This is a genomic window from Halobacillus sp., from assembly GCF_049282395.1.
GTDB lineage: Bacteria > Bacillota > Bacilli > Bacillales > Halobacillaceae > Halobacillus.
In genome coordinates this window covers 1-54660 of the sequence record NZ_JBAPTY010000167.1, presented here as the reverse complement: position 1 = coordinate 54660, position 54660 = coordinate 1, and the positions used below count along the sequence as shown (strand labels likewise).

Sequence of the window (54660 nt, the reverse complement as noted above, 5' to 3'; positions counted from 1 at the left end):
AGTACTTTTTCTTGTGTTAACAAAGCCGTTCACCATCCTTAGAAATGTTCAATAATGCTAGTATAACATATCTGAAACGCTTTCTAAGTAATATGCTTACAATCCATTTTCAGCGGGATATTCTCTTTCTGTTACATATCGAAGTATACCCTGATAAATAGAGGCAGCCATCTTTCTTTGATACTCCTCCGACTTAAGCAGCTCCCGTTCATCTCCGTTCGATAGAAACCCCGCTTCCACAAGGACTCCTGGAGCCTCTACATGTTTAAGAAGATAAATGGATGTCAAATCCATGGCCTGCCGGTCAGTGTTTTCAAGATTCGTTCGAATTTCAGATTGAATAAATTTAGCCAGATGTTCACTTTCAGGGGTATTTGAATTAAAGAATGTCTGGGCTCCTCTCCACTTAGGAGATGGTATAGCATTTAAATGAATGCTTATATAAAAATCCGCTTCTTTTTCTTTAATGTATTGAACCCGGTTACGAATATCTTCTGATTTCCGCCTTGATAAACTCCCGGCATTCTCAGAAGAGAGGTCCTTATCTTCATTTCTGGTTAAATACACAAGTGCTCCTGCTTCTTGCAGATAGTCACGCAAATATTCACTCATACGCAGGGTGATTTCTTTCTCCTGTGTACCATCCTTCCCTTCTGCTCCACCATCAGGACCTCCATGTCCCGGATCAAGCACAATAACCTTTCCGGATAAAGGGGATGACCACATAGTCCAGGCATCTTTCGCTTCCTGAAGTGGATAAGATACAAGGCAGACTAGTATAATTATTCCCACTAACCATAAGGGGGTCTTCATTTTACGGATCATTATTCCACACTCCTTAAACTCCCTAATTCACTATATGGGACAAGAGTGAAGAATATGAACAGATGAGAGGTCATACCTTTTAGAAACCAAAAAACCCTCCGGCCGGATAGGCCAGAGGGTTTGATAGAAAGATATTAACGCTTGGAGAACTGTGGAGCACGACGAGCACCTTTAAGACCGTATTTCTTACGCTCTTTCATACGTGCGTCACGCGTTAGCAATCCTGCGCGTTTTAGTGGTGTACGGTATTCTGGATCTGCTTCTAACAAAGCACGAGCGATACCGTGACGGATTGCACCAGCTTGTCCAGTGAATCCTCCACCGTCTACGTTTACATAAACATCATAGTTACCTTCTGTTTCTGTAACAGCTAAAGGCTGTTTCAGAATCATGCGAAGAGTTTCATATGGAAAGAAGTCTTCAGCATCACGTTTGTTGACTACTACACGACCAGTTCCTGGAACAAGACGTACACGAGCAGTTGATTTCTTACGACGTCCAGTACCGGAGTATTGTACTTGTGCCACTCTTGATTACCTCCTTTTATTATCCGCGAAGTTCGTAAACTTCTGGTTGTTGTGCTTCATGCTTGTGTTCGTTACCAGCATAAACATGAAGTTTCTTACCCATCTTACGTCCAAGGCTTCCTTTTGGCAGCATACCTTTAACAGCAAGTTCTAGCATTTGCTCTGGGTATTTCGTGCGCATTTCGTTAGCTGAACGGGCTTTCAAGCCACCTGGGTGGTTTGAATGACGATAGTAGATCTTGTCATTGATTTTGTTACCAGTCAATTGAATCTCTCCTGCGTTGATGATGATTACATGATCACCTGTGTCAACATGGGGAGTGTACGTTGGTTTATTTTTACCGCGAAGGATCGCAGCAACTTCGCTTGATAAACGGCCAAGTGTCTGCCCTGCAGCATCCACAACATACCATTTACGTTCCACGTTGTTTTCATTTGCCATGAAAGTTGTGCGCATGTCGGTTTCCCTCCTGAATTGTTAATTTTTACAAAGCTTCGTTTATTTATCTCAAATACGATTAGTTTCCGGGGCTAATCGTGGTATAGAAATAAAATGCCATAGAATATAATATAACACTCTTATTACTAATGTCAAGAGAATACACACCAGGAATCGTTGTTATTATAAAAAAATTATTCTCCGCCCTTATTCATAGTCGACCTTCCATAAGAAAAGTCCATGAGGAGGAGCCGTATTTCCTGCGAATTCACGATTCTCTTTCTCAATAATAGACGGAATATCTGCTGGTTCTCTTTCATGATGTCCTACTTCAAGCAATGTGCCTACAATGATCCTTACCATATTATACAAGAAACCTGAGCCTTTGAATTGAAACATGAGTTCTTCACCCTTCTGAACCACAGAAGCCTGATGAATGGTGCGTACTTTGCTGCCTTTCACATCTGACTTTGGTGAACAAAAAGAAGTAAAGTCATGCTCCCCTTCTATATACCGGCAAGCTTCTTTCATAGCCGGGACATCCAATTCTTTTCTAATATGATAATAATAATGGCGCTTAAAAATATTAGGTTCTTTAGAGTTCCAAATGAAATAGCGGTATTCTTTTCCCGTGGTATCGTAGCGAGCATGAAAATCGCTGCTTACCGGTTCAGCTTTTGTTACCGTTATGTCTGCAGGAAGCATAGTAGCGAGGGCACGTTTCCAATTCTGCATTGGAAGCTTCAGCTCGGTATCGAAATGAATAACTTGTCCGATCGCATGAACCCCGGAGTCCGTTCGCCCAGAAGCTATCACTTTTATTTTCCGGCCCTTATGCATTTTAGTAAGAACTTTTTCTAACTCCTCTTGTACGGTTTTTCCATTTAATTGAACTTGATACCCAGCATAGTTGGTACCGTCATACTGAATGATACATCGTATTCGCTGCAAAACGTTTTCCTCCATTTAACTTCTGGTTAAGAAAAGCCCGATCACTAATAAAATGAACATGATATATAAATAGACATCTGATTTACCTAAGTGGAGCTCTCTTAATTTTGTCCGGCCTTCACCGCCTTGATAACCTCGCGCTTCCATGGCCATAGCAAGCTCCTCAGCTCTTTTAAAAGCACTGACAAACAAAGGTACCAAAAGAGGGATTACCGCCTTCACACGGTCTTTAAATGAGCCTGTGCGGAAATCTACACCCCTGGAAGCCTGTGCTTTTGATATTTTCTCTGTTTCTTGCATAAGAGTAGGAATAAATCTTAGAGAAATAGACATCATTAAGGCTAGTTCGTGTACAGGAAAGTTCACTTTTTTCAAGGGGCCTAAAAGCTCTTCTATCGCATCCGTAATTTCAATAGGTGTAGTAGTAAATGTTAAAAGGGACGTCACCATGATTAATAGAAAGAACCGAAGGGATATGGCAGCTCCCTGAATGAGACCCTCTTCATATATCTCCCATCCTAATATACTGACCAATACCTCTCCCTGTTTGGTTACTATAAGATGAAGCAGGAAAGTGAAAATTACCAAAAACCATACAGGCTTAAGGCCCTTCATAATATAGCTGAGCGGGATACGCGAAGTGACAGCACTCCCGATAGCAAACAAAGCAAGAAGTCCATAACTCATAACAGAATTAGCAAAAAACACAATGATGACAAAGAAAAAAATAATCGCAATTTTAGACCTTGGATCCAGCCGGTGAACAAACGAATCACCCGGAATATACTGACCGATGATCATTGAATTACTCATACACCCGGTCCCCTTTCACTATACGGGTTAATTCCTTTGCTAATTCTGCTATGCTCTGACCCGTGTATTCAAGTTCCACTCCGAGCTGATCCCTGACTTTTGTTACAAACTGTATGACCTCAGGCACATCAAGCTGCACACCCTCAAGCGCTTGTTGTTGTTTAAAGATCTCAAGCGGAGCACCTTCCATATAAACCTTACCCTGATTGAGAATCACAATGTGATCTGCATAAGCAAGTGCATCTTCCATGCTGTGAGTGACTAGGACCGTAGTGAGTTGCTTATCTTTATGCAGGCGATGGAACATATGCATGATTTCTTTCTGGCCATTAGGATCCAGACCTGCGGTGGGCTCATCAAGCACAAGTACTCTCGGATCCATGGCAAGAACTCCCGAAATAGCTACCCGGCGCATTTGACCACCGCTTAGATCAAAAGGAGATCGTTCGAGGAGGTCCTCATGAATTTGAGTTGCTTTTACGGCTTCTCGTGTTCTTCGGTGGATTTCTTCTTGCGGCACCCCAAAGTTCTGAGGACCAAATGCAATATCCTTTGCTACGGTTTCCTCGAATAATTGGTGCTCAGGGTACTGAAACACAACTCCCACTTGTTCACGAAGCTTTCTAAGCTGCTTGTTTTTTTTATTAGCCTTAAGGTGATATTCTCCAACTTTAACCTCACCACTAGTCGGTTGAAGCAGTCCATTCAAATGCTGTATAAGAGTCGATTTACCTGATCCTGTATGACCTATTACAGCTACGTAGGAACCGGAGTTGATCCTAAAGGACACCTCATCCAACGCTCGGTGCTCAAATGGGGTATTGGGTTGATAGGTATAACTTACCTTGTCGAATGAAATGTCCATAATTCCTCCAGTAACTCCTGGTGATTCAGTGGCTCACGTGTTAGAGGCAGACCAGCACCCTTTAATTCATCTGCCAGTTTGCTTACAAAAGGAGTATCTAAGCCAATTTCAATTAATTGTTTCTTCTTCGTGAAGAGCTCTCTTGGAGTGCCTTCCATCCAGATCTCTCCCTTGTTCATTACAATCACCCTGTCCGCCTGTGTAACTTCTAATAAATCATGAGTAATAGTGACGAGGGAAAGATCCCGCGCGGATTGCACTTCACGAATGGTTTCCATAATTTCTTTTCGACCTTTAGGATCAAGCATCGCAGTTGCTTCATCCAGAATAATATATTGGGGCGATACAGCCAGAACACTGGCAATGGCGACTCTTTGTTTTTGCCCTCCGGAAAGCCGATGAGGCTCATGGCGTTCATAACCATTCATCCCAACGGCTTCTAAGCTCTCTGTAATACGTTCTAACATTAAGTCTCTTGCCATACCGTGATTCTCCATACCAAAAGCGACGTCGTCTCTAACAGTGGTACCGACAAACTGGTTGTCCGGATTCTGAAAAACCATTCCTACTTTCCTCCGTATCTCCCATACAGTAGAAGCGGTCACGGGTTGTCCGTCTACCAGGATTTCCCCTTCTTGAGGAAATAACAATCCATTCATTAACTTAGCAATGGTAGATTTCCCAGAACCGTTATGCCCAATCATGGCTACCCATTCATTATTATAAATCGTAAAACTTACGTCTTTCAGAACCCACGGCATATCTTCCTGGTACCGAAATGAAACATTTCTAAACTCGATCTGAGTGTTCCCCATACATTTCCCCTCCACTCATCTGACTATTTCCCAGGAAATACGACATATTTCTGGATTTCAGACCTTTGCTTACATCCATAACATATTTTTGAGACCTTCAGGCCAAAGTAGATATAGTATTTTTGACAAATAAAAAAAGGGCTGGATTCAACCTCACGATGAGATTCATTCCTGCCCTTTTATACCAGTGGTAGTCATTAAACTAATTCAATGATCGCCATTTTAGCTCCATCACCTTTACGCTCGCCTAGCTTAAGCACGCGAGTGTAACCACCTTGACGGTCCTCGTAGCGTGGGCCAATGTCAGAGAATAGCTTTTGTAAAGCTGTTTGATCTCCTTCTTCATCAGCGTCAGCCTTATAGAGGAATGACTCAGCTTGACGACGGGCATGAAGATCGCCGCGTTTACCTAGAGTAATCATTTTTTCTACCACAGAACGAAGCTCTTTTGCTTTAGCTTCTGTTGTTTCTAAACGCTCATGAATGATCAAGTCGGTCGCTAAGTTGCGAAGAAGCGCCAAACGTTGATCAGTTGTACGTCCTAGTTTTCTAGCCATTGATAATCCCTCCCTTACCGTTAACTCTGTGATGCTCTATTAATCAGTCTTCTTTTCTTAAACCTAGTCCAAGTTCATCCAACTTGTACTTCACTTCTTCAAGTGACTTGCGTCCAAGGTTTCGGACTTTCATCATATCTTCTTCCGATTTATTCGCAAGTTCCTGTACTGTATTAATACCAGCACGCTTCAAGCAGTTGTATGAACGAACGGAAAGATCAAGCTCTTCAATCGTCATCTCCAGAACTTTCTCTTTTTGGTCCTCTTCTTTTTCAACCATGATTTCAGCCTTTTGAGCTTCATCAGTTAAGCCGACAAAGATATTGAGGTGCTCCATATAGATCTTAGCTCCAAGAGAAATGGCTTCTTCGGGACGAATGCTTCCGTCTGTCCACACGTCCAAAGTAAGTTTATCGAAGTTTGAAGTTTGACCAATTCTTGTATTTTCAACTTGATACGTTACGCGGGATACTGGCGTAAAGATTGAATCAACCGGGATCACGCCAATAGGCAGGTCCTCATGGTTGTTTCCTTCTGCAGGTCGATATCCTCGACCACGTTCCGCTGTAATACGCATGCGAAGATTAGCTGTGCTATCTAATGTGGCGATATGAAGATCCGGGTTAAGAACTTCAACATCACTATCATGCGTAATATCTGCAGCTGTGACTTTTCCTTCACCCTGCACATCAATCTCTAAAGTCTTTTCTTCGTCAGAATAAACTTTCAAAGCTAGTTTCTTCAGATTCAAAATGACAGTGGTTACATCTTCTACGACACCATCAATAGTCGAGAATTCGTGAAGAACACCCTCAATTTGAACTGATGTTACAGCAGAGCCAGGAAGTGAGGATAATAGGATACGACGCAAGGAGTTACCTAGAGTTGTACCATACCCACGCTCAAGCGGTTCTACGACGAACTTACCAAAAGTGGACTCATCGCTGATCTCAACCGTTTCAATTTTTGGCTTTTCAATTTCGATCATTTACACTAAACCCTCCTTCAAAACGTCGAAACCCCGGTTAGACCTCTAGTCTAACCGAAATTCCTCAGGTAGGCAGTTCCGATACAAGACAACTGCTTTTTTCACTGTCTACATGCGATTGATTTAAAAACCTATCATAACCCATTATAGACAGGGTGACAAATTCTATTCAGAACTATTATACGCGACGACGTTTTGGTGGACGGCAACCATTGTGTGGAACTGGAGTCACGTCACGGATTGCCGTGATATCAAGACCTGCTGCTTGTAGTGAACGGATCGCTGCTTCACGACCTGCACCAGGGCCTTTAACTGTAACTTCTAGAGTTTTCATACCGTTGTCCATAGCATCTTTCGCTGCAGCTTCTGAAGCCATTTGAGCAGCAAATGGAGTAGATTTACGGGATCCTTTGAAACCAAGGGAACCTGAACTGCTCCAGCTGATGACGTTTCCTTGAACATCAGTGATCGTAACGATTGTGTTGTTGAATGTAGAGCGGATGTGTGCCATTCCCGACTCTATATTCTTTTTCGCCTTACGTTTACGAGTACGTGTGTGTCCTTTACGTGCCATAAGGTTAGCTTACCTCCTTTATCTTTCGTTTATTTACGCTTGTTGGCCACTGTACGACGTGGGCCTTTACGTGTACGAGAGTTGTTTTTTGTCTTTTGTCCACGAAGCGGAAGCCCGCGGCGGTGACGGATTCCACGGTAAGAACCGATCTCAATCAAACGTTTAATGTTTAGAGAGTTCTCACGGCGAAGATCACCTTCAACGTTTTGGTTATCAACTGCTTTACGAATCTTAGCAAGTTCGTCTTCTGTAAGATCGCGAACACGAGTGTTCTCTGAAACGCCGGCTTCAGCCAGAATCTCAGCAGCTAGTGATTTACCAACACCATAGATATAAGTTAATGAAACGACGATGCGCTTATCGCGCGGAACGTCTACACCTGCTATACGTGCCATGTGCTACGTACACCTCCTTCAGATTAACCTTGTTTTTGTTTATGCTTAGGGTTTTCACAGATTACCATGACTTTACCTTTTCGTTTGATGACTTTGCATTTTTCGCAAATTGGTTTTACAGAAGGCCTTACCTTCATCATCCATACCTCCTTTAAGATCGGAGTTTTTATTTATAACGGTACGTAATACGTCCTTTACTTAAATCATACGGGGAAAGCTCAACCGTCACTTTGTCCCCTGGTAGAATTCGAATGAAGTGCATGCGAATTTTACCAGAAACGTGCGCTAATACGGTATGACCGTTCTCGAGTTCAACCTTAAACTGTGCATTAGGTAAGGTTTCAACGATTGTCCCCTCTACTTCAATTACATCGTCTTTCGCCATCGAGTTGATCTCCCTTCTTCAAATCAGTCACTGCTTCATTGACATATTTTGATACGGCAAATCGAAGCTTGCCATTTGTGACACGACCAGTTTCTAGAAGGCTGTTCTGGACTTCCGGAGAGATGAAATCCATAAGCTCAATATGCTGCAAATTCTTTTTCTTTGGTCGATCATACTTACGCTTCTCTCCGTCGGCAAGCAGCACAAAGCGGCCATCCAGTACATCGATAACTACCGCATACTGTCCTGCCTCACGCCCCTGCACAATACGAACAATTTGACCTATTCGTGGACTCGACTCAGATTCGTTCAAACACGATCACCTTCATTTAGGATTTTGTTAATACTTCGTAACCCTCTTCTGTAATCGCGATGGTGTGTTCAAAATGCGCACACATTTTACCATCTTTTGTGACCACAGTCCAACGATCAGGCAGGGTTTTCACGTAACGTGTCCCCGCGTTCACCATTGGTTCTACAGCCAATACCATTCCAGGCTTGAGTCGAGGACCTTTATTCGGCGGACCGTAATGAGGAATCTGGGGATCCTCATGAAGTTCCTTGCCTACTCCGTGTCCTACATACTCACGTACAATCGAATATCCTTTCGATTCTGCGTAGCTTTGAATGGCATGGGATATATTTGAAAGGCGCTCACCTGGGATTGCTTCATCAAGTCCTTTGAACAATGATGTCTCTGTCACTTTTAGCAAATCCAATGTTTTATCATCTACAGTGCCGACTGGATACGTCCAGGCCGAGTCACCATGATAACCTTGGTATTTAGCACCAATATCAATACTTATAATATCTCCTTCATCCAATACCCGATCACCAGGTATTCCATGGACGAGCTCTTCATTGACCGATACGCAAATACTACCACGGAATCCATTATAACCTTTAAAAGATGGGATTGCATCCATACTGCGTATGAAATCATCAGCAATCTTATCCAATTCGCCAGTCGTTATGCCTGGGCGAATATTTCTTTCCAGCTCCTGGTGCGTTAAGGCGACTATCCTGCCAGCTTCACGCATGATATCTAATTCCCGTGGTGTTTTACAACTAATCATTTAGATAGGTCTCCAAGTACTTCATCAATGTTTTTGAATACGTCGTTGATATCCTTATCCCCTTCAAAAGATACTAAATATCCTTTGTCGCGGTAGAAGTCCAGAAGTGGCTGCTGTTGTTCCACATTCACTTCAAGGCGCTTCCTTACAGTTTCCGGTTGATCGTCTTCTCGCTGAATCAACTCAGAGCCATCATGGTCGCATTTTCCTTCCTCTTTTGGAGGATTGAATACTACATGATAAGTGGCACCGCAAGTCGGGCAGATGCGTCGTCCAGTCAGACGCTCGATGAGTTGGTCTTTTGGAACATCAATATGAAGCACATGGTCTATCGTGTCATCCATATCGCTTAACAAATTTTCAAGGGCGTCAGCTTGAGCAATGGTTCTCGGGAAGCCATCCAGAAGAAAACCTTCCTTACAATCCGGTTTGCTCAGACGCTCGCGAACGATTCCGATGGTAACTTCATCGGGAACCAATTCGCCTTTGTCCATATATGATTTTGCTTCCTTACCTAGCGCTGTTCCTTCTTTGATAGCTAAACGGAACATATCTCCAGTTGAGATATGAGGGATGTTATATTTTTCGACTATCTTCTCTGCCTGTGTGCCTTTACCAGCACCAGGAAGACCCATCAGAATTAAGTTCAACGTGTTCCCCTCGCTCTCATTATTCATTAGTTCTTCACTAATTATTTAATAAAACCTTTATAGTGACGTTTCACAAGCTGACTCTCCAGCTGTTTCATCATTTCCAGAGCAACCCCAACAACGATGAGTAAGCTGGTTCCGCCAATTTGAACGGTTGGCGGCAGTTGTGCCACAGAACCTAAGATGATCGGCAGTATTGAGACAGCTGCCAGGAAGAGAGATCCTACAAACGTTAACCGGTACATCACACGCGTCAAATACGTTTCTGTATTTGCACCAGGACGTATCCCCGGGATATACCCGCCTTGCTTCTTCAAGTTCTCTGCCATTTGTTCTGGGTTAACCTGAACAAATGTATAGAAATAAGTGAAGGCAATGATCAACGCTACATAGATAATCATTCCAGGCCAATTCTGGTAATCAAAGATATATTGAATAACAGATGCTATTTCACTATTTTCGAAGAATCCAGCTACTGTTCTAGGCGCGATAATAAAGGATATCGCGAAGATTACTGGAATTACTCCTGCAGCATTAACCTTGATTGGCAAGTGTGTGGAATGTCCTCCAACAGGAGAACGGTTTACCAAGCGCTTGGCATACTGGATAGGAATTTTACGCAGTGCCTGCTGGATGAAAATAACTCCAACTACAACGGCCACTATAACAAGTGCGATTAACGCAATGATCACAAGATTGATAAACAGCTGATCTCCTGCACCGGAGATATACTGATCATACAACTGGTTAACACCGGTAGGAATCGCAGCTACAATACCCGCAAAGATCAGAATGGAAATACCATTTCCGACGCCGTGGGAAGTGATTTGTTCACCAAGCCACATTAGGAAAGCTGTTCCGCCTGTTAATACCAGAGCAATTACCAGGAATTTCGTAACGCCCGGATCTACGATCAATTGACCGCCGGCCAGGGCATTAAAACCGATTGACATTCCAATTGCCTGAATGAAAGCGAGAGCGATCGTTCCATAGCGGGTAAACTGAGCTAATTTTCGACGGCCGACTTCACCTTGCTTTTTCCATTCCGCAAACTTAGGGACAACATCCATCTGTAACAATTGCATGATGATTGAGGCTGTGATGTAAGGCATGATCCCCATGGCAAAGATGGAGAAGTTCTGTAATGCCCCGCCTCCAAATGTGTTCAAAAAGCCGAAAGCGTTTTGTTCATCCATGAAGTTAATAGCATCTCTGTTTGTAAATGGTACAGGGATGAATGTCCCTAACCGGAATACGATCAGCATAGCTAAAGTGAAAAAGATTTTCCGTCGAATATCACCCACGCGCATAAAATTGGAGATTGTACGGAACATTAAATCACCTCAGTTTGACCGCCCGCTGCTTCAATTGCTTCTTTCGCTGAAGCAGAGAACTTATGAGCTTTCACTGTAAGTTTTTTATCGATAGATCCTTTACCAAGAACTTTAATTCCGGATTTTTGGTTGCTTACCGCACCAGATTCAAGCATTAGTTCAGGAGTAACCTCTGTTCCCTCTTCAAAACGGTTAAGAGCATCAAGGTTGATAATCGCAAATTCCTTACGGTGTACGTTAGTGAAACCACGTTTTGGAAGACGCTGGAATAGTGGCATTTGTCCACCTTCGAAGCCTGGACGAGTTTTGCTGCCAGAGCGCTGACCCTGTCCTTTGTGGCCACGACCGGATGTTTTACCATTTCCAGAAGCCATTCCACGACCTACACGATTACGTTCTTTACGAGCGCCTTTTGCCGCTTTTAGTTCATGCAGTTTCATGCGAGCACCTCCTTATTTCTTTTCTAGTTAAACTTCTTTAATCGATACAAGGTGAGATACCTTATTAGCCATACCTCGGATCGCTGGGTTATCTTCAAGTACGACAGTTTGACGGATCTTATTCAGACCCAGCGCCTTGACAGTAGAGCGTTGATCCTTCGGTCTACTAATAACACTGCGCGTGAGGGTAATTTCTAATTGTTTTTTAGCCATTATATTTCCCTCCTTATCCTACAGTTCTTCTACGGACTTCCCACGAAGTCTTGCAACGTCTTCTGCGCGCTTAAGCTCGCTAAGTCCAGTAAGTGTTGCACGCACCATGTTAATAGGTGTGTTAGAACCTAGTGACTTAGAAAGGATGTCTTGGACACCTGCAAGCTCAAGTACCGCACGGACAGGTCCACCTGCGATGACTCCAGTACCTTCAGCAGCTGGTTTCATCAAAATGCTTCCTGCACCGAAACGTCCAGTAATCTCGTGTGGAATAGTCGTATCTTTAATTGGTACTGTAATTAGGTTTTTCTTAGCATCATCAATTGCCTTCTTGATAGCTTCTGGTACTTCTTGAGCTTTTCCTGTACCAAAACCTACATGACCATTTTTATCTCCTACAACAACCAATGCAGCAAAACGGAAACGGCGTCCGCCTTTTACAACTTTTGCAACACGATTGATTGTTACTACGCGTTCTTCAAGATCTAATTTATTAGGGTCAATTTTGTTATTCATTTATGTCCCTCCTTTAACGATTAAAATTGTAGGCCGGCTTCACGCGCGGCTTCTGCTAGAGCTTTCACACGTCCATGGTACAAGTAACCTCCGCGGTCAAATACTACGATATCATAACCGTTATCAACCGCACGCTTCGCAAGCAATTCGCCGACTCTTTGAGCAGCTTCTACGTTACCTGTTACGTCTAGATCAAAGCCGTTTTCCATAGTAGATGCGCTCGCTACAGTTACTTGGCTCTCGTCATTGATTAATTGAGCATAAATGTGTTTGTTAGAGCGATATACGTTCAAACGCGGACGTTCAGCTGTTCCGAAAACATTCTTACGAACGCGTGCATGACGCTTTTTACGAACGACATTCTTATCTGCCTTTGTGATCATCTGGGTCACTCCTTTCTATACATTACCTACGAATCTTACTTAGCTGATTTACCTTCTTTACTGCGTACACGCTCACCCTGGTAACGAATACCTTTACCTTTATAAGGTTCTGGTGGACGGATCGCACGGATTTTGGCAGCAACAGCTCCGACTAATTCTTTGTCGATACCTTTGATGGTTAACTTCGTGTTGGTAGGGATTTCAATTTCAATACCTTCGCGGTTAGGGACCTCAACAGGGTGGGAATAGCCAGCGTTAATAACGACTTTTTCTCCCTGCTTTTGAGCACGATAACCTACACCAATAATTTCAAGGGATTTTTCGTATCCTTTGGAAACACCTTCAACCATGTTAGCGATCAGGCTGCGGGTAGTACCGTGAAGAGCACGATGTTCTTTGTGGTCACTAGGACGCTCTACTGTAAGAACATTATCTTCAATCTTCACTGTCATGTCCTTGTGGAAAGTACGAGTCAATTCGCCTTTTGGACCTTTTACTGTGATCGTATTGTTATCCTGAATGACTTCTACACCTTCAGGAATTTCTAATGTTTTTAAACCTACGCGAGACATATTTTTGCACCTCCTGTCTTATCTGAGTTTTCTACCAGATATAAGCTAGGACTTCGCCACCGATGGCTTGTTCACGAGCTTCTTTATCTGTTAATACACCTTTTGAAGTAGATACTACGGCTATACCAAGTCCATTAAGAACTTTTGGAAGCTCTTCAGCTTTTGCGTAAACACGTAGTCCTGGTTTACTGATACGTTTCAGACCGCTGATTACACGTTCGTTGCTTTGTCCGTACTTAAGGAAGATGCGAAGAACGCCTTGTTTACTATCTTCAACATATTCATAATCACGTACAAAACCTTCACGTTTTAGAATGTCAGCAATTTCTTTCTTTAAGTTGGAAGCTGGGAGCTCAAGCTTCTCGTGACGTACCATGTTAGCGTTACGAATACGCGTAAGCATATCTGCAATTGGATCTGTCATTGTCATAACTCATTTACCTCCTTCCCTGTCTCGGGTTTACCAGCTGGCTTTTTTGACACCAGGGATTTGTCCTTTATATGCAAGTTCACGGAAACAAATACGGCAAAGCTTAAACTTACGAAGTACAGAGTGAGGACGTCCGCAACGTTCACAGCGTGTGTACTCACGTACTTGATACTTCTGGTTACGCTTCTGTTTCGCGACCATTGATTTTTTAGCCACTATTTTCCCTCCTTATGGTTAGATCGTTATTTCTGAAACGGCATACCGAATTGAGTCAATAGCTCACGAGCTTCTTCGTCAGAATCAGCTGTAGTAACGATAACGATGTCCATACCACGCACTTTATTTACTTTATCGTAATTAATTTCTGGGAAAATTAATTGTTCTTTAACGCCAAGTGTGTAGTTTCCACGTCCGTCAAAAGCTTTTTTAGAAATACCACGGAAGTCACGCACACGTGGTAGAGATACTGAGATAAGCTTTTGGAAGAATTCGTACATACGCTCTCCGCGAAGGGTAACTTTTGCACCGATAGGCATACCTTCACGTAGACGGAAACCTGCGATTGATTTCTTAGCTTTCGTAATGACAGGTTTTTGACCTGAAATTAATGTTAATTCTTCTACTGCTGTATCCAGAGCTTTTGCGTTCTGAACAGCATCACCAACACCCATGTTGATAACGATTTTCTCGACTTTAGGCGTCTGCATAACTGACTCATATTCAAATTTGTTCATCAAAGATGGAACAATTTCTTCTTGATATTGTTTTTGTAGTTCGTTCATCGTGTGGCCCTCCTTTCATATCTGGATTATTTATCTAGTGCTTCACCAGATTTTTTCGCGATACGAACTTTCTTACCGTCCTCGACTTTGTATCCAACACGTGTTGGCTCGCCAGTCTTAGGATCGATCGGTAATACGTTAGAAACGTGGATAGATGCTTCCTGTGTCAGGATTCCACCTTGGGGATTTTCTTGTGATGGTTTAGCGTGTTTTTTAACTTCGTTAACACCTTCTACAAGAACACGTTCCTTTTTAGGATAAGCTTCAAGGATCGTACCTTGCTTGCCTTTATCCTTACCAGTAATAACCATTACTTTGTCACCTTTTTTTACGTGCATGCTTCGCGCACCTCCTTAACAAGGCATTTCGTTCGAACATTATAATACTTCTGGAGCTAGAGATACGATCTTCATGAATTTAGCTTCACGAAGTTCACGAGCTACCGGTCCAAAGATACGGGTACCGCGTGGTCCTTTATCATCACGAACGATTACTGCTGCGTTTTCATCGAAACGAATGTAAGAACCATCTTTACGGCGCATACCGCTTTTAGAACGTACGATAACTGCTTTAACTACCTCACCTTTTTTAACAACGCCCCCTGGTGTTGCTTGTTTCACAGTTGCGGTGATAATGTCACCGATATTTGCTGTTTTACGACCAGATCCGCCCAAAACTTTAATCGTTTGGATTTCACGGGCACCAGAGTTGTCTGCAACTTTTAAACGAGACTCCTGTTGAATCATACCATGTAACCTCCCTTCGGATTAACTCCGAGCGAACTTTAATTAGATAATTACGGACTCTTCTACGACTTCTAGCAGGCGGAAACGTTTCGTTGCTGATAGCGGACGAGTTTCCATAATACGGACAACATCTCCAGTTTTAGCCTGGTTATTTTCGTCATGAGTCTTGAATTTTTTAGAATACTTTACGCGTTTGCCATAAAGTTTGTGGAATTTGTAAGTTTCAACTAAGACAGTGATGGTTTTATCCATTTTGTCAGATACGACACGGCCAGTGTAAACTTTACGATTGTTACGTTCAGTCATGTGAGGGTGACCTCCTCTCATCTATTAGTTATTTACGCCTAGCTCACGTTCACGAGCAACAGTTTTCATACGAGCGATGGACTTGCGAACTTCACGGATACGTGCAGTGTTCTCAAGTTGACCTGTTGCCAGCTGAAAGCGCAGGTTAAAAAGTTCTTCTTTTAGAGACTTAACTTTTTGTTCAATTTCGGCAGTGGTTAATTCGCGGATTTCATTAGCCTTCATTGATTTCACCACCAATTTCTTCACGTTTTACAAATTTAGTACGAATCGGAAGTTTGTGAGATGCAAGGCGAAGTGCTTCGCGTGCCACCTCTTCAGAAACTCCTGCGATTTCAAACATGATTTTCCCTGGTTTCACTACAGCTACGAAACCTTCTGGAGCACCTTTACCGGAACCCATACGAACTTCTAGGGGTTTAGCAGTATAAGGCTTGTCAGGGAAGATTTTAATCCATACTTTACCGCCACGTTTCATATAACGAGTCATCGCAATACGCGATGCCTCGATTTGGCGGGCTGTGATCCACGCTGGGTCGATAGCTTGCAAACCATACTCTCCGAATGATACTTCAGTACCGCCTTTCGCACGGCCTTTTAAGCTAGTACGGTGTTGTTTACGATATTTAACACGTTTTGGCATTAACATAATGCTTTTCCCCCTTCCTTACTTGTCTGTTTTAGTTGGAAGGACTTCTCCACGGTAGATCCACACTTTAACACCAAGTTTTCCGTAAGTGGTGTCTGCTTCTGCAGTTCCATAATCGATGTCTGCACGAAGTGTGTGTAGTGGTACTGTTCCTTCACTGTAATATTCTGCACGAGCGATATCCGCGCCACCTAGACGACCAGATACTTGGGTACGAATACCTTTAGCTCCTGCACGCATAGCGCGTTGAAGTGTTTGTTTTTGAGCACGACGGAAAGAAACACGGTTTTCTAACTGACGAGCGATATTGTCAGCTACAAGTGTAGCATCCAAATCAGGCTTTTTAACTTCCACAATGTTAATGTGAACGCGTTTGCCGGTCAATTCGTTGAGAGCTTTACGAAGCGCTTCAACTTCAGAGCCGCCTTTACCGATAACCATACCTGGTTTCGCCGTGTGTATGGTGATGTTTACGCGGTTAGCTGCACGTTCAATTTCAACAGTAGAAATAGCAGCGTCTTTTAGACGTTTTTCAACAAATTCACGAATCTTAATATCTTCATGTAACAAGTCTGCGTAGTCTTTGCCAGCGTACCATTTGGATTCCCAATCACGGATGACGCCGATACGAAGACCTACTGGATTAATTTTTTGACCCACTGATTATCCCTCCTTTATTTCTGATACGACCACTGTAATGTGGCTGGTACGTTTATTAATTTGGCTTGCACGTCCCATTGCACGTGGGCGGAAACGTTTAAGAGTTACACCTTCATTAACAAACGCTTCGGAAACATATAAATTCTCCGGATCCATTTCATAATTGTGTTCTGCATTTGCAATCGCAGAGTTAAGAAGTTTCTCAACTACTGGTGATGCGCCGCGCTGTTTTAAATTCAATGTCGCGAGCGCTTCACCTACCTCTTTCCCCCGAATCAGATCGATTACTAATCGGGCTTTGCGAGGAGCGATGCGAACGGTTTTAGCAACTGCTTTAGCTTGCATTAGAGTGCCTCCTCTCTACTTAGCGTTTTGTTTTCTTGTCATCGCCAGAGTGTCCCTTGAACGTACGGGTTGGCGCGAATTCACCTAGCTTATGTCCGACCATATCTTCTGTCACATAAACTGGTACGTGTTTACGTCCGTCATAAACGGCAATTGTGTGTCCGACAAAGTTAGGGAAGATGGTAGAACGACGAGACCATGTCTTCACCACTTGGTGTTTACTGTCTTCGTTCAACTTCTCAACTTTTTTCATCAAATGATCATCTACAAAAGGTCCCTTTTTCAGGCTGCGGCCCATGAATAAACCTCCCTTCGCAATTGAAAGACGGGTATTATCGCCCGCCCGACAATTCCGTTATTTTTTACCTCTTCTACGAACGATATATTTATCAGATTGCTTGTTGCGTTTTCTTGTCTTGTACCCAAGAGTTGGTTTACCCCATGGAGTAACAGGAGAAGGCATACCGATTGGCGCACGGCCTTCACCACCACCGTGTGGGTGATCACTAGGGTTCATAACAGAACCACGTACAGTTGGGCGCTTGCCTTGCCAGCGGGAACGTCCAGCTTTACCAACACTGATTAGTTCGTGTTCCAGATTACCAACTTGACCGATTGTTGCACGGCAAGTGCTTAGTACGAGGCGAACTTCACCAGAAGTTAAGCGAACAAGAGTGTATTTTTCTTCACGACCTAGAATTTGAGCGGATGCGCCTGCAGAACGTACAAGCTGTCCTCCGCGTCCTGGCTTAAGTTCTACGTTGTGAATGATTGTACCTACAGGAATATCTTTCAATGCAAGAGAGTTACCAGGTTTGATATCTGCACCTACACCAGAAATGATTTCCGTGCCTACCTTCACTCCTTTTGGAGCCAGGATATAACGCTTTTCTCCATCAACGTAGTTGATTAGCGCAATGTTAGCGGAGCGGTTTGGATCGTATTCAATCGTAGCAACGCGTCCAGGTATTCCATCTTTATCACGTTTAAAGTCGATGATACGGTATTGACGCTTGTGACCTCCGCCTTGATGACGAACTGTCAGCTTACCTTGGTTATTACGTCCACCACGTTTGTGGAGTGGAGTAACAAGGGAGCGTTCAGGTTTGTCAGTGGTAATTTCAGCGAAATCAGATACTGACATGTGTCTGCGACCATTAGTAATTGGTCGGAACTTTTTAATCGCCATCTTTTTTCCCTCCTTTTTAATTAAGATTTATAGTTTATACTTCAAAGAATTCTAGTTCTTCGCTGTCTTCAGTCAAAGTAACTACTGCTTTCTTACGATCAGAACGGTAGCCGCCATAGCGACCCATACGTTTAAATTTACCTTTAAGGTTCATCGTGTTAACTGAATCAACACTTACATTAAAGATTTCTTCAACTGCTTTTTTAATTTCAGTTTTGTTAGCGGCTGGGCTAACTTCAAACGTATATTTCTTTTCTCCCATAAGATCAGCAGATTGCTCAGTTATGACAGGGCGCTTAATGATATCACGTGGTTCTTTCATTATGAGAGCACCTCCCCTGCTTTTTCAGCTGCTTCCTTCGTTAGGATCAGCTTATCATGCGTTAGTAAATCTAACACACTTACTTCTTCTACAGATGAACTTTTCACTGTAGGGATATTATTAGAAGAAAGAGTTACATTTTCATCTTTCTCTGCTGTGACAATCAATGCCTTTTCGTTTACATCAAGAGCTTTAAGAAGGCTTACTACTTCTTTAGTTTTTGGAGCGTCTAGAGAAAGACTCTCAAGAACGATAATGTTCTCTTCTTTTACTTTAGAAGAATAAGCAGACTGTAGAGCTAAGCGACGTACTTTTTTAGGCATTGTGTAGCTGTAACTGCGTGGTGACGGACCGAATACAGTTCCACCGCCTACCCATTGTGGGGAACGGATGGATCCTTGACGTGCACGGCCGGTACCTTTTTGGCGCCACGGCTTACGTCCACCGCCGCTAACTTCAGAACGCCCTTTAACTTTGTGTGTGCCTTGGCGAAGATTCGCGCGTTGCATCAACACAGTTTCGTGTAATACGTGAGTATTAGGTTCGATCCCAAATACGGCATCATTCAATTCGACATCTCCAACATTAGAGCCGCTTTGGTTTAATAGTGCTACTTTAGGCATGACATATCCTCCCTTCCGTTAATTATTTGCTAGCCTTGATTGCACTTGAGACTTTAACGTACGATTTTTTCGCACCTGGTACATTACCTTTAATAAGCAGTAAGTTACGTTCAGCGTCAACTCTCACTACCTCAAGGTTTTGAAGTGTTACTGTTTCACTACCCATTTGTCCTGGCAATTTTTTGCCTTTTAGTACGTGGTTTGGATCAATTGGACCCATTGTACCTGGACGACGGTGATAGCGGGAACCGTGAGTCATAGGTCCAGTAGATTGGTTATGGCGCTTAATTGCCCCCTGGAATCCTTTACCTTTTGAAGTTCCTGTAACATCAATTACATCACCAGCTTCGAAAATATCCACCTTAACCTCTTGACCAAGTTCATAGTCATCAAGGTTTGCATTACGGAATTCACGAACGTAGCGCTTAGGTGTTGTGTTTGCTTTTTCAGCATGACCTTTAGCTGCTTTTTTCAAACGATTTGATTTTTCATCAGCAAAACCAAGTTGGATTGCTTCATAGCCGTCATTTCCTGTTGTTTTCTTTTGAAGAACAACGTTTGGCTCAGCTTGTACAACTGTTACTGGAATTAACTCACCGTCTTCAGAAAAGATTTGAGTCATGCCGACTTTGCGTCCTAAGATTCCTTTCGTCATCCGTTACACCTCCTATATAGTTCAGTTTAATTTATAATTTGATTTCGATATCCACACCAGATGGTAGATCCAAACGCATCAATGAATCAACGGTCTGTGGTGTTGGATTGACAATGTCGATAAGACGTTTGTGTGTGCGCATTTCAAACTGTTCACGAGCATCTTTGTACTTGTGTGTAGCACGAAGTACTGTATAGATAGAACGTTCAGTTGGAAGCGGAATTGGACCAGATACATTAGCTCCAGAACGCTTCGCAGTGTCTACAATCTTCTCTGCAGATTGATCTAACACCCTATGATCATACGCTTTTAAACGAATACGAATTTTCTCTTTTGCCATTATTTTCCCTCCTTCTTCGCCCATTTTTGAAACAGACATTCTCCGCGAAAAAACTTGACTCACTAGCCATGGCAAAGGGGCCGGGTGTGTCAACAACCTTTCGCTTCATCGCCTTTTATGACCAACATTACTCATTATATAGAAGAAATTCGGTCAATGCAAGGATAAATCCATAATTTTTATATATGAACACCTAAATTATTATACTAACCTTTGAGATCAAATTCAAGGGTTAATATGTTTTAAAGTACTTTCTATAAAACAAAGTGTATTTCTTTCCATGAAGATGATATTTCGCTCCAAAATTTCCACCTTCCATTACAACAAAAGAAAACTCTTATTTCAACCACTTTCCCACAAAAAAATGAGCAGCAGCTTTTCAGCTGCTGCTCAATCATTTATTTTGGCAATTATTTAGTGATTTCACTAACTACGCCAGAACCTACTGTACGTCCACCTTCACGGATTGAGAAACGAGTTCCGTCTTCAATCGCGATTGGAGAAATAAGTTCAACAGTCATTTCAACGTTATCGCCAGGCATAACCATTTCTACACCTTCTGGAAGTTGAATAACACCAGTTACGTCCGTAGTACGGAAGTAGAACTGTGGGCGGTAGTTTGAGAAGAATGGAGTATGACGTCCACCTTCGTCTTTAGCTAGTACATAAACTTCAGCTTTGAAGTTTGTGTGTGGAGTGATAGAACCAGGTTTAGCTAGAACTTGACCGCGGTTGATGTCTTCACGGTTAACACCACGTAGTAGTGCACCGATATTGTCGCCTGCTTCAGCATAGTCTAGAAGCTTACGGAACATTTCAACACCAGTAACGGTAGTCTTGCGAGCTGCTTCAGCCATACCAATGATTTCAACTTCGTCACCGACTTTAACTTGTCCACGCTCAACACGGCCTGTTGCAACAGTACCACGGCCAGTGATTGAGAATACGTCCTCAACTGGCATCATGAATGGTTTGTCAGTGTCACGATCTGGAGTTGGGATGTGCTCATCAACAGCATCCATAAGGTCATAGATTGCTTGCTCGTACTGCTCTTCGCCTTCAAGTGCTTTAAGAGCTGAACCGCTGATTACTGGAGCTTCATCACCATCGAAGTCATACTCAGAAAGTAGGTCGCGAACTTCCATTTCAACTAGTTCAAGAAGCTCTTCGTCGTCTACCATGTCAACTTTGTTAAGGAATACAACGATCGCTGGTACACCTACGTTTTTAGAAAGCAGGATGTGCTCACGTGTTTGTGGCATTGGACCGTCAGCTGCAGATACAACTAGGATCGCGCCGTCCATTTGAGCAGCACCAGTAATCATGTTTTTAACATAGTCAGCGTGACCTGGGCAGTCAACGTGTGCATAGTGGCGGTTTTCAGTTTCGTACTCAACGTGTGCAGTTGAGATCGTGATTCCACGTTCGCGCTCTTCAGGAGCACCGTCGATCATGTCATAAGCCATTGCAGATCCAGATCCAGAACGCTTGTGAAGTACTGTAGTGATTGCTGCAGTTAATGTTGTTTTACCGTGGTCAACGTGTCCAATTGTACCAATGTTAACGTGGGACTTGGACCGGTCGAATTTTTCTTTACCCATAGTATATTTCCTCCTTTAATTAAGTAGCGATATATTTAAATTGAAATATTTATATGAAGCTCAGGAGCGAGCATCTAAACCGCGCTCCTAAGCTCACATTACAAGTTATACTTCAACTCGTCAAAAAAATCAATTACTCACCAGAATTTTTCTTGATGATTTCTTCTGAGATGCTCTTCGGCACTTCTTCATAGTGGTCAAAGTGCATCGTGTAAGTTCCACGTCCTTGTGTGTTGGAGCGAAGCGCTGTCGCATAACCAAACATTTCGGATAGTGGTACAAATGCTTTAACAACCTGTGCGTTACCACGAGTTTCCATACCTTCTACACGTCCACGACGTGAAGTTACGTCACCCATGATATCGCCCATGTATTCTTCCGGAATGACTACTTCAACTTTCATCATTGGTTCAAGAAGAACTGGTTTACATTTGTTTTTAGCTTCTTTAAGAGCCATTGATGCGGCAACCTTAAAGGCCATTTCGTTGGAGTCAACATCGTGGTAAGAACCATCATATAGAGTGGCTTTGATGTCAACCATTGGATAACCAGCTAACACTCCGTTTTCCAAGGATTCTTTGATTCCTTGTTCTACGGAAGGAATATATTCACGCGGTACTACACCACCAACGATTTTGTTAACGAATTCATATCCAGCGCCTTCTTCGTTAGGTTCGAATTCAACCCAAACGTGACCAAATTGTCCACGGCCGCCGGACTGACGTACGAACTTACCTTCGACTTTGGCACTAGCACGGAAAGTCTCACGATAAGCAACTTGTGGAGCACCGATATTCGCTTCAACTTTAAACTCACGACGGAGACGGTCAACGATAATGTCAAGGTGAAGCTCACCCATACCAGCAATAATCGTTTGTCCAGTTTCCACGTTCGTTTCAGTTTGGAAAGTCGGATCCTCTTCCGCAAGCTTACCAAGGGCGATTGCCATTTTATCTTGGTCAGCTTTGGATTTCGGTTCGATAGCTACAGAGATAACCGGCTCAGGGAATTCCATAGATTCAAGAATAACAAGACTCTTTTCATCACATAGTGTGTCGCCTGTACCTGTATCTTTAAGTCCAACAGCACCAGCGATATCACCGGCATAAACTGTTGAAATCTCTTCACGAGAGTTGGCGTGCATTTGCAGGATACGACCTACACGTTCACGCTTATCTTTCGTAGAGTTCTTCACGTATGAACCAGCGTTAAGCTTACCAGAATATACGCGGAAGAATGTTAGTTTACCTACATAAGGGTCTGTCGCGACTTTAAAAGCCAGCGCAGAGAACGGAGCGTTATCGTCAGCTTTACGAACAACAGACTCCTCTGTCTGTGGTACATGACCTTCGATTGGAGGTACATCTAGAGGAGATGGAAGGTAATCAATTACTCCATCAATCAATAGCTGAACACCTTTGTTTTTGAAAGCAGAACCACAGAAGACAGGATAGAAATCAACGCTTAGAGTAGCTGTACGAACGGCAGCTTTAAGTTGCTCATTCGTGATTTCTTCCCCTTCAAGGTATTGCATCATCAAGTCTTCATCAAGTTCCGCTACAGCTTCAATAAGTTTTGTGCGGTACTCTTCAGCTTGCTCTTTGTATTCATCTGGAATTGGGCGTGATTCTGCACGAGTACCCAAGTCATCCATGTAATAGTAAGCTTCCATAGTAATCAAGTCGATGATTCCTTCGAATTCATCTTCTGCTCCTATTGGAAGTTGGACGGCAGCCGCATTAGCTCCAAGGCGCTCTTGCAGAGTACCGAGGGAGTAGATGAAATCTGCCCCTACTTTATCCATTTTGTTTACGAACACAATACGGGGTACACCGTAAGTTGTCGCTTGGCGCCATACTGTTTCCGTCTGTGGTTCAACACCAGACTGAGCGTCCAATACGGCTACAGAACCATCAAGTACACGCAGGGAACGTTCAACCTCAACTGTGAAGTCTACGTGTCCTGGTGTGTCAATGATGTTAATACGGTGATCTCTCCATTGAGCAGTGGTCGCTGCGGAAGTAATGGTAATTCCGCGCTCCTGTTCCTGCTCCATCCAGTCCATTTGGGAAGCTCCTTCGTGAGTTTCACCAATTTTGTGGATACGTCCTGTGTAGAAAAGAATACGCTCGGTGGCTGTTGTTTTACCAGCATCAATGTGAGCCATTACACCGATATTACGTGTTCTTTCCAAGGAGAACTCTCTAGGCATGATTCTTTCTCCTTTCCAATTGTAAGGTTATTTGTTTGATGATTACCAACGATAGTGAGCGAATGCTTTGTTAGCTTCCGCCATCTTGTGCATTTCTTCACGGCGCTTAACTGCTGCACCAGTGTTATTACCTGCATCTAGAATTTCGTTAGCAAGACGCTCTTCCATTGTTTTCTCTCCGCGAAGACGCGCATAGTTAACAATGAAGCGCAATCCTAGTGCCTGACGACGTTCAGGGCGAACTTCTACAGGTACTTGGTAGTTGGAACCACCAACACGACGAGCGCGTACTTCCAATACAGGCATTACGTTTTTCATCGCCTGATCGAAGATTTCCATAGCGTCATTGCCGCTGCGCTCTTGAACTAATTCGAAAGATTTATAAAGAATCTTTTGAGCTTTCCCGCGCTGACCGTTAACCATAATCTGGTTGATCAAACGAGTGACAAGCTTAGAGTTGTACATCGGATCTGGTAACACATCACGTTTAGCTACTGGACCTTTACGTGGCATATGTTCCCCTCCCTTCCATATTTTTAATAGTTAATCGATATCTGTTATCGATTATTTTTTAGGTTTCTTCGTACCGTATTTAGAACGACCTTGTCTGCGGCCTTCAACACTTGCTGTGTCTAGGGCACCACGTACAACGTGGTAACGAACACCTGGCAAGTCTTTAACCTTACCGCCACGGATAAGAACAACACTGTGCTCTTGCAGGTTGTGGCCGATACCAGGGATATAGGCGTTAACCTCTAGCTGGTTGGTCAAACGAACACGTGCATATTTACGCAATGCGGAGTTCGGTTTTTTAGGTGTCATCGTACCGACACGTGTGCAAACACCACGTTTTTGTGGAGAAGACTGATCCGTCATACGTTTTTTATAGCTGTTAAAGCCTTTGTTCAAGGCTGGAGCGTTTGTTTGTTTCGTTTTGCTTTCGCGTCCTTTACGTACCAATTGATTAATAGTTGGCATATTTGTATCCTCCCTTCTTCACATTTCTTAATACCACACATCCAGGTGGTTCATAAAAAGGCAAAAAACAAAGCTTTCGCGATTTACCGCCAAAACTTTATTGCTTTATCGCCACTGTAGCAGCTCCAACATCAATACCACAAGCATTTCCCAGTTCTTTCATGGAAGAAACGCGGGTATGAGGGATTTTTAATTCCCTGGCCAGTCGGACTACTTTCAATGTCATCGTCTGATCAGCATCGTCAGCCGTTATGACTTCAATCACTTCACCATTTTTCATGGCTTTAAGTGTTTGTTTGGTCCCAATCACTATTTCTGATTTAGCCTGTGCTACTTTTTCATAAGACATCTTTCATATCCTCCAAAGTAACAAGGATAAACGGAAGCACCTTGATTATATTATCACTACCCAAAATGCATGTCAACTGCATTTCGGGTAGTTTTTTTGTGCTTCCATTAATTTTACCCTTTGTTAACATCTATCTATTCTTTTTAAGAATGAGTGACTTCTTCTGGCTGGGTCTGTTGTTCAGGTGCTCCTTCAGACTGAGCTTGAATCTTACGGTAGCGTGTCATGCCCGTACCCGCTGGTACAAGCTTACCGATAATAACATTCTCTTTCAATCCTAGAAGTTCATCTCTCTTACCTTTAATCGCTGCATCAGTCAGGACACGAGTTGTTTCCTGGAAGGACGCCGCAGACAGGAAGCTGTCTGTTTCAAGCGATGCTTTGGTAATACCAAGAATGACCGGACGACCCACTGCAGGCTGTCCGCCTTCCACAAGAGCTTTCTGGTTCGCTTCTTTAAATTGGTGGATCTCAAGAAGTGAGCCAGGAAGTACATCGGTGTCTCCAGAATCAAGCACACGAACTTTACGAAGCATCTGGCGGACCATTACTTCAACGTGCTTGTCAGAGATTTCAACACCTTGCATTCGATATACTTTCTGTACTTCTTTAAGAAGATATTGCTGAACTCCATCAAGTCCCTGGATATTCAACAGTTCTTTCGGATCGATGGAACCTTCTGTAAGAGGACTTCCTGCGGACACAGCATCTCCTACAGTAACTTTCATACGAGCACCATACGGCGCCGTATAAGAGCGGCTCTCTACAGCCCCTTGAACCACGATCTCTTGTTTTTCTTTCACTTCGTTAACTTCCTGTACGGTTCCGTCGATTTCTGTAATCACTGCTTGACCTTTAGGGTTACGCGCTTCCACAATCTCCTGGATACGCGGAAGACCTTGAGTGATGTCATCTCCGGCAACACCGCCAGTGTGGAAGGTACGCATTGTAAGCTGGGTACCAGGCTCACCGATAGACTGAGCAGCAATGATTCCAACTGCTTCGCCAACTTCGACTTCGTCACCTGTTGCCAGGTTGCGGCCGTAGCACTTCTTACATACGCCGTGTTTAGTATTACAAGTGAAGGCAGAGCGGATAACAATGCTTTCAATACCGGCGTCTACGATTTGTTTAGCACCATCTTCTGAAATGACTTCGTTACGACTCGCCAGTGCTTCACCAGTTTCCGGGTGTTTAACTGTTTGGAATGCCGTACGGCCAATCAGACGATCAATTAGCGGTTCTATTACTTCTGAACCTTCCGTAATTGCACTTACTGGTAATCCACGGTCTGTACCACAATCATCTTCACGGACGATTACGTCTTGAGCTACATCAACAAGTCGACGCGTCAGGTAACCAGAGTCCGCTGTTTTCAGTGCTGTATCGGCAAGACCTTTACGAGCGCCGTGTGTGGAAATAAAGTACTCAAGTACTGTTAAGCCTTCACGGAAACTTGATTTGATTGGAAGCTCAATAATACGTCCAGCCGGGTTGGCCATAAGACCACGCATACCAGCGAGCTGAGTAAAGTTGGACGCGTTACCACGTGCTCCTGAATCACTCATCATGAATATAGGGTTACGCGGGTTTAAGGAACTCATCAAACGGTTTTGAATATCATCTTTAGCCCCGGACCAGATTTCAATTACTCGGTCATAGCGTTCTTCGTCGGTAATTAAACCACGGCGGAACTGTTTAAGAACTTTATCAACCTTACCTTGAGCTTCTTCCAGAATTTCCTGCTTCTCTGGAAGTACTACGACGTCAGATACACCCACCGTAATACCTGCTTTAGTAGAGTAAGCAAAGCCGAGATCTTTCATTCTATCGAGCATCTTAGATGTTTCACTAATAGAGAAGCGTTTAAATACTTCTGCAATAATGTCACCCAGGATCCCTTTCTTGAATGGAGATACTTCTCCGCGGTTCGATATTTCTTGACGAATATCTGTACCTTTAGGAACAAAGTATTGATCCGGTGTTTTTACTTCAAGGTTCTCTTGGGTTGGCTCATTCATATACGGGAAGGAATTAGGCAGCATTTCATTAAAGATCAACTTACCAACTGTAGTAAGAAGCAGCTGCTGATTCTGCTCTTCAGTAAAGGTTTCATTTCCTAAAGAGCTTGCCTGAACGGCAACCCGTGTATGAAGGTGCGCATACCCATTCTGATAAGCCATTAACGCTTCATTGAGATCTTTGAAGAACATTCCTTCTCCAACAGATCCTTCACGTTCAAGCGTCAGGTAGTAGTTACCTAGCACCATATCCTGTGATGGTGTAACGACCGGCTTACCATCCTTAGGGTTAAGAATGTTTTGAGCAGCCAGCATTAGGATCCGGGCTTCTGCCTGGGCCTCGGAAGACAACGGCACGTGAACCGCCATTTGGTCACCGTCAAAGTCAGCATTATAAGCTGTACATACCAACGGGTGAAGACGGATGGCACGGCCTTCTACCAATGTAGGTTCGAACGCCTGGATACCAAGGCGGTGAAGTGTTGGAGCACGGTTTAGTAGTACAGGGTGCTCTTTAATAACATCTTCAAGAACGTCCCAAACTTCATGGTGAACACGCTCAATTTTACGCTTTGCTGATTTAATGTTGTGGGCAAGGCCACGGGATACGAGTTCTTTCATAACGAAAGGCTTGAACAGTTCAAGCGCCATTTCTTTCGGAAGTCCGCATTGGTACATCTTCAAGGATGGCCCCACAACGATAACGGAACGACCAGAGTAGTCGACACGTTTACCAAGCAAGTTTTGACGGAAGCGTCCCTGTTTACCTTTCAGCATGTGAGAAAGGGATTTAAGTGGACGGTTACCAGGCCCTGTAACTGGACGGCCGCGGCGGCCATTATCAATAAGGGCATCTACAGCTTCCTGAAGCATACGCTTTTCGTTCTGGACGATGATCGTCGGTGCTCCTAAATCTAACAAACGCTTAAGACGATTGTTACGGTTAATTACTCGACGATATAAGTCGTTCAAGTCAGAGGTTGCGAAACGTCCGCCGTCCAATTGAACCATCGGACGAATCTCTGGTGGAATGACAGGCAGTACATCAAGAATCATCCATGAAGGATCGTTTCCTGAATGACGGAAAGATTCTAGCACTTCCAAACGTTTAATAGCACGAGTTCGTCGCTGACCCTGAGCTGTTTTTAATTCCTCTTTCAGAGTTTCTACTTCTCCTTCAAGATCGATATCAAAAAGCAACTTACGGATAGCTTCAGCACCCATTGCTGCCTGGAATCCCTGCCCGAATTTTTCACGGTATGAACGATATTCCTTTTCAGAAAGCAGCTGCTTTCTCTCAAGGGCTGTTTCGCCTGGATCCGTTACGATATAAGCAGCAAAATAGATGACTTCTTCCAAAGCACGCGGGGACATATCAAGTACAAGTCCCATACGGCTTGGAATACCTTTAAAGTACCAAATGTGGGAGACTGGGGCAGCTAATTCCAAGTGCCCCATCCGCTCACGACGTACTTTGGCTTTTGTTACTTCCACACCACAACGGTCACAAACGACACCTTTATAACGGACACGCTTGTATTTACCACAGTGGCACTCCCAGTCTTTTTGCGGACCGAAGATTCTTTCACAGAATAACCCGTCTTTTTCGGGTTTTAGCGTACGATAATTGATTGTTTCTGGCTTCTTGACCTCACCGTAAGACCAAGATCTGATTTTATCAGGTGAAGCCAAACCAATTTTCATATACTCAAAGTTGTTTACATCTAGCAAGGGGCCTACCTCCCTTTCAGTATCCGGGTTTTACCCTAAACTTAGAACACGGGTGTCTGGAACAATACGTCTATTAATCGTCTAGGTTTAAATTCTCGGATTCTTTCGTTTGCTCTTCTTCGATATCCCGCATTTCTATTTCTTGTTCATCACCAGAAAGAATTTTCACATCCATACCTAAACTTTGAAGCTCTTTAATTAGAACTTTAAAGGATTCAGGTACGCCTGGTTCTGGAACGTTATCACCTTTAACAATCGCTTCATACGTTTTCACACGACCGACTACGTCATCTGACTTCACTGTCAGAATCTCTTGAAGAGTATAGGCAGCACCATATGCTTCTAATGCCCATACCTCCATCTCACCGAAACGCTGACCACCAAATTGAGCTTTACCGCCCAATGGCTGCTGGGTTACAAGAGAGTAAGGTCCAGTGGAACGGGCGTGCAGCTTGTCGTCAACCATGTGTGCCAGTTTAATCATATACATAACACCAACAGATACACGGTTATCAAACGGCTCCCCTGTACGTCCATCATACAAAATGGTCTTCGCATCGCGGGACATGCCTGCTTCTTCAAGTGTCTCCCAAACATCTTCTTCTCGAGCACCATCAAATACTGGAGTTGCTACTCTTTCTCCAAGGAGACGGGCAGCCATACCTAAGTGAAGCTCAAGTACTTGTCCGATATTCATACGAGATGGTACACCAAGCGGGTTCAACATGACATCTACCGGAGTTCCATCTGGTAAGAATGGCATATCCTCTTCCGGAAGAATTTTAGAAATAACACCTTTATTTCCGTGACGTCCAGCCATTTTGTCACCTTCAGATATCTTACGCTTCTGAACGATGTACACGCGAATCAGCTGGTTAACTCCTGGCGGAAGTTCATCTCCATCTTCACGATTGAAGATTTTAACATCAAGCACAATTCCTCCTGCACCGTGAGGTACACGAAGAGAAGTGTCGCGGACTTCGCGAGCTTTTTCACCAAAGATAGCATGGAGCAGACGTTCTTCAGCAGATAATTCCGTAACCCCTTTAGGAGTAACTTTACCTACAAGAAGGTCTCCATCACTAACTTCAGCTCCTACACGGATAATTCCGCGTTCATCTAAGTCACGAAGAGCATCTTCACCTACGTTAGGAATGTCTCTTGTAATCTCTTCTGGTCCGAGTTTCGTATCGCGGGCTTCTGATTCATATTCTTCAATATGAATAGAAGTGTACACGTCATCTTTCACCAGACGTTCACTCATGATGATGGCGTCCTCATAGTTGTAACCATCCCATGTCATGAATGCAACTAGTGGGTTTTGTCCAAGTGCTAACTCTCCCATATCCATGGAAGGTCCATCAGCAAGGATTTCCCCTTTCGTTACACGGTCGCCTTTAGAAACAATCGGACGCTGGTTATAGCAGCTTCCCTGGTTGGAACGGATGAATTTCTGTAGACGGTAACGATCAAGATCGCCTTCTACTTCTTTACCATCCACTTCAGATATACGGCGTATAAACACTTCTTTTGCTTCTACACGCTCAACGATACCTTCGTTGCGGCAGATGACAGCAGCACCTGAGTCTTTACCTGATACATATTCCATTCCAGTACCTACAAGTGGAGCATCCGGCTGAAGCAATGGTACAGCCTGACGCTGCATGTTTGCACCCATTAGAGAACGGTTAGAGTCATCGTTTTCCAAGAATGGAATACAAGCAGTTGCCGCCGATACTACCTGCTTCGGTGATACGTCCATATAATCTAAGCGATCCCGGCTTACTACCGTGTTTTCACCACGGAAACGAGCGATAACTTCAGGATCAGTAAAGGAACCATCTTCTTCGAGTTTGGCGTTGGCCTGCGCTACAACATAATTATCTTCTTCATCTGCTGTCAGATAATCAAATTGAGCAGTTACCTTGTTAGTATCAGGATCCACTCGACGATAAGGTGTTTCGATAAACCCAAATTCATTTACCTTCGCATAAGAAGATAAGGAGTTGATCAGACCGATGTTTGGTCCCTCAGGAGTTTCGATTGGACACATACGTCCGTAGTGGGAGTAGTGTACGTCACGAACTTCAAATCCTGCACGCTCACGTGTTAAACCACCCGGTCCTAGAGCAGAAAGACGACGTTTGTGTGTTAATTCCGCTAGCGGGTTAGTCTGGTCCATGAACTGAGATAACTGTGAGCTGCCAAAGAACTCTTTAATTGAAGCAATCACTGGACGTATATTAATTAACTGCTGTGGAGTAATAGATGAAGTGTCCTGAATCGACATACGTTCACGTACTACGCGCTCCATACGGGATAGACCAATACGGAATTGGTTCTGCAGAAGTTCACCTACGGAACGAAGACGACGGTTACCTAAGTGGTCAATGTCATCTGTTCCACCCACATTATGCAGTAAGTTAAAGAAATAACTGATAGAAGAAATGATATCTGCCGGTGTAATATTTTTTACATCACGGTCGATGTTTGCGTTCCCGATCACATTAATGGAACGTTCTCCTTCTGGATCTGTTGGGTCTACAATTTTTACCGATTGTACACGCATCGGTTCTTCAAGTACTCCCTCAACTGGATCAAGAGATCTTTCACTAAGGGTAGTTTCTTCATCATCGAAATGTGGAATCAATTTATTAAGCAGACGACGGTCAATTTTATCGCCTTTTTCTGCCAATACTTCGCCTGTTTCTTCATCTACTAACGTTTCAGCAAGCGTTTGATTAAACAATCGATCTTTTATATGAAGCTTTTTATTCATTTTATAACGTCCGACGCGAGCTAGATCATAGCGCTTCGGATCAAAGAAACGAGAAACAAGTAAACTCTTAGCATTTTCTACTGTTGGCGGTTCGCCAGGGCGTAGACGCTCATAGATTTCAAGCAACGCTTTCTCGCTATTTTCTGTATTATCTTTCTCGAGCGTGTTTTTCAGGTATTCGTTTTCGCCAATAAGATCTATAATCTCCTGGTCTGTTCCGAATCCTAAAGCACGCAGCAGTACGGTGATTGGTAATTTACGAGTACGATCGATACGGACATGTGCTACGTCTTTCGCATCGGTTTCGAACTCCAGCCACGCACCACGGTTAGGAATAACAGTAGCTGTATAACCTCTCTTGCCGTTTTTATCAATCTTTTTGTTGTAATATACACTCGGAGAACGAACAAGCTGTGAAACGATAACACGTTCAGCACCATTAATAATAAAGGTACCGGTGTCTGTCATAAGAGGGAAATCCCCCATAAATACTTCTTGCTCTTTCACTTCCCCTGTCTCATTGTTTAAGAGACGAACTTTCACACGAAGTGGTGCATTATATGTTACATCGCGATCTTTTGACTCATCCACTGGATACTTTGGTTCGCCAAGGCTGTAGTCTACAAACTCTAATGATAAGTTACCTGTGAAATCTTCAATTGGAGAAATGTCCTTAAACATTTCCTTCAGACCTTCTTCCAGGAACCATTGGTAGGAAGCCGTCTGAATTTCAATTAAGTTAGGTAACTCTAAAACTTCACTGATACGAGCATAACTTCTGCGCTGGCGGTGTCGTCCATACTGAACTAGTTGACCTGTCAACTGATTCACCCCTCAAATCAAGCATTTTAATAACGAAAAAAGCGTTCGGCAAGACATGCCGAACAGGCTTGCGGTTGATCTTGCCACAAGCACTATTTAAACATTCGCCTCTATAGCAAATGGTGATTCTTCATTTCTCTCTAACGTTAGACAAAAAAGAAAAAGGGTCGACTTGATATAGATAACCTCATTTACTTTCACTTATTAATTTTCACCATTTTACCCTTCTACCAAGCTTTTTATACATTTTCCTAAAAAAGACTTGACAGGACGAGCATACATTGGCATTTTCCAATACTAGCATAATTAAATACCCTAGTCAAACTTTTTGAGCTTTGAAAATATAGTAGCCTTTTTCCTTGCGAACGACTTCAATATTTCCAAACAAATCTTCTATTTTTTGTTTAGCAGAAGGAGCCCCTTGCTTCTTTTGAACGACCACCCATAGCTCACCGGATTTACAAAGAGCCTTCTTAGCCTCTTCGAACATAGCGTGCACAACCTTTTTCCCTGCACGTATAGGGGGATTGGTCAGTATCGCAGCAAACTGGCGGCCTTCCAACTGACGGAGTCGATCACTCTCTTTAATCTCTACATTAGTAACCTGATTCTTAGCAGCATTCTTTTCCGCAAGATTCAAAGCCCTCTCATTTACATCCACCATTACAACCTGGCGATCTGGATACTCTAGCGCAAGGGAAAGACCAATCGGTCCATAACCGCATCCAAGATCCAGGAAGTTTCCGTCCACTGGCGGAGCTGTAAACGAGTCTATAAGCAAACGAGACCCAAAATCCACTTCACCTTTTGAGAAAACGGCGTGATCTGTAGTAAAGGTTAATAAGCGGTCGCGTAATGTGTAAGACCAGGTTTTTTCATCACTTTTTGCGGCGGTTTTCTTTGAATAGTAATGTTCCGACATGATCCGAACACCCTCTTTTCATCTAGTAAGCAAAAGAAAGCCCGCCGATGATCAGCGAGCTTTACTTTAAAGATACAATTACTTAAGTTCGATCGTTGCGCCAGCTTCTTCAAGCTGAGATTTCATTTCTTCTGCTTCTTCTTTAGAAACGCCTTCTTTGATTGCGCCAGGAGCGTTATCAACTAGGTCTTTTGCGTCTTTAAGACCAAGACCAGTGATTTCACGTACTGCTTTAACAACTTTGATCTTAGAGCTTCCAGCTGATTCTAGTACTACGTCGAATTCAGTTTGCTCTTCTTCAGCTTCTGCACCTGCAGCAGCACCGCCGGCAGCAACTGGGGCTGCAGCTGATACACCAAATTCTTCTTCAATTGCTTTAACTAGGTCGTTAAGCTCAAGAACAGACATTTCTTTAATCGCTTCGATAATTTGTTCGTTAGACATGAGAAATTTCCTCCTTATTATTTTTAAAGGTTATAGTTTAGTCGAACGCGAGATTTACGCGCTTTCTTCTTCTTTCTGATCCGCAATAGCTTTTGTAGCATATGCGAAGTTTCGAACAGGAGCTTGTAGTACGCTTAGGAACATAGATACAAGACCTTCGTAGCTTGGGATGTTGGCAAGTTCCTGAAGCTGTTCAAGAGTTGCAACTTGTCCTTCAATTACGCCACCTTTAATTTCAAGGTTATCGTGATCTTTAGCGAAATTGTTTAGAATTTTTGCTGGAGCTACAGCGTCATCTTCATGGAACGCAAGGGCAGTTGGTCCTTGAAGAACTTCATGAAGTTCACTTAGTTCAACTGCTTCTGTAGCACGGCGAGTCATTGTGTTTTTATACACTTTGAAATCAACGCCCGCTTCACGAAGTTGTGAACGAAGCTCTGTTACTTCTGCAACATCAAGACCGCGGTAATCTACCAATACAGCAGATTTACTATTGCGGAACTTGTCAGCCAATTCATTAACAATTTGCTGTTTCTGTTCAATAATACTGCTCATCTTTCCACCTCCTATTGACTTTTCATCATACCGTTCCGGAAGGTTTCACAAAAAAGTACCTCCATGCAGACATGGAGGTACGTATGAGAGAACAGGGCGTTTTTAGCGCTGTCCTGCTTATTCACACACCTCGGCAGGAAATTAAGCGGAGTTGCATCCGCACCTACTGTCTACGGTATAACGTATTCATTTATACAACGTCCCTAATTATAATTTAATTAGGGACGATAAGTCAATACTAAATTTTATTATTTAGCGAAATTGGAAACATCAACTTTGATTCCAGGACCCATCGTTGATGAAACAGCAGCATTACGCATATAAGTTCCTTTTGATGCTTGAGGCTTAGCTTTTACTAGAGCATCTGTAATAGCTTCGAAGTTTTCCGCAAGCTTTTGTTTGTCGAAAGAAGCTTTTCCGATTGGAACGTGGATGTTAGCAGCTTTATCAACGCGGTATTCAACTTTACCAGCCTTGATTTCATTAACTGCTTTTTCTACTTCAAACGTCACAGTGCCTGTTTTAGGGTTTGGCATAAGACCTTTTGGTCCTAGTACTCGGCCCAGCTTACCTACTTCAGCCATCATGTCAGGAGTGGCAACGACTACATCAAAATCGAACCAGCCTTGATTAATGCTATTAATCAGGTCTTGTTCACCTACGTAGTCAGCACCTGCTTCTTCTGCTTCTTTCGCTTTATCACCTTTAGCGAAAACAAGAACACGCTGGGATTTACCCGTACCGTGTGGAAGCACCATAGCTCCGCGAATTTGCTGATCCGCTTTCTTAGGATCAACGCCTAGACGGAATGCCGCTTCAACTGTTTCATCAAAGTTCGCTTTAGACGTCTCTTTTACAAGATCGATTGCTTCTTGTACATTATAAGATTTCGTACGATCAACAAGTTTTTGAAGTTCTTGTTGTCTTTTACTTTTTTTAGCCATTTTAATTTCCTCCTTGTTGTGGTTTTAACGGATTAACCTCCCACGAATAAAGGTTGCGAAAGAAGTCGGACTCCTATTTCGCAACCTTTAACTCCATCAGAGTGACGTTGTGGGATTAGTCTTCAACTGTAATTCCCATGCTTAGCGCAGTACCTTCAACCATGCGCATTGCAGCCTCAACGTCAGCAGCGTTTAAGTCAGGCATTTTTGTTTCCGCAATTTCGCGAACTTGATCGCGATTGACAGAAGCTACCTTGTTACGGTTCGGCTCACCAGAACCGGATTCGATACCTGCCGCTTTCTTAAGAAGAACAGCAGCTGGTGGAGTTTTGGTAACAAATGTAAATGAACGGTCTTCAAATACCGTAATTTCAACCGGAATAATCATACCCGCTTGATCTTGCGTACGAGCGTTGAACTCCTTACAGAAACCCATGATATTAATACCAGCTTGACCTAGTGCAGGTCCTACCGGTGGTGCTGGGTTTGCTTTCCCTGCAGGGATCTGAAGTTTTACAACTTTAATAACTTTTTTAGCCACGAGACACACCTCCTTAAAGTCCGTGATGTGGTAATAGGGTTTACCCCTCCCACTCATCGCAATATGCTTAAAACACCTCTTTATCCGAGGCACATATAGAACATAAAAATTCTAGCATCTTTATATGCATAATGCAAGGGTAGGATTATATTTTATAGTTTTTCTATTTGAGAAAAATCCAGTTCAACCGGTGTTTCCCGACCGAACATGTTGACGTGAACTTTTACTTTTTGTTTATCTGTATCAATATATTCGATCGTGCCAGTGAAATTAGCAAAAGGTCCATCTGTCACTTTTACACTTTCTTTCACTTCTAGGTTAACTTCAGTTTTCGGTTGTTCATTCATACCCATGCGTTTTAGTACAGTCTCTGCTTCTTCGGGCAGGAGAGGGATTGGCTTGGAACCCGAACCAGTAGAACCAACGAACCCGGTCACGCCTGGTGTATTTCGAACCACGTACCACGAATCATCTGTCATGACCATCTCGGCCAGCACGTAGCCGGGAAATACTTTCTTTTTGTTAATTTTCGTTTTACCATTTTTAATTTCCGTCTCTTCATCTTCAGGGACAAGAACGCGAAAGATCTTATCTTCCATACCCATGGATTCAACACGTTTCTCTAAGTTCGCCCTTACTTTGTTTTCATAACCTGAATAGGTGTGAACAACATACCATCTTTTTTCCATTATCTCAGGACAAATACTTGCCCTTCCCTCCCTTATTTTAAATTAGAATTTTTCTCCAACATAAAAAACCCGCTGAACGGGTTTTTTGTAAGTCTATTTACAAGTATAGCACAAAATCAACTCTACTATTCTTTAGAAATAAGTTCAAGCACCTCAGAGATCCCAAGGTCCACAATAGCAAAGAATACGGCAACAAAAACAACTGTACTTAATACAGTAATGGTGTACCGCGTAAGTTCCTGTCCCTTAGGCCAGCTCACTTTGCGCATTTCTCGAGCTACGTTTTTAAAAAATTTAAACATGCTGCAAATACCCCCAAACTTGCGCCTGCCGGCTTTCTTTCTCTATTTCGTTTCGCGATGTAAGGTATGTTTGCCACATTTCTTACAAAACTTACGAACTTCCAGACGGTCGGATTGATTAGATCGATTTGTATATGAACTATAATTACGACTTTGGCATTCTGTACAGGCTAGCACTACTTTGTTTCTCATACGTTCTCTCCTCATAACCAGAGGTTTACACACTCAACAAATGTAGCACGCTTCAAACATACTGTCAATCTGTGTCTTATAGTGTGATTTCACTTACTTCCAGATACTTTTCAAGCTTTCTTTTAACCCGTTGGAGGGCATTATCAATCGATTTAACATGTCGATTTAATTCAACCGAAATCTCCTGATAGGACTGCCCGTCCAAATAAAGAGCAAGGACTTTTTTCTCGAGATCACTCAGAAGCTCAGAAATCTTCTCTTCCATATCGCAGAACTTTTCTTTATTCACAATTAATTCTTGAGGATCTATTGCTTTTGAACCGGCTATTACATCAAGCAAGGTTCGATCTGATTCTTCATCGTAAATAGGCTTGTCTAAGGACACGTAGGAATTCAATGGAATGTGCTTTTGGCGTGTGGCGGTTTTGATTGCGGTAATAATCTGACGGGTGACACATAACTCTGCGAAAGCTTTAAATGAAGATAACTTACCTTCCTGGTAATCTCGTATCGCCTTGTAAAGACCGATCATTCCTTCTTGCACAATATCTTCACGATCTGCACCAATAAGAAAATACGTTCGGGCTTTTGCGCGAACGAAATTCTTATACTTATTAATTAAATAATCAAGAGATTGGACCTCTCCTTGATTAATTCGTTCGATGATTACTTCGTCATCAAGTTTGCTAAGATCCAACTCGTTGATGTCTTTCTCCGTTTGAATGATGCTCACTCAGGATCCCCCCGACCGTGCTGCCTCAATATAGCAATATTATACAGTAAGCGTTTCAAAAGCGTCAACAAGTTGTCAGAATTATTTATCTCCTCGGCGCCACTTTTCAAAGAGTTCTCTTACTTCCTTATTCATTGGTATCTTAGGCTGGTACTGGACCTGGTTCTGAGTTTCGACATCTTTTTTAATTTGTTTTTCAATATTTTTCACTTCAATATACAGCTCTCTGGCAGACTTTCGAAAGGCTCCTTGTCCAAAAATTGTTCGCTGTTCGGCATAATCCGAGGTCGCTACATAAACTTGAGTTCGGACATCATTTAGTTCTCCCGCGAGCTTTTCAATCCGTTCATCCGCTGTTTCATTTTCTTTCGTAAAAATAACTTCCACTTTGTAATTTTTTTGTTTTTTGGCAACACCCCGGACATGATAAGCATCAAAGATCACGATGATCCGGTCCCCGGTATAGGACTGGTACTCGGCCATCATTTCAATTAAAAGATCCCTTGCCTGACCAAAATCTTGTTCTTTTAATCTTTTCAATTCCGGCCAGGCCCCAATCATGTTGTAGCCATCCACTATTAGAACATTCATTATTACTCACCGACAGGGCGGCGCTTTCTATACACTTCGTACATTAATAAAGAAGCAGCAACGGATGCATTCAGAGAGGTCACTTTACCAGCCATGGGAAGACTTACGGTCCAATCACATTTGTCTTTTGTCAGACGGCTCATTCCTCGCCCCTCGCTTCCAATCACAAGCGCGATCGGCATATTTCCATCCAGCCGTCGGTAATCTTCCGTACCATCTGCGTCTGTTCCGACGACCCACACAAACCTTTCTTTCAATTCGTCGATCGTTCTCGCAAGATTGGTTACTCTAGCTACCGGAATATACTCAATAGCTCCGGTAGACGTTTTAGCCACCGTAGAGGTAAGAGCCACTGAGCGTCGTTTTGGTATAATCACGCCGTGTGCTCCGCTCGCATCCGCAGTTCTTAAAATCGACCCCAGATTATGAGGATCTTCGATTTCATCGCAAATGATGAAAAAAGGCGGTTCCCCTTTTTCTTCAGCTTTAGCAAACAAATCCTCAAGGTCACTGTATTCATAAGCGGCCACCGAAGCCGCTACACCCTGATGATTGCCCTCGACGAGCTGATCAATCTTCTTTTTCGGGACTTTCTGTACAATGACCCCATTCTCTTTAGCTGCCTGTTCCAGTTTTTTATAGGCCTGGTGTTGAAGCTGCTCGGACACTATCACTTTATTAATAGCTCTTCCTGATTTCAGGGCTTCCTGCACTGGGTTCTTTCCTATAATCCATTCGTTATTCATCATCTCCACCCCTTTCTTCTACAAATTGGATCGTCTGTTCGATTAAATCTTCCAGCCGCTCGGTCTTTCCAGATAAATAAAGAAAACCAAGAACCGCTTCAAAGCCAGTCGAATAACGATAAGTTTGTACATTGGTGCTCTTAGGTACAGACCCAGACTTGGCATTTCTCCCTCGTCTTAGCACGGCTTGTTCTTCTTCTGTCAATAAATCTTCTTCCTGCCAGTGGCCTACCGCCCTCGCCTGGGAAACAGCAGATACGAATTTCACGGCTGCTTTATGCAGCCGTTGAGGTTGTATTTTTCCACTTTCTAAAAGGTGCTTCCTTACATACAACTCATAGACAGAGTCTCCCATGTAGGCAAGCGCCAGGCTTTTCATTTGTTTCACATCGTTCATGGTCATGGGATCAGCCTCGCTTCCAGCGTGTACCCTGGGAAGTGTCTTCCAACATAATATTTCTGTCTTTTAACTCATCACGTATCTGATCGGCTCTTTCAAAATTACGATCTTTTCTTGCCTGCTTCCGTTCTTCAATCAGCGCATCGACCTCTTCATCCAGCAATTCTGACTGGGTTTCAATCTCAAGACCAAGTACCATCATCAGTTCTTTCAACGTATCTTCATAAGCCTCAAGCACAATTGTATGGGTTTGTTCTTCCTGAAGGTAAAGATTAGCTGATTTGGTAAGGTCAAATAAAACAGAAATGGCGTTTGCCGTATTAAAATCATCATCCATTTCTTGAATAAACTGCTCCTTGTGAGCTTCTATTTCCTTAATCCAGCGATCCGAATCATTTTGAAGGTTCATGCTGGCAGATTTACGATGCTTTAAATTTTCATATGCATTACGAATCCGGTCAAAACTGCTTTTCGCACCTTTTAATAATTCATCACTGAAATTAATAGGGTGACGGTATTGAACACTGAGCATAAAGAAGCGAATAACCTGAGGGTCATGCTTTTTCACAAGATCGTGAGCAAGAATGAAATTCCCAAGGGATTTAGACATCTTTTCATTTTCAATATTAATATACCCGTTGTGCATCCAGTAACGCGCAAACGACTGGTCATTATGTGCTTCTGACTGGGCGATTTCATTTTCGTGGTGAGGGAAAGTTAAATCTTGGCCGCCGGCATGAATATCGATGGTCTCCCCTAAATACTTTTTAGCCATAGCGGAACATTCAATGTGCCACCCCGGACGTCCATTCCCCCAAGGACTTTCCCATGATATTTCGTCTGGCTTGGCTTCCTTCCATAGTGTAAAATCAAGCGGGTCTTCCTTTTTGTCTCCCACCTCTATGCGAGCACCAGATCTCAGTTCATTAACGGACTGATGGGAAAGCTTCCCATAATTATCAAAGGAGCGAGTTCTGAAATACACATCCCCTTTTGCTTCATAGGCGTACCCTTTATCAATCAGCCCTTTTACAAAATCAATGATTTCCTCCATGTTTTCAGTTACGCGCGGATGGTCCACCGCTTCTTTTACGCCAAGTGCGCCTACATCTTCTTTATAGGCATCTATAAAACGGTTGGCAATGTCAGGAACCTCTTCCCCTAACTCATTAGCCGCTTTGATAAGTTTGTCATCTACATCTGTAAAGTTCAGCACGTAGTGTACGTCGTAGCCACGATATTCGAAATATCTGCGTACCGTATCAAAAACAATAGCAGGGCGGGCATTGCCAATATGGATATAGTTATAAACCGTTGGGCCGCACACATACATCTTTACTTTACCCTCTTCCAAAGGCCGGAATGGTTCTTTTTTTCTTGTCAGCGTGTTATATATATGAATACTCATGCTAGTTCACTCCTTTAGCTTCTTTTACTTCCTCTTGTAACTGCTTAATCTCCTTTTCTAACTGGTTGATACGATCATAAACCGGATCGGGCAGCTTATGATGATCGAGATCTTTCTGCTGTACTTTCTTCCCGTCCTGCACGACCACGTGGCCCGGTATTCCAACTACGGTTGAATTGTGAGGCACATCATGGAGGACGACTGATCCCGCCCCTACTTTAGAATTTTCTCCAATTGTGATAGATCCCAGAACCTTGGCTCCTGTAGCTACCAGGGAATTATCCAGTAATGTTGGGTGACGCTTCCCTTTTTCCTTACCTGTACCGCCGAGCGTGACGCCTTGAAACAAAGTAACATTATCTCCTATTTCACAGGTTTCCCCTATGACCACTCCCATCCCGTGATCAATGAAGAAACGGCGGCCGATTTTGGCCCCGGGGTGAATTTCTATCCCGGTAAAGAAGCGGCTTAATTGGGAAATCACTCTGGCCAGAAAGAAAAATTTCTTTTTATAGAATGCGTGGGCAATCCGGTGGGCCCAGATAGAGTGCAATCCTGAATACGTTAAAATGACTTCAACGTAAGAACGAGCAGCAGGATCTTGATCAAAAACGACATCCACATCTTCCTTAAACATCTTAAAAAGCCCCATTTGCTCTCCTCCTTTGTTAACCAATAGTGGGAATCAAGCTACAAAAAACGCGCCTCCGTGCCCTAATGGCACAGAGACGCGTTCCGCGTGGTTCCACTCTGCTTGGGAAAAATTGATTCCCCTCTTCAGCCTTGCTAACGGAAGGTAACCGCTTCAGCCTACTTGTTTCGGCAGAAGACTCAGAGGTGCATTTCAAAGCGGTCCCAAATAATCACTTTCAGCCGGGGGGTGATTTTCTCTGTGTATGGGAAACCTCTTCTACTTCTCCTCATCAACGTTTCTTATTGGTATCTCTACTATATGACATAAGAGGTCATTTGTGAAAAGTTTAGCCTTGAAGCTTATTTAATACATCATCCAGACGGACATTGACGGTTTCCAGACCAAGCAGGTGAATAGCGTTGGGCAGTTCAGGACCGTGTGTTTGGCCGGTAGTAGCTACACGAATTGGCATGAAAAGCTTCTTCCCTTTATGGCCGGTTTCTTTCTGTACAGCTTTGACCTGTTTCTTGATCGCTTCTGGTGTGAATTCTTCCAGTTCATTCAGCTTTTTCTTGAACGTATCAAGCACTTCCGGCACTTGCTCGCCTTCCAGCACTTCCATAGCGTTCTCATCATATTGTATTTCTTGTTTGAAGAATAATTCCGTAAGCTCTACAATTTGCGCGCCATAATCCAATTGTTCCTGGTAGAGAGCAATTAATTCATGAACCCACTCCCGGTCGGAAGTACTCATATTCTCTGAAACACGTCCCGCTTCGATGAGATGAGGGAGAGTTAAATCTACTACACGATCAAACTCAGCTGATTTAATATACTGGTTGTTCATCCACTTCAGTTTTGCAGGGTCAAAAACCGCTGGTGAAGTAGAGAGACGTTCCGCATCGAATATTTCAATCAGTTTATCCTGAGTGAAGATTTCCTCTTCGCCTACCGGTGACCAGCCAAGCAACGTAATAAAATTAAATAATGATTCTGGTAGATACCCTAAATTCTTATACTGCTCAATGAACTGCAGAATGTGTTCATCACGCTTGCTTAGCTTTTTACGATTTTCATTCAGAATGAGTGTCATATGCCCAAACTTAGGCGGCTCCCATCCAAAAGCTTCATATACCATCATTTGCTTAGGTGTGTTTGAGATGTGCTCTTCCCCGCGTAGTACATGAGTGATAGCCATTAGATAATCATCTACAGCAACGGCAAAGTTGTAGGTTGGTGTTCCGCTTTTCTTTACAATAACCCAGTCCCCAAAATCACCGGATTCGAACGTGATGTTTTCACGGACGATATCGTTAAACGTGTACGTATGGTTTTCCGGTACACGCAGGCGAATACTTGGTTCGCGTCCCTCTGCCTCAAACTGTTCAATCTGCTCCTGGCTTAAGTCACGATGAGCCCCTGAATACTTTGGTGCTTCTCCACGTGCAATTTGTGCTTCTCGTTCTGCTTCCAGCTCTTCTGCTGTCATATAACATTTATATGCCAGGCCGCGCTCAAGCAGATCATCTACATATTTTTGGTAAAGATCCAGGCGCTCCATTTGGCGATAAGGTCCATATTCCCCGCCCTTATCCGGGCTTTCATCCCAATCAATTCCAAGCCAGCGTAAATAGTTAAGTTGACTTTGTTCTCCGCCTTCTACATTTCGCTTTTCATCTGTATCCTCAATGCGGATCACCATTTTTCCTCCCGCATTTCTTGCAAACAAATAGTTGAACAGGGCCGTTCTTGCGTTCCCAATGTGAAGATGGCCGGTCGGGCTGGGTGCATAACGTACTCGAACTTCATTCGACATAATTGTACTCCTTTCGTTACCGTTCCTTTTTTCCAGTTTTATTTTATCATTTTTTTGTCAGGCTTGTTGATCTTTTTGCAAAAGAACGACGGCTTGAGCCGCGATTCCTTCCTTCCTTCCAGTAAAACCTAGTTTTTCAGTGGTAGTAGCTTTTACATTAATCTGTTTCGTCTCCGCGTCCAATAAAGAAGCTATACTCTCACGGATCTCCTCAATATAGGGAGCCATTTTAGGGGCTTGCGCAATGACCGTACAATCGACATTTCCGAGTTCATACCCCTGGGCTTTTACAAATTTCCAGACATGCTGCAGAAGCATACCAGAATCGGCGTTCTTATATTCAGGATCTGTATCAGGAAAGTGTTTGCCGATATCTCCTTCTCCAATTGCACCTAAACAGGCATCGGCAATGGTATGAAGAAGAACATCAGCATCCGAGTGCCCAAGAAGTCCTTTTTCGTGAGGAATCTCAACTCCCCCAATGATGCATTTACGTCCTTCCGTCAGTTGGTGTACATCAAAACCTTGACCAATTCGGAACATAGGATTCTCCACTTCCTTTCCTTTACGCTGGTTTTGTATATAAGACTCTGCTTTATGTAAGTCCTCTGGCGTCGTTAGTTTGATGTTATCATAGCTTCCCTCGACAATAGCCACTTCTTCTCCCAGGATCTCGACTAAGGAAGCATCATCCGTCCCATAGTATCCGCTCTCCTGTGCTTTTTGATGCGCTTTATAGATCAACGAAAAAGTGAAGCTTTGGGGTGTCTGGGCTGCCCATAGAGTCTTTCGGTCCAATGTGCTCAGTAATTGATCATTCTTCTGTTTGATCGTATCCGTTACAGGGACCGCTAGTAGAGCGGCATGCTTTTCAATCGTACGCTCCGCCAATTCGTGCAAGAGCTCTTGTTTCACAAATGGACGTGCTCCGTCATGGATAAACACGGGCAGAGTGGTATTAATTACGGCCTTTAATCCCGCAAACACACTATCCTGCCTCTCTGCTCCCCCATCTACCAGCTGAATCTCTTTATTTAAAGAAAACGCTTGAAGGAGTTCTTCCATCTGTTGTCTTTCCTTTGGATTAGTCACTAGAACGATTTCAGAACACCATTCGTCTTTAGCAAAAACGGAGAGTGTATGTAATATTAACGGTTGATCTTCTATTTTTAGAAACTGCTTATTTTTACCAGCCAGCATGCGCTTGCCCTGTCCTGCTGCAAGTACCACTGCCGTATAATTTATCATAGTATCCATCCTAAACTGGTTTAAACCATAAAATAACCACTATAACTATCTCTGTAAATAACAAAAGCGATAACTCACCGGTTATCACTTTTGTTAGTCTCTATTTGTTTATACCGTTTTTAAAGGGCTTTTTCAAGTGATTTCGGTTTAGCAAAGATCATTCGTCCGGCAGATGTCTGAAGGACGCTGGTAACGACCACTTCAATTGTCTTTCCAATATAACTTTTTCCTTCTTCTACTACGATCATCGTGCCATCATCTAAATAGGCTACACCCTGATTTTGTTCCTTGCCATCTTTGATCACCTGAATACTCATTTCTTCACCAGGAAGTACGACTGGTTTCACTGCATTGGCAAGGTCGTTAATATTCAATACTTGGACATTTTGAAATTCACATACTTTATTTAAATTAAAGTCATTCGTAACAACAATTCCATTCATAACCTTAGCCAGTTTAACCAGTTTACTATCCACTTCCTGAATATCTTCAAAATCTCCCTCATAGATTTCCACATTGACTGGGAGGTCTTTCTGAAGACGGTTCAAAATATCAAGTCCGCGCCGACCGCGGTTCCTTTTCAATCCATCAGAAGAATCTGCAATATGCTGTAGCTCTTCCAGGACGAACTGAGGAATCACAATTGTGCCTTCAAGGAAATGAGTCTCACAAATATCTGCAATACGGCCATCAATAATCACGCTCGTATCCAGAATTTTTTCTTTTGGAATTAATGAACTGTCTACTCCTGCAGGCGCAGGAGATGAAGAAGCTCCTTCATCGGCTTTTTCTTTTTTCGAAACCATATTGAGGAACTCGTCCTTCCGTTTGAATCCCACCTGGAAACCGAAGTAACCCAGTAAAAAGGTTAAGAAAATCGGCACCACCTGATTAACCACTTGAATTTGAATATCTTGCACCGGGATATTGACTAGATAGGCAACGATCAGACCAACAATTAACCCAAGGCTGCCGAATAATAGATCGGCGACAGGCGCCCGGACCAAAGTATCCTCAATCCATCTAAGAAAATCTACTATATAATCCACGATCCAAAATGTTAATAAAAATAAAATAAGTGCTCCAAGTACGGCCCCTAAAACTGCTTGCATCCAATTCTGCCAAGTGAGTCCCATGGCTGTAAACAATTCTGGAAAATAGAGGTAACCGATCGTTCCACCGGTTATGACAATAAACAACTGTACAATTCGTTTAAGCACTTGTATCCACCTCCTCACTCACAGTATGACCAAACCTCACACCTAATAACCGTGTAATAAGAGGAATGATGCTTTATAAAATAGCATAGTTTCCAAAAAAAGTCAATATCCGAAACGATTTATCATATCATATTCATAGTAAATAAGTCAATAGAATCATATATGGCGATCTACAAATAGCTGCTCCTGGATCCGTTCTAAACCATCCCGGATTTTCGTCGCCCTTATCTCTCCTACACCATCTACACCTACCAGATCCTTTTGAGAAGCCTGAATCATATCGTCCAGGGTTCCAAACTTTTCTACTAAATGCTCAATAATTAAAGGCGGAAGACGGGGAATACGGCTTAAAATCCTGTAACCTCTAGGGTGAAGCGGATCCGACATCTTCGTATTAGGAGAATACCCTAACAGCTTGAGCACCTGTTCATCTGACAACAACTCCGGATTTGTTACTTCCTGCATTTTTCTTAGAATATAGTATGGTTCGTAGTCTGGACGCTTACTGTAATCTTTCAAGAGTAAAGCAGCCTCTTCTTCAATATTTGATACCAGTTCTGTCATCTGCAGTTGAATTAAACGTCCTTCTGTTCCGAGTTCATTCACATAGTTGAGAATTTCTGTTTTCGTACGAAGCACCATTTCCACCCGATGCACCACTTGAATGACTTCAGAAAAGGAAACCATGTTTTCAAATTCCATTGCACCGAGGTTGGTTATGGACTGATCCAGTACATTTTTGTATTTCTCCAACGTCTGAATTGCCTGATTAGCTTTTGTTAATATTACGCCAATGTCCTTCAATGAATACCGCAGAGACCCTTTATACAGGGTGATAACATTTCTCCGCTGTGATATGGCAATAACTAAGGATCCTGTCTGCTTCGCTACACGCTCAGCCGTCCGATGGCGCATCCCAGTTTCTGTAGAGAGAATATCCGGGTCGGGCATCAGCTGCGCATTCGCATAAAGTATTTTGGTAGCTTCATCGTTTAGAATTAGGGCTCCGTCCATCTTAGCCAGCTCATATAAGTGGGCGGGGGTGAAATCAGATTGTATATTAAATCCGCCATCCACCAAATCCCGAATGACCTCATCATAACCAAGGACGATTAATCCTCCCGTATTAGCCCGCAGCACATTGTCGATACCATCACGAAGCGGCGTGCCTGGAGCCACAAGCTTCAAAATTTCTCCAATTCCATTCTCTTTCATATCATGCCATTCCATTTATGCGTCCCCCAATGTAACCTTCATAGCTTCCTGTACCGTACTTACCCCTATCACTTCGATCGAAGAAGAAGGCTTCCATCCATCCAGGTTTTTCTTAGGAATAATTACACGCTTGAACCCTAACTTTGCAGCTTCCTGCACACGTTGTTCAATACGAGCAACACGGCGAACCTCTCCTGTCAGGCCGACTTCTCCAACCACTACATCTTCAGCCTTAGAAACTTGATCTCTAAAGCTCGAAGCAATGCTTAAGGCAACCGCCAAATCGATCGCAGGCTCATCCAGCTTCACTCCCCCTGCTACTTTCACATAAGCATCCTGATTTTGTAAGAGGAGACCAGCCCGCTTTTCTAAAACGGCCATGAGTAATGGGACACGGTTGTTATCCAGCCCCGTAGCCATTCTTCTTGGATTTCCGTAGGCAGTAGGAGATATTAGAGACTGTATTTCTACGAGTACAGGACGTGTACCTTCCATAGATGCAACTACAACGGAACCTGCCGCTCCCTGAGACCTTTCTTCCAGAAAAATTTCAGATGGGTTTAATACCTCGACTAAACCTTGTTCTTTCATTTCAAAAATGCCCATCTCGTGTGTACTTCCAAAACGGTTTTTTACACTTCTGAGTATTCGGAACGTATGGTGTCTTTCCCCTTCGAAATATAAAACAGCGTCCACCATATGCTCAAGAAGTCTAGGTCCCGCTATAGAACCTTCCTTAGTAACATGCCCTACAATAAAAATTGGAATACCTTTGTTTTTGGCTATTCTCATTAATTGACTGGTGCATTCCCTTACTTGAGATACGCTCCCTGGAGCAGATGTGACATCTTCCTTGAAAATGGTCTGAATGGAATCAATCACAACAAATTCTGGCTCTATAGCTTCAATTTGGTTAATGACATCCTGCAAATTTGTTTCAGATAATACATAGAGTTCATCTGAGGTTATATTTAACCGCTCTGCCCTTAACTTTGTCTGTCTTGAAGACTCTTCACCAGATATATAAAGAACAGGCTTATCTTTATTGGCAATCTGAGCCGATACCTGAAGTAATAATGTTGATTTCCCTATCCCCGGATCTCCGCCAATTAAAACCAGGGATCCGGCTACGATTCCTCCTCCAAGTACACGGTTAAACTCTGGCATATCAGTGGGGAGACGCGGTTCTTTCTCTGATTTTATGGAATTTATCTTTTCTGGTTTTGTTTTTGTGGAAGTGGAACTAGTCTGAAACACATGGCGGGAATTTGTACTTGGAGCACTCACTTCTTCAACAAGCGTATTCCATTGTTGACACCCTGGACATTTGCCCATCCATTTCGCTGTTTCATAACCACATTCCTGGCAAACAAACTTTGTCTTTCTTTTTGCCAAGATTAAACGCCCCTTCCCTTTAGTTTATACGATTATGATTGTGAAAAAGTTTCACAGTCATATCAATTAGATTAATTTCCTCTTACTAAAAGCATATAGGAATAAGAAAAAAACCGGAAGGCAAACGCCTTCCGATTTTTAAATTTAGCACTTAATAGCTATGATTTATTTAGTTTGTAGATTCCTGTTCCGTATAAACGACGAATTCATTATTGTCATTCAAGTCAATTTTCACGGATTGACCTTTAGCAATATTCTCTTTTAGCAACTCTTCAGATAGAAGATCTTCAACGTTTTTCTGAATAGAGCGGCGCAGTGGGCGTGCTCCGTATTCAGGGTCGAATCCTGTTTCTGCAATATGCTCAATAGCTTTATCAGATAAGGTGAAGTTGATTTCCTGCTCCTGCAGACGTTTTCTCAACTCTTCTGCCATCAAAGTTACAATGTCTTTCATGTGTTTTCTTTCTAGTGAATGGAAAACTATGGTTTCATCAATACGGTTTAGGAATTCTGGACGGAACGCTTTCTTCAGTTCATCCGTAACTTTAGATTTCATGTCTTTATAGCTCTGATTCGAGTCATCCATGCTGAAGCCAACGTATTTATTACTTTTCAGCTCCTGTGCACCTACGTTTGAGGTCATAATCAGAACGGTGTTACGGAAGTCTACCACGCGTCCTTTAGAATCGGTTAAACGGCCATCTTCCAACACTTGAAGCAGAATGTTAAATACTTCAGGGTGTGCTTTTTCTACTTCGTCTAAGAGTACAACAGAGTACGGTTTGTTACGGACTTTTTCAGTCAGTTGACCGCCCTCTTCGTAACCTACATAGCCAGGAGGCGAACCTACCAGTCTGGAGGTGCTGTGTTTTTCCATATATTCAGACATGTCTATACGGATCATAGCGTCCTCTTCACCAAACATGCTTTCTGCCAGCGCACGAGCCAATTCAGTTTTACCTACTCCGGTTGGTCCTAGGAAAATGAAGGAACCAATTGGGCGTTTCGGATCTTTTAGACCTGCCCTTGCACGACGAATAGCTTTAGATATTGATTTAACAGCTTCGTCCTGGCCAATAACACGGTTATGAAGCGTGTCTTCCAGTTGAAGAAGACGTTCACTTTCATCTTTCGTCATTTTGGATACAGGAACTCCAGTCCAAGTGGATACGACAGAAGCAATATCTTCTACCGTAACTTCTGAATCCTCTTGCCCTTGTTTTTCTTTCCATTCATCTTTCGTTTCTTCCAGTTCATCGCGTAAACGCTGTTCACTGTCTCTCAGAGAAGCCGCTTTTTCAAATTCCTGGCTTTGAACAGCTGCATCTTTTTCCTTACGAACTTCTTCAAGCTTTTGTTCAAGTTCTTTTAGGTTCGGCGGAGCTGTATAAGAACGCAGACGAACTTTTGATGCTGCTTCATCAATTAGATCGATCGCTTTGTCTGGAAGGAAACGATCTGTAATATAACGGTCTGAAAAACGAACAGCAGACTCAATAGAGTCATCCGGTATAGTTACTCTGTGGTGTGCTTCATAACGATCCCGCAGACCTTGAAGGATTTGCACTGATTCATCCAAGGTTGGTTCATCTACTTGGATAGGCTGGAAACGACGTTCAAGTGCAGCATCTTTTTCAATATACTTACGATATTCATCAATAGTAGTTGCACCGATACATTGTAGTTCTCCACGGGCAAGTGACGGCTTCAGAATGTTGGAAGCGTCAATGGCGCCTTCTGCACCACCTGCACCAATTAAGGTATGCAGCTCATCAATAAATAGAATGATATTACCGGCCTGGCGAATTTCTTCCATCACTTTTTTCAAACGGTCTTCGAATTCACCGCGGTATTTTGTGCCCGCAACCACGGTTCCCATATCCAGGGTCATTACCCGTTTATCACGAAGAATCTCAGGTATTTCATTATTTATAATCTGCTGGGCAAGACCCTCTGCGATGGCTGTTTTACCTACACCAGGTTCACCTACAAGTACCGGATTATTTTTGGTACGACGGCTGAGAACCTGAATAACTCGTTCAATCTCTTTGCCTCTTCCAATAACGGGATCTATATTGCCTTCTTTAGCAATTGTCGTTAAGTCTCGAGCCAGCGAGTCAAGGGTTGGTGTATTCGCACTGGCTGCCTGGCCTCCAGAGCCGCCTCCACGACGATTTTGACCGCCGGTGGACTCATTATTGCCAAGAAGCTGCAACACTTGCTGACGTGCTTTATTCAGACTTACACCGAGGTTATTAAGCACTCGGGCAGCTACCCCTTCTCCTTCACGGATTAAGCCGAGAAGAATGTGTTCTGTTCCTACATATGAATGACCAAGTTTACGTGCTTCATCCATGGATAATTCGATAACTTTCTTGGCGCGGGGAGTATAGTGAATGGTTTGGGAAACCTTCTCCCCTTTTCCAATCAGTTTTTCTACTTCCTGCTGAATTTTTGAAGCTTCCAGACCTAATGCGGTTAATGATTTAGCCGCTATTCCTTCTCCTTCACTTACTAAACCAAGCAGAATATGCTCTGTGCCGATGTTATTGTGTCCTAAACGAACAGCTTCTTCTTGTGCAAGTGCAAGTACTTTCTGAGCTCTTTCTGTAAAACGCCCAAACATCATGGACATTCCCTCCTAACGTTTATTCTTCATTTTCTAATTGAAGTCGTTCTCTAATTAGTGAAGCTCTGCGTACATCACGCTCATCTGGATTTAGAGAGGCTTTAGCATATTGTTGCAAAAACCCGGGCTGAGTTAAAATCATCAGCTCATTTAAAATAGTTCTTGGAATATGGTCAATAAGTTTAAGATCAATTCCAAGCCTCAAATCAGATAAACACTTGGCAGCCTCTTTAGACTCTATGATACGGCTGTGCTTTAAAACACCGTAAGAGCGAAATATACGATCCTCCAGTTGAACTCCTGATCGGCTTATTAACGCCTCACGGGCTCGTCTTTCCTGATCAATTAATTGTTTTACTACACTATGCAGATCTTCTACAATGTCCTGCTCTGATTTTCCAAGCGTAATCTGGTTGGAAATCTGATAGATGTTTCCAAGAGCCTCGCTTCCTTCACCGTATATTCCTCTAACAACAAGTCCAAGCTGGTTAATTGCCGGGGTCATATGATTAATTTGCTGGGTCATGGATAAGGCAGGAAGGTGCATCATCACGGAAGCCCTCATGCCCGTGCCGACATTAGTTGGACAGGCTGTTAAATAACCTCTTTTTTCGTCAAAAGCATAGTTGATTTTTTCTTCAAGCCAATCATCCAGCTGGGAGGCCTGTTCCAGAGCTCTATCCAATTGAAAACCAGGAAAATACAACTGCAATCGTATGTGGTCTTCCTCGTTAATCATAATGGAAACCTGCTCATTTTCTGATATCAAAGCAGCTGAATGCTTAGGTTTCTCCGCCAAATGTGGACTAATAAGATGCTTTTCAACCAGCACCCTTTTTTCCACAGGCTCAAGATCATTCATTTGGACTATCTCAAAGCCTTTGTAATCGCGGAAGGATTGACCTTTATATTCCTCTTTAAAGAAATCCAGAACTTTTTCCAAAGTCTCATCAGAAGCGATCAACGGGAATGGAGAACTGGAAAAATTTCGAGCCAGTCGAATGCGGCTGCTTAATACAATATCACTGTCAGGCCCATCCTGCTTCATCCAAGGACTAAGAGCCTCATTCATAAATTGCTGCAATGACATTATTGCTCACCATCCTCCTCCTCATGAAATCGGTTTTCCAAAGTTCGGATCTTATCTCTAACTTTCGCTGCTTCCTCGAATTCTTCCTGCTCAATTAATTGTCGAAGATTAGATTTGTGTTCATCCAGCTCTCTTTTTAAATGAAGTTGGCCGCCTTCACGCTTTGGAATCTTACCGTCATGAGTAGTATTTCCGCTGTGAACCCTTCTCAAAACAGGGTTCAAGCGTTCGTCAAATGTTTCATAACAATTCCCGCACCCAAATTTCCCAATTCGCGCAAATTCCTGATAAGTCATTCCGCAGGTAGGGCATTGCAACTGAGGAGTTTGCTGCTGGGTGTGAGCTTGTTTTCCTTTAAAAGTAGATGGACTTTCAGAATGGAATAGTCCTGACAAAAGGTTACTGAGAGAAAAATTTTCTTCTCCGTAACTCATATAACCTTTATCTTTAGCACAATGTTCACAAACGTGAACTTCTGTTTTTTGACCATTAATTACCTGAGTTAAATGTACCGTAGCTTTCCTTTGGTGACACTCCTGGCATTCCATAACGCTCTCTCCCTTCCAATTCAGCTTTTATACTTTAGAGTGAAGAGCATAGCCGTCATCATTCGAGAACGGACTTCATCACGCAGAGGAAGAGGGAACGTGAGGACTTCACGGTCAATAATGCTTCCCATAAGTTTTGCTTCCCTCTCTGTGATAATTCCACTCTCTAATAACCTCTCAATCACATCCGTAGCTGCTGTTTGAGAAACGAGGGGATTAATCATGTCAACAATCTCTTCAATCATATCCGATTCCTTGCGATGCTGGATACGGCTAATACGAATATATCCGCCACCGCCACGCTTACTTTCTACTATATAACCTTTTTCCACAGTAAATCGAGTTTTAATCACATAATTAATCTGAGAAGGCACACATTGAAATTGATCAGCTATTTCACTGCGCTTAATTTCAATTGTCTTTTGCTGGTTCTTATTCAGAACCTCTTTCAAATATTCCTCTATTACATCAGAGATATTCCTCATTTTCCCTCCTCCTCTTTTGACTTTGACTATCTTTGACTTTAATTTTATTATACTCAATTTTATGAGTTACGCAACTAAAATGTTGGGATCACATACACATTCATGATTCCCTAATTTCTTTTCTGCTAAAACAAAAAACCATGCCGAATTTTGGCATGGTTTTAGAATTTATGATTGATCTGAAGGACTTCCTCGTTACGGGAAAGCTGTTCGATTAATTCAGTACGGTTGTATTTTTGACCTTTATCTATTTCAATAATCAGTTTGTTATGGCCTTGCTCTTGTTTCTTAATATTAATTCCTTTAATCCTCAGTTCTTTTTCATCAAATATCGCAGTGATCGATTGCAATTTAACATCAGGTCTTACCTTTAGTTGAAAGATATATGGCTTCTTCTTATTAAAATTTTCTTTTTCAAGTTTATTTAATAGAACTAAACTTAACAATACGATAATAGTAGCTAAGATGGCGACATCATACATACCGGCACCGACCACTAACCCTATCCCTGCTACTGTCCATATCGAAGCAGCAGTAGTAAGACCTCTAATAGTTAAGCCATTGACGATAATTGTTCCTGCACCTAAGAAGCCAATACCACTGATCACATAAGAAGGTATGCGCGCTGGATCAAATCGTACATTTTCAAATTCATCCACGTAAGATTCAAAACCATATAAGGATAGCAGCATCATCAAACAGGAGCCTACACCGACTAAAATATGAGTCCTAAATCCTGCGGAATGATTGTTTAACTCCCTTTCGAACCCAATCAGCCCAGCTAATAGCAAGGCAATTACGATTCTTGTAGTAAATGTAAGAAAATCATCGTCAAAGAAATTGCCCCATTCCATAAACGGTCCTCCTGTTCATTAACTTTTAAATACAGAAAAAACCAGAAGTACAAACTTCTGGTTTTCATATTAACGTGGCGGCGTCCTACTCTCACGGGGATCGACCCGACTACCATCGGCGCTGAAGAGCTTAACTTCTGTGTTCGGCATGGGAACAGGTGTGACCTCTTCGCCTTCACCACCACATCATATACAGTTTGA

General features: G+C 42.9%; 68 protein-coding genes, 1 rRNA gene, 1 pseudogene and 2 other annotated features. All 70 genes and pseudogenes read right to left on the bottom strand.

The genetic code is table 11. The annotated features are described in order from the left end of the window. Positions 1–96 precede the first annotated feature (96 nt). Positions 97–825, bottom strand: coding sequence for an N-acetylmuramoyl-L-alanine amidase CwlD (gene cwlD, locus WAM07_RS07720; RefSeq protein WP_422165913.1), 729 nt, complete (start codon positions 823–825; stop codon positions 97–99). A 134-nt stretch (positions 826–959) separates the two neighbouring features. After that, entirely contained in the window at positions 960–1352 is a 393-nt protein-coding gene (rpsI, locus tag WAM07_RS07715) for a 30S ribosomal protein S9 (protein ID WP_014641454.1), read from the bottom strand. Positions 1353–1371: 19 nt separating this feature from the next. Further along, entirely contained in the window at positions 1372–1809 is a 438-nt protein-coding gene (rplM, locus tag WAM07_RS07710; protein WP_014641453.1) for a 50S ribosomal protein L13, read from the bottom strand. A 189-nt stretch (positions 1810–1998) separates the two neighbouring features. After that, positions 1999–2742: a tRNA pseudouridine(38-40) synthase TruA gene (truA, locus tag WAM07_RS07705; RefSeq protein WP_422165912.1), complete on the bottom strand. Its 744-nt coding sequence runs from the start codon at positions 2740–2742 to the stop codon at positions 1999–2001. A 15-nt stretch (positions 2743–2757) separates the two neighbouring features. After that, positions 2758–3555 (bottom strand): energy-coupling factor transporter transmembrane component T family protein, encoded by a 798-nt coding sequence (locus WAM07_RS07700; RefSeq protein ID WP_422165911.1) that lies wholly within the window; start codon positions 3553–3555, stop codon positions 2758–2760. Further along, positions 3548–4420: an energy-coupling factor ABC transporter ATP-binding protein gene (locus tag WAM07_RS07695; RefSeq protein ID WP_422165910.1), complete on the bottom strand. Its 873-nt coding sequence runs from the start codon at positions 4418–4420 to the stop codon at positions 3548–3550. Before WAM07_RS07695 ends, WAM07_RS07700 begins: the two co-directional genes overlap by 8 nt. Next, positions 4396–5235, bottom strand: a complete 840-nt coding sequence (locus tag WAM07_RS07690) for an energy-coupling factor ABC transporter ATP-binding protein (RefSeq protein WP_422165909.1) — start codon at positions 5233–5235, stop codon at positions 4396–4398. Before WAM07_RS07690 ends, WAM07_RS07695 begins: the two co-directional genes overlap by 25 nt. Positions 5236–5432: 197 nt before the next feature. Beyond that, on the bottom strand, positions 5433–5792 hold the full coding sequence (gene rplQ, locus WAM07_RS07685) for a 50S ribosomal protein L17 (protein ID WP_014641448.1): 360 nt from the start codon (positions 5790–5792) through the stop codon (positions 5433–5435). Between the two features lie 43 nt (positions 5793–5835). Then, the gene (locus tag WAM07_RS07680; protein WP_014641447.1) at positions 5836–6780 is read right to left on the bottom strand and encodes a DNA-directed RNA polymerase subunit alpha; all 945 of its coding nucleotides are present in this window, start codon (positions 6778–6780) and stop codon (positions 5836–5838) included. A gap of 178 nt (positions 6781–6958) precedes the next feature. Next, positions 6959–7354: a 30S ribosomal protein S11 gene (gene rpsK, locus WAM07_RS07675; RefSeq protein ID WP_014641446.1), complete on the bottom strand. Its 396-nt coding sequence runs from the start codon at positions 7352–7354 to the stop codon at positions 6959–6961. A 29-nt stretch (positions 7355–7383) separates the two neighbouring features. Further along, positions 7384–7749, bottom strand: a complete 366-nt coding sequence (gene rpsM, locus WAM07_RS07670; RefSeq protein ID WP_014641445.1) for a 30S ribosomal protein S13 — start codon at positions 7747–7749, stop codon at positions 7384–7386. 23 nt (positions 7750–7772) lie between these two features. Next, complete coding sequence (rpmJ, locus tag WAM07_RS07665) at positions 7773–7886, bottom strand: 50S ribosomal protein L36 (protein ID WP_002509257.1); 114 nt, start codon at positions 7884–7886, stop codon at positions 7773–7775. A gap of 29 nt (positions 7887–7915) precedes the next feature. After that, complete coding sequence (gene infA, locus WAM07_RS07660) at positions 7916–8134, bottom strand: translation initiation factor IF-1 (RefSeq protein WP_422165908.1); 219 nt, start codon at positions 8132–8134, stop codon at positions 7916–7918. Beyond that, positions 8112–8447, bottom strand: coding sequence for a KOW domain-containing RNA-binding protein (locus WAM07_RS07655; RefSeq protein WP_014641443.1), 336 nt, complete (start codon positions 8445–8447; stop codon positions 8112–8114). The genes infA and WAM07_RS07655 overlap by 23 nt, the downstream gene beginning before the upstream one ends. Positions 8448–8463: 16 nt before the next feature. After that, a complete protein-coding gene (gene map, locus WAM07_RS07650; RefSeq protein ID WP_422165907.1) occupies positions 8464–9210 on the bottom strand; it encodes a type I methionyl aminopeptidase in 747 nt (248 codons plus the stop codon). Further along, positions 9207–9860: an adenylate kinase gene (locus tag WAM07_RS07645; protein WP_422165906.1), complete on the bottom strand. Its 654-nt coding sequence runs from the start codon at positions 9858–9860 to the stop codon at positions 9207–9209. The genes map and WAM07_RS07645 overlap by 4 nt, the downstream gene beginning before the upstream one ends. Before the next feature lie 41 nt (positions 9861–9901). Then, a complete protein-coding gene (secY, locus tag WAM07_RS07640; protein WP_422165905.1) occupies positions 9902–11194 on the bottom strand; it encodes a preprotein translocase subunit SecY in 1293 nt (430 codons plus the stop codon). Continuing rightward, a complete protein-coding gene (gene rplO / locus WAM07_RS07635; RefSeq protein WP_014641439.1) occupies positions 11194–11634 on the bottom strand; it encodes a 50S ribosomal protein L15 in 441 nt (146 codons plus the stop codon). Before rplO ends, secY begins: the two co-directional genes overlap by 1 nt. 27 nt (positions 11635–11661) lie before the next feature. Further along, positions 11662–11847, bottom strand: a complete 186-nt coding sequence (rpmD, locus tag WAM07_RS07630) for a 50S ribosomal protein L30 (protein ID WP_014641438.1) — start codon at positions 11845–11847, stop codon at positions 11662–11664. 18 nt (positions 11848–11865) lie between these two features. Continuing rightward, positions 11866–12363, bottom strand: coding sequence for a 30S ribosomal protein S5 (gene rpsE, locus WAM07_RS07625; protein ID WP_014641437.1), 498 nt, complete (start codon positions 12361–12363; stop codon positions 11866–11868). 20 nt (positions 12364–12383) lie between these two features. Next, complete coding sequence (gene rplR, locus WAM07_RS07620) at positions 12384–12746, bottom strand: 50S ribosomal protein L18 (RefSeq protein ID WP_014641436.1); 363 nt, start codon at positions 12744–12746, stop codon at positions 12384–12386. A gap of 35 nt (positions 12747–12781) precedes the next feature. Further along, a complete protein-coding gene (rplF, locus tag WAM07_RS07615) occupies positions 12782–13318 on the bottom strand; it encodes a 50S ribosomal protein L6 (protein WP_422165904.1) in 537 nt (178 codons plus the stop codon). A 31-nt stretch (positions 13319–13349) separates the two neighbouring features. After that, on the bottom strand, positions 13350–13748 hold the full coding sequence (gene rpsH, locus WAM07_RS07610) for a 30S ribosomal protein S8 (RefSeq protein WP_089752385.1): 399 nt from the start codon (positions 13746–13748) through the stop codon (positions 13350–13352). A 30-nt stretch (positions 13749–13778) separates the two neighbouring features. Continuing rightward, positions 13779–13964, bottom strand: coding sequence for a type Z 30S ribosomal protein S14 (locus WAM07_RS07605; RefSeq protein ID WP_014641433.1), 186 nt, complete (start codon positions 13962–13964; stop codon positions 13779–13781). Positions 13965–13990: 26 nt separating this feature from the next. Further along, positions 13991–14530, bottom strand: a complete 540-nt coding sequence (gene rplE / locus WAM07_RS07600) for a 50S ribosomal protein L5 (protein ID WP_014641432.1) — start codon at positions 14528–14530, stop codon at positions 13991–13993. Positions 14531–14556: 26 nt separating this feature from the next. Beyond that, the gene (gene rplX, locus WAM07_RS07595) at positions 14557–14868 is read right to left on the bottom strand and encodes a 50S ribosomal protein L24 (RefSeq protein ID WP_014641431.1); all 312 of its coding nucleotides are present in this window, start codon (positions 14866–14868) and stop codon (positions 14557–14559) included. A 39-nt stretch (positions 14869–14907) separates the two neighbouring features. Then, positions 14908–15276, bottom strand: a complete 369-nt coding sequence (rplN, locus tag WAM07_RS07590; RefSeq protein ID WP_014641430.1) for a 50S ribosomal protein L14 — start codon at positions 15274–15276, stop codon at positions 14908–14910. A 42-nt stretch (positions 15277–15318) separates the two neighbouring features. Then, on the bottom strand, positions 15319–15582 hold the full coding sequence (rpsQ, locus tag WAM07_RS07585; protein WP_014641429.1) for a 30S ribosomal protein S17: 264 nt from the start codon (positions 15580–15582) through the stop codon (positions 15319–15321). Between the two features lie 24 nt (positions 15583–15606). After that, on the bottom strand, positions 15607–15807 hold the full coding sequence (rpmC, locus tag WAM07_RS07580; RefSeq protein ID WP_008636054.1) for a 50S ribosomal protein L29: 201 nt from the start codon (positions 15805–15807) through the stop codon (positions 15607–15609). Beyond that, on the bottom strand, positions 15797–16231 hold the full coding sequence (gene rplP / locus WAM07_RS07575; protein WP_014641428.1) for a 50S ribosomal protein L16: 435 nt from the start codon (positions 16229–16231) through the stop codon (positions 15797–15799). Before rplP ends, rpmC begins: the two co-directional genes overlap by 11 nt. Beyond that, a pseudogene (gene rpsC, locus WAM07_RS07570) lies at positions 16225–16891 on the bottom strand (30S ribosomal protein S3). The gene rplP and the pseudogene rpsC overlap by 7 nt, the downstream one beginning before the upstream one ends. Positions 16892–16894: 3 nt before the next feature. Next, positions 16895–17236 (bottom strand): 50S ribosomal protein L22, encoded by a 342-nt coding sequence (rplV, locus tag WAM07_RS07565; RefSeq protein ID WP_422165903.1) that lies wholly within the window; start codon positions 17234–17236, stop codon positions 16895–16897. Between the two features lie 19 nt (positions 17237–17255). Next, positions 17256–17534: a 30S ribosomal protein S19 gene (gene rpsS / locus WAM07_RS07560; protein ID WP_014641425.1), complete on the bottom strand. Its 279-nt coding sequence runs from the start codon at positions 17532–17534 to the stop codon at positions 17256–17258. Between the two features lie 57 nt (positions 17535–17591). After that, positions 17592–18425 carry a 50S ribosomal protein L2 gene (rplB, locus tag WAM07_RS07555; RefSeq protein WP_014641424.1) on the bottom strand — a complete coding sequence of 278 codons (834 nt, stop codon included), beginning with the start codon at positions 18423–18425 and terminating at the stop codon, positions 17592–17594. Positions 18426–18459: 34 nt separating this feature from the next. Beyond that, on the bottom strand, positions 18460–18747 hold the full coding sequence (gene rplW, locus WAM07_RS07550; protein WP_014641423.1) for a 50S ribosomal protein L23: 288 nt from the start codon (positions 18745–18747) through the stop codon (positions 18460–18462). Then, positions 18747–19370 (bottom strand): 50S ribosomal protein L4, encoded by a 624-nt coding sequence (gene rplD, locus WAM07_RS07545; protein WP_422165902.1) that lies wholly within the window; start codon positions 19368–19370, stop codon positions 18747–18749. The genes rplW and rplD overlap by 1 nt, the downstream gene beginning before the upstream one ends. Positions 19371–19392: 22 nt before the next feature. Further along, positions 19393–20025: a 50S ribosomal protein L3 gene (gene rplC / locus WAM07_RS07540; RefSeq protein ID WP_014641421.1), complete on the bottom strand. Its 633-nt coding sequence runs from the start codon at positions 20023–20025 to the stop codon at positions 19393–19395. 31 nt (positions 20026–20056) lie between these two features. Continuing rightward, the gene (rpsJ, locus tag WAM07_RS07535) at positions 20057–20365 is read right to left on the bottom strand and encodes a 30S ribosomal protein S10 (RefSeq protein ID WP_014641420.1); all 309 of its coding nucleotides are present in this window, start codon (positions 20363–20365) and stop codon (positions 20057–20059) included. Positions 20366–20775: 410 nt separating this feature from the next. After that, positions 20776–21966, bottom strand: coding sequence for an elongation factor Tu (gene tuf, locus WAM07_RS07530; RefSeq protein WP_089752380.1), 1191 nt, complete (start codon positions 21964–21966; stop codon positions 20776–20778). Between the two features lie 133 nt (positions 21967–22099). Continuing rightward, positions 22100–24178: an elongation factor G gene (gene fusA, locus WAM07_RS07525; protein ID WP_422165901.1), complete on the bottom strand. Its 2079-nt coding sequence runs from the start codon at positions 24176–24178 to the stop codon at positions 22100–22102. A gap of 42 nt (positions 24179–24220) precedes the next feature. Next, positions 24221–24691 (bottom strand): 30S ribosomal protein S7, encoded by a 471-nt coding sequence (gene rpsG, locus WAM07_RS07520; protein ID WP_422165900.1) that lies wholly within the window; start codon positions 24689–24691, stop codon positions 24221–24223. A 51-nt stretch (positions 24692–24742) separates the two neighbouring features. Continuing rightward, entirely contained in the window at positions 24743–25156 is a 414-nt protein-coding gene (rpsL, locus tag WAM07_RS07515) for a 30S ribosomal protein S12 (RefSeq protein ID WP_014641416.1), read from the bottom strand. Between the two features lie 97 nt (positions 25157–25253). Next, a complete protein-coding gene (locus WAM07_RS07510) occupies positions 25254–25505 on the bottom strand; it encodes a 50S ribosomal protein L7ae-like protein (protein ID WP_422165899.1) in 252 nt (83 codons plus the stop codon). 143 nt (positions 25506–25648) lie between these two features. Next, the gene (rpoC, locus tag WAM07_RS07505) at positions 25649–29257 is read right to left on the bottom strand and encodes a DNA-directed RNA polymerase subunit beta' (protein WP_422165898.1); all 3609 of its coding nucleotides are present in this window, start codon (positions 29255–29257) and stop codon (positions 25649–25651) included. A gap of 73 nt (positions 29258–29330) precedes the next feature. Then, positions 29331–32858, bottom strand: coding sequence for a DNA-directed RNA polymerase subunit beta (rpoB, locus tag WAM07_RS07500; RefSeq protein WP_422165897.1), 3528 nt, complete (start codon positions 32856–32858; stop codon positions 29331–29333). 319 nt (positions 32859–33177) lie between these two features. After that, positions 33178–33780 (bottom strand): class I SAM-dependent methyltransferase, encoded by a 603-nt coding sequence (locus WAM07_RS07495; RefSeq protein WP_422165896.1) that lies wholly within the window; start codon positions 33778–33780, stop codon positions 33178–33180. Between the two features lie 78 nt (positions 33781–33858). Beyond that, positions 33859–34224 (bottom strand): 50S ribosomal protein L7/L12, encoded by a 366-nt coding sequence (rplL, locus tag WAM07_RS07490; RefSeq protein WP_014641411.1) that lies wholly within the window; start codon positions 34222–34224, stop codon positions 33859–33861. Between the two features lie 54 nt (positions 34225–34278). Continuing rightward, positions 34279–34779, bottom strand: a complete 501-nt coding sequence (gene rplJ, locus WAM07_RS07485; protein WP_089752374.1) for a 50S ribosomal protein L10 — start codon at positions 34777–34779, stop codon at positions 34279–34281. Between the two features lie 40 nt (positions 34780–34819). Then, positions 34820–34973 (bottom strand) — a sequence feature (ribosomal protein L10 leader region). A gap of 54 nt (positions 34974–35027) precedes the next feature. After that, a complete protein-coding gene (rplA, locus tag WAM07_RS07480) occupies positions 35028–35723 on the bottom strand; it encodes a 50S ribosomal protein L1 (RefSeq protein WP_014641409.1) in 696 nt (231 codons plus the stop codon). Positions 35724–35838: 115 nt separating this feature from the next. Continuing rightward, positions 35839–36264: a 50S ribosomal protein L11 gene (gene rplK, locus WAM07_RS07475; protein WP_014641408.1), complete on the bottom strand. Its 426-nt coding sequence runs from the start codon at positions 36262–36264 to the stop codon at positions 35839–35841. A gap of 152 nt (positions 36265–36416) precedes the next feature. Next, a complete protein-coding gene (gene nusG, locus WAM07_RS07470) occupies positions 36417–36953 on the bottom strand; it encodes a transcription termination/antitermination protein NusG (RefSeq protein ID WP_422165895.1) in 537 nt (178 codons plus the stop codon). A gap of 125 nt (positions 36954–37078) precedes the next feature. Further along, positions 37079–37255, bottom strand: coding sequence for a preprotein translocase subunit SecE (gene secE, locus WAM07_RS07465; protein WP_014641406.1), 177 nt, complete (start codon positions 37253–37255; stop codon positions 37079–37081). Between the two features lie 42 nt (positions 37256–37297). Beyond that, on the bottom strand, positions 37298–37462 hold the full coding sequence (gene rpmG, locus WAM07_RS07460) for a 50S ribosomal protein L33 (RefSeq protein ID WP_422165894.1): 165 nt from the start codon (positions 37460–37462) through the stop codon (positions 37298–37300). Positions 37463–37523: 61 nt separating this feature from the next. After that, positions 37524–38180 (bottom strand): RNA polymerase sporulation sigma factor SigH, encoded by a 657-nt coding sequence (gene sigH, locus WAM07_RS07455; RefSeq protein WP_422165893.1) that lies wholly within the window; start codon positions 38178–38180, stop codon positions 37524–37526. A gap of 81 nt (positions 38181–38261) precedes the next feature. Next, complete coding sequence (locus WAM07_RS07450; RefSeq protein ID WP_014641403.1) at positions 38262–38771, bottom strand: NYN domain-containing protein; 510 nt, start codon at positions 38769–38771, stop codon at positions 38262–38264. A gap of 2 nt (positions 38772–38773) precedes the next feature. Then, on the bottom strand, positions 38774–39517 hold the full coding sequence (gene rlmB, locus WAM07_RS07445; RefSeq protein WP_014641402.1) for a 23S rRNA (guanosine(2251)-2'-O)-methyltransferase RlmB: 744 nt from the start codon (positions 39515–39517) through the stop codon (positions 38774–38776). Beyond that, positions 39510–39920 (bottom strand): Mini-ribonuclease 3, encoded by a 411-nt coding sequence (locus WAM07_RS07440; protein ID WP_422165892.1) that lies wholly within the window; start codon positions 39918–39920, stop codon positions 39510–39512. Before WAM07_RS07440 ends, rlmB begins: the two co-directional genes overlap by 8 nt. A gap of 4 nt (positions 39921–39924) precedes the next feature. After that, positions 39925–41325 carry a cysteine--tRNA ligase gene (gene cysS, locus WAM07_RS07435; protein ID WP_422165891.1) on the bottom strand — a complete coding sequence of 467 codons (1401 nt, stop codon included), beginning with the start codon at positions 41323–41325 and terminating at the stop codon, positions 39925–39927. 1 nt (position 41326) lies between these two features. Beyond that, complete coding sequence (cysE, locus tag WAM07_RS07430; RefSeq protein ID WP_089752367.1) at positions 41327–41977, bottom strand: serine O-acetyltransferase; 651 nt, start codon at positions 41975–41977, stop codon at positions 41327–41329. Between the two features lie 69 nt (positions 41978–42046). Then, positions 42047–42261: a binding site (T-box leader), on the bottom strand. 44 nt (positions 42262–42305) lie between these two features. Continuing rightward, a complete protein-coding gene (gene gltX, locus WAM07_RS07425) occupies positions 42306–43775 on the bottom strand; it encodes a glutamate--tRNA ligase (protein ID WP_422165890.1) in 1470 nt (489 codons plus the stop codon). 57 nt (positions 43776–43832) lie between these two features. Beyond that, positions 43833–45023 (bottom strand): bifunctional 2-C-methyl-D-erythritol 4-phosphate cytidylyltransferase/2-C-methyl-D-erythritol 2,4-cyclodiphosphate synthase, encoded by a 1191-nt coding sequence (locus tag WAM07_RS07420; RefSeq protein WP_422165889.1) that lies wholly within the window; start codon positions 45021–45023, stop codon positions 43833–43835. Positions 45024–45142: 119 nt separating this feature from the next. Continuing rightward, positions 45143–46243 carry a PIN/TRAM domain-containing protein gene (locus WAM07_RS07415; protein WP_422165888.1) on the bottom strand — a complete coding sequence of 367 codons (1101 nt, stop codon included), beginning with the start codon at positions 46241–46243 and terminating at the stop codon, positions 45143–45145. A gap of 156 nt (positions 46244–46399) precedes the next feature. Beyond that, a complete protein-coding gene (disA, locus tag WAM07_RS07410) occupies positions 46400–47473 on the bottom strand; it encodes a DNA integrity scanning diadenylate cyclase DisA (RefSeq protein ID WP_422165887.1) in 1074 nt (357 codons plus the stop codon). Continuing rightward, positions 47474–48853: a DNA repair protein RadA gene (radA, locus tag WAM07_RS07405; RefSeq protein WP_422165886.1), complete on the bottom strand. Its 1380-nt coding sequence runs from the start codon at positions 48851–48853 to the stop codon at positions 47474–47476. A 169-nt stretch (positions 48854–49022) separates the two neighbouring features. Then, positions 49023–51482 carry an ATP-dependent protease ATP-binding subunit ClpC gene (clpC, locus tag WAM07_RS07400; RefSeq protein WP_014641393.1) on the bottom strand — a complete coding sequence of 820 codons (2460 nt, stop codon included), beginning with the start codon at positions 51480–51482 and terminating at the stop codon, positions 49023–49025. Positions 51483–51501: 19 nt separating this feature from the next. Further along, positions 51502–52572, bottom strand: a complete 1071-nt coding sequence (locus WAM07_RS07395) for a protein arginine kinase (protein ID WP_422165885.1) — start codon at positions 52570–52572, stop codon at positions 51502–51504. Further along, positions 52572–53120 carry a UvrB/UvrC motif-containing protein gene (locus WAM07_RS07390; protein ID WP_422165884.1) on the bottom strand — a complete coding sequence of 183 codons (549 nt, stop codon included), beginning with the start codon at positions 53118–53120 and terminating at the stop codon, positions 52572–52574. Before WAM07_RS07390 ends, WAM07_RS07395 begins: the two co-directional genes overlap by 1 nt. A gap of 20 nt (positions 53121–53140) precedes the next feature. Then, complete coding sequence (locus WAM07_RS07385; protein WP_014641390.1) at positions 53141–53605, bottom strand: CtsR family transcriptional regulator; 465 nt, start codon at positions 53603–53605, stop codon at positions 53141–53143. Between the two features lie 161 nt (positions 53606–53766). Continuing rightward, entirely contained in the window at positions 53767–54459 is a 693-nt protein-coding gene (locus WAM07_RS07380; protein ID WP_422165883.1) for an MgtC/SapB family protein, read from the bottom strand. A gap of 72 nt (positions 54460–54531) precedes the next feature. Then, positions 54532–54645 (bottom strand): 5S ribosomal RNA (rrf, locus tag WAM07_RS07375). Positions 54646–54660 lie beyond the last annotated feature (15 nt).

Excerpts from the sequence above, each read along its gene's own strand:
- cwlD (WP_422165913.1), bottom strand. The coding sequence starts at position 825 with ATGATCCGTAAAATGAAGACCCCCTTATGGTTAGTGGGAATAATTATA.
- rplM (WP_014641453.1), bottom strand. The coding sequence starts at position 1,809 with ATGCGCACAACTTTCATGGCAAATGAAAACAACGTGGAACGTAAATGG.
- WAM07_RS07700 (WP_422165911.1), bottom strand. The coding sequence starts at position 3,555 with ATGAGTAATTCAATGATCATCGGTCAGTATATTCCGGGTGATTCGTTT.
- WAM07_RS07695 (WP_422165910.1), bottom strand. The coding sequence starts at position 4,420 with ATGGACATTTCATTCGACAAGGTAAGTTATACCTATCAACCCAATACC.
- WAM07_RS07690 (WP_422165909.1), bottom strand. The coding sequence starts at position 5,235 with ATGGGGAACACTCAGATCGAGTTTAGAAATGTTTCATTTCGGTACCAG.
- rplQ (WP_014641448.1), bottom strand. The coding sequence starts at position 5,792 with ATGGCTAGAAAACTAGGACGTACAACTGATCAACGTTTGGCGCTTCTT.
- WAM07_RS07680 (WP_014641447.1), bottom strand. The coding sequence starts at position 6,780 with ATGATCGAAATTGAAAAGCCAAAAATTGAAACGGTTGAGATCAGCGAT.
- rpsK (WP_014641446.1), bottom strand. The coding sequence starts at position 7,354 with ATGGCACGTAAAGGACACACACGTACTCGTAAACGTAAGGCGAAAAAG.
- rpsM (WP_014641445.1), bottom strand. The coding sequence starts at position 7,749 with ATGGCACGTATAGCAGGTGTAGACGTTCCGCGCGATAAGCGCATCGTC.
- rpmJ (WP_002509257.1), bottom strand. The coding sequence starts at position 7,886 with ATGAAGGTAAGGCCTTCTGTAAAACCAATTTGCGAAAAATGCAAAGTC.
- infA (WP_422165908.1), bottom strand. The coding sequence starts at position 8,134 with ATGGCGAAAGACGATGTAATTGAAGTAGAGGGGACAATCGTTGAAACC.
- map (WP_422165907.1), bottom strand. The coding sequence starts at position 9,210 with ATGATTAGTTGTAAAACACCACGGGAATTAGATATCATGCGTGAAGCT.
- secY (WP_422165905.1), bottom strand. The coding sequence starts at position 11,194 with ATGTTCCGTACAATCTCCAATTTTATGCGCGTGGGTGATATTCGACGG.
- rplO (WP_014641439.1), bottom strand. The coding sequence starts at position 11,634 with ATGAAACTGCATGAACTAAAAGCGGCAAAAGGCGCTCGTAAAGAACGT.
- rpmD (WP_014641438.1), bottom strand. The coding sequence starts at position 11,847 with ATGGCTAAAAAACAATTAGAAATTACCCTCACGCGCAGTGTTATTAGT.
- rpsE (WP_014641437.1), bottom strand. The coding sequence starts at position 12,363 with ATGAATAACAAAATTGACCCTAATAAATTAGATCTTGAAGAACGCGTA.
- rplR (WP_014641436.1), bottom strand. The coding sequence starts at position 12,746 with ATGATCACAAAGGCAGATAAGAATGTCGTTCGTAAAAAGCGTCATGCA.
- rplF (WP_422165904.1), bottom strand. The coding sequence starts at position 13,318 with ATGTCTCGCGTAGGTTTAAAAACATTAGAAATTCCTGAAGGTGTAGAA.
- rpsH (WP_089752385.1), bottom strand. The coding sequence starts at position 13,748 with ATGACAATGACAGATCCAATTGCAGATATGCTTACGCGTATTCGTAAC.
- rplE (WP_014641432.1), bottom strand. The coding sequence starts at position 14,530 with ATGAACGAACTACAAAAACAATATCAAGAAGAAATTGTTCCATCTTTG.
- rplX (WP_014641431.1), bottom strand. The coding sequence starts at position 14,868 with ATGCACGTAAAAAAAGGTGACAAAGTAATGGTTATTACTGGTAAGGAT.
- rplN (WP_014641430.1), bottom strand. The coding sequence starts at position 15,276 with ATGATTCAACAGGAGTCTCGTTTAAAAGTTGCAGACAACTCTGGTGCC.
- rpsQ (WP_014641429.1), bottom strand. The coding sequence starts at position 15,582 with ATGACTGAACGTAACAATCGTAAAGTTTACACTGGCCGTGTCGTATCT.
- rpmC (WP_008636054.1), bottom strand. The coding sequence starts at position 15,807 with ATGAAGGCTAATGAAATCCGCGAATTAACCACTGCCGAAATTGAACAA.
- rplP (WP_014641428.1), bottom strand. The coding sequence starts at position 16,231 with ATGTTAATGCCAAAACGTGTTAAATATCGTAAACAACACCGTACTAGC.
- rplV (WP_422165903.1), bottom strand. The coding sequence starts at position 17,236 with ATGCAAGCTAAAGCAGTTGCTAAAACCGTTCGCATCGCTCCTCGCAAA.
- rpsS (WP_014641425.1), bottom strand. The coding sequence starts at position 17,534 with ATGGGCCGCAGCCTGAAAAAGGGACCTTTTGTAGATGATCATTTGATG.
- rplB (WP_014641424.1), bottom strand. The coding sequence starts at position 18,425 with ATGGCGATTAAAAAGTTCCGACCAATTACTAATGGTCGCAGACACATG.
- rplW (WP_014641423.1), bottom strand. The coding sequence starts at position 18,747 with ATGAAAGAACCACGTGATATCATTAAGCGCCCTGTCATAACTGAGCAA.
- rplD (WP_422165902.1), bottom strand. The coding sequence starts at position 19,370 with ATGCCTAAAGTAGCACTATTAAACCAAAGCGGCTCTAATGTTGGAGAT.
- rplC (WP_014641421.1), bottom strand. The coding sequence starts at position 20,025 with ATGACGAAAGGAATCTTAGGACGCAAAGTCGGCATGACTCAAATCTTT.
- rpsJ (WP_014641420.1), bottom strand. The coding sequence starts at position 20,365 with ATGGCAAAAGAGAAAATTCGTATTCGTTTAAAAGCGTATGATCATAGG.
- tuf (WP_089752380.1), bottom strand. The coding sequence starts at position 21,966 with ATGGGTAAAGAAAAATTCGACCGGTCCAAGTCCCACGTTAACATTGGT.
- fusA (WP_422165901.1), bottom strand. The coding sequence starts at position 24,178 with ATGCCTAGAGAGTTCTCCTTGGAAAGAACACGTAATATCGGTGTAATG.
- rpsG (WP_422165900.1), bottom strand. The coding sequence starts at position 24,691 with ATGCCACGTAAAGGTCCAGTAGCTAAACGTGATGTGTTACCAGATCCG.
- rpsL (WP_014641416.1), bottom strand. The coding sequence starts at position 25,156 with ATGCCAACTATTAATCAATTGGTACGTAAAGGACGCGAAAGCAAAACG.
- WAM07_RS07510 (WP_422165899.1), bottom strand. The coding sequence starts at position 25,505 with ATGTCTTATGAAAAAGTAGCACAGGCTAAATCAGAAATAGTGATTGGG.
- WAM07_RS07495 (WP_422165896.1), bottom strand. The coding sequence starts at position 33,780 with ATGTCGGAACATTACTATTCAAAGAAAACCGCCGCAAAAAGTGATGAA.
- rplL (WP_014641411.1), bottom strand. The coding sequence starts at position 34,224 with ATGTCTAACGAACAAATTATCGAAGCGATTAAAGAAATGTCTGTTCTT.
- rplJ (WP_089752374.1), bottom strand. The coding sequence starts at position 34,779 with ATGAGCAGTATTATTGAACAGAAACAGCAAATTGTTAATGAATTGGCT.
- rplA (WP_014641409.1), bottom strand. The coding sequence starts at position 35,723 with ATGGCTAAAAAAAGTAAAAGACAACAAGAACTTCAAAAACTTGTTGAT.
- nusG (WP_422165895.1), bottom strand. The coding sequence starts at position 36,953 with ATGGAAAAAAGATGGTATGTTGTTCACACCTATTCAGGTTATGAAAAC.
- secE (WP_014641406.1), bottom strand. The coding sequence starts at position 37,255 with ATGTTTAAATTTTTTAAAAACGTAGCTCGAGAAATGCGCAAAGTGAGC.
- rpmG (WP_422165894.1), bottom strand. The coding sequence starts at position 37,462 with ATGAGGAGAGAACGTATGAGAAACAAAGTAGTGCTAGCCTGTACAGAA.
- WAM07_RS07450 (WP_014641403.1), bottom strand. The coding sequence starts at position 38,771 with ATGAATGTTCTAATAGTGGATGGCTACAACATGATTGGGGCCTGGCCG.
- rlmB (WP_014641402.1), bottom strand. The coding sequence starts at position 39,517 with ATGAATAACGAATGGATTATAGGAAAGAACCCAGTGCAGGAAGCCCTG.
- WAM07_RS07440 (WP_422165892.1), bottom strand. The coding sequence starts at position 39,920 with ATGACCATGAACGATGTGAAACAAATGAAAAGCCTGGCGCTTGCCTAC.
- cysS (WP_422165891.1), bottom strand. The coding sequence starts at position 41,325 with ATGAGTATTCATATATATAACACGCTGACAAGAAAAAAAGAACCATTC.
- cysE (WP_089752367.1), bottom strand. The coding sequence starts at position 41,977 with ATGGGGCTTTTTAAGATGTTTAAGGAAGATGTGGATGTCGTTTTTGAT.
- gltX (WP_422165890.1), bottom strand. The coding sequence starts at position 43,775 with ATGTCGAATGAAGTTCGAGTACGTTATGCACCCAGCCCGACCGGCCAT.
- WAM07_RS07420 (WP_422165889.1), bottom strand. The coding sequence starts at position 45,023 with ATGATAAATTATACGGCAGTGGTACTTGCAGCAGGACAGGGCAAGCGC.
- disA (WP_422165887.1), bottom strand. The coding sequence starts at position 47,473 with ATGGAATGGCATGATATGAAAGAGAATGGAATTGGAGAAATTTTGAAG.
- clpC (WP_014641393.1), bottom strand. The coding sequence starts at position 51,482 with ATGATGTTTGGGCGTTTTACAGAAAGAGCTCAGAAAGTACTTGCACTT.
- WAM07_RS07395 (WP_422165885.1), bottom strand. The coding sequence starts at position 52,572 with ATGTCATTGCAGCAATTTATGAATGAGGCTCTTAGTCCTTGGATGAAG.
- WAM07_RS07390 (WP_422165884.1), bottom strand. The coding sequence starts at position 53,120 with ATGGAATGCCAGGAGTGTCACCAAAGGAAAGCTACGGTACATTTAACT.
- WAM07_RS07385 (WP_014641390.1), bottom strand. The coding sequence starts at position 53,605 with ATGAGGAATATCTCTGATGTAATAGAGGAATATTTGAAAGAGGTTCTG.
- WAM07_RS07380 (WP_422165883.1), bottom strand. The coding sequence starts at position 54,459 with ATGGAATGGGGCAATTTCTTTGACGATGATTTTCTTACATTTACTACA.